The following is a 55,114-nucleotide window of genomic DNA, read 5'->3' as shown; positions in this document are numbered from 1 at the left end:
TCGGCCCACCCGTGGGTCAGCGTGGGATGGCTCTGCAGCTCGACCGGGACGCCGGACCGGCGCAGCCGCCCGGCGTACTTCTCCACCGCGGAACGGAGCGGGTCGAAGCCGCCGATCGTGATCACGGCCGGCGGAAGACCTTCGAGGGAGGTGGCGAACCCGGGCAGCGCATAGGGATCGGCGCGGTCCTCCGGGCGGCTGAGATACCAGTCGACGTACGTCACCATGTCCGCGCGGGTCAGCATGAACCCGGTGGCGTACGCCCGCATCGTCGCGGTGCCGGCGTCGTCGTCGATCACCGGGTAGAGGAGCACCTGCCCGGCGAGCGCCGTGCCGCCCTCGTCGCGGGCGCGCAGCGCCACGCACGCCGCGAGGGTTCCGCCCGCGCTGTCGCCCGCGACGACCAGCGGCACGCCCGGGTAGCGCGCGCTCGCCCACAGCAGGCTGTCATAGGCGTCCTGGAAGCCGGCTGGGAACGGCCGCTCGGGCGCCAGCCGGTAGTCCACCGACACCACCGCGGCACCGGTCGCGACGGACAGCCGGCGCGTGATCTTGTCATGCGTGTCCAGGTCCCCGGCGGCGAACCCGCCCCCGTGGAAGTAGACGATGACCGCAGCCGGCGCGGCACCGCCCGCCGAGTACACCCGCAGCGGTATCTCACCGCCCCGCCCCCGTATGACGTGGTCCTCGACCCGGTCCACCACGTCGGGCGTGAACCGGGCGCCCTCCAGGCCGCGGATGGCGGTCCGCGTCTGAGCGCGCAGAGCGCCGGGGCTAAGCTCGGCGGCGGGAATCCCGAACGGCGCCTGGTCGATGAGTTCCCGCACCCGCGGGTCGACGGTGGTCACTTGACCGCTCCGTCCGGCCGGATCGCGACCTTGAGTCCGGAGCCGGCCCGGAACGTGGCCACCGCGTCGTCATACCGCTCGATCGGCAGCTCGTGCGAGACCAGCGGGGCCAGCCGCTCGCCCCAGCCCTGAGCGAGCCGGACGGCCCGGTCGAAGCTGTCCAGCACCGCCATGCTGCCCACGATCGATATCTCGTTGCGGTAGATGTCGAAGGGCCGGATGCTGGCGCTCGCCCCGGGCTCGGCCACACCGAAGCACTGGAAGACGCCGCCGGGCCGCACCCGCGTCAGCCCGTCCTCGATGGCCCTGACGACACCGGTGCAGTCGATGACGGTCTCCCAGCGGGCATCCGGATCGAGTTCCCCGGGCCCGGCCACCGGCAGTAGCCCCAGCGTCGCGGCGAGCGCCCGCCGGGCCGGGTTCGGCTCCACGATGTGCACGGGCTCGGAGCCGGTGTCCGCGGCGAGCAGCCCCATCAGCAGCCCCATGGTGCCGGCCCCGTAGACGAGGTAGCGGTCGCCCGGATTGCGGGGCAGCACGTCGAACCCGTGGATCACGCACGACAGCGGCTCGATCAGCAGGGCCCCGGCGTGCGGGATGTCTGCGGGCAGGTCGTAGGCGAGCGCCGCGGGCACGCGCACCAGCTCGGCGGTGGCGCCGTCCATGGTCACGCCGAGCGCCTCGTAGTTGAGGCACAGATTGCTCCGCCCGCGTCGGCACTCGGTGCAGGAGCGGCACGGGATGTTCGGATCGACGGCGACGAGGGAGCCGACCCGCGAGCCGTCCACCCCGCGCCCCACGGCGACGACCTCGCCGTAGAACTCGTGGCCGGGGATCAGCGGAAACCGGTCGTAAGGCAACTCGCCGTCGATGAGGTGGATATCCGTCCCGCAGATGCCTGCACCGCGGACAGCGACGACGAGATCGCCTTCACCAGGCGTGGGGTCAGGCACTATCCGGACATCGACGACGCCGGGCCGCTCGATGACGACTGCATGCATGGGCTGCTCGCTTTATGCGTCCAAGACGCTGATCAGGGTTGCTTGGCCCTGATCAGCGTGTGCCTCGGAAATCCGGGAGGCAATGCCGGATGTAGCGGTACGAGCGACCGGTTCAAGTGCATCGGGCATCCGACGGCCGTGAAGGAGCGGGACGCGTATGAAAGGCGCGAGACCTGCTTGTTCGGTCCTCGGGGTGATCTGACCGTACTCTGCAGGCCCGCGGAAGCTGCGTTGAACCGGTCGCGATGACCGGGAGCCGTGCCCGATCCGTAAACCTGGGCGCCCGATGGATGCCCGCTTCAAACCCGGGTGACGACCGGGCCCAGCGCCGCGAGCCGCCGAGCCTCGGTGGCCGAGAGCCGCCGATCGCTGATGATCGCGTCGAAATCGGTGACCTCGGCGAAGCGGCAGAAACTCGACGCCCCGAACTTGGGACTGACCCCGGTGAAGACGCGCCGCTTTGAGACCCGAATCGCGGTCGCCTTCACCTCCGCGACAGCCGAATCGGGCGTGGTGAGCCCGTACTCCCGCGAGATCGCGTTCGCCCCGACGAAGGCGAGATCGATCACGAACTTGCTGAGCATCTCCGTCGCCCAGTGGTCAACGGTGCCGAGCGTGTTGCCGCGGACCCGGCCGCCCAGGACGTAGACCGTCACGTCGTCACGATCCCCGAGCAGCGAGGCGATCGGCAGCGACGCCGTGACCACGCGAAACCGGTTCTCGGGGAGCGCCCGGGCGATGAGCTGGGGGGTGTAGCCCTCGTCGATGAAGATCGTCTCGGCGTCGCCGACATGGCGGACGGCCTCGGCGGCGATGCGTTGCTTCTCGCCCGAGTGCTCGACTTCGCGGGTCGGCAGGCTGGACTCGTAGCCCGCCGTTTCGACGGGGTAGGCCTGCCCGTAGGCGCGCCGGACGAAGCCGCTGGCTTCGAGCACCGAGAGGTCGCGCCGGATCGTTTCCACCGATACGTCGAACCGTTCTGAGAGGTCTGAGAGGGCGTTAAGTCCGTTTCTGATAGCAGCCGCGTCCCGGTTGGGTGAGGAGTCCCTGGCGGACGAGTCGTCCCAGGCGGGAACGGGTGACGTTGATCGAGGGCTCGTCGGTGGGCAGGCCGAGGTGCTCGTGCAGATCGCGGACGCGGAACACCTTCCCGGGGTGCTCGTTGAACGCGGTCACGATGCGCTGGTAGACGGTGGCGGTGGCGGTCTCTGCGGGGGCCGTTGCCTGGTCAGGCGGGGTGAGGTCGTCGATGACCTTGCGGGTGGCGGCGAGCTCGGCCAGGCGGGCTTCGGTCTCGACGAGGGCAGTGGTGAGCCGCTCGATCTCCTCGCGCAGGTTGTCGGCTCGTGCGGCGGTCTCATCGTGTTCGGTCTGCAGCAGCCGCAGGAGTTCGCAGACGTTCACGCGGCCAACTCCACGTCGTCACGCCAGGCGGGGGCAGGGGTGGTGAGGCGGCGGAGCATACCGGCGGTGGAGGCCCAGTAGACGCGGGAGGCCGCGTTGTCGGGCCGGTGGTCGTAGTCGCGGGCGAGGCGCCGCTGCAGCATGAGGGTGCCGTTGACCTGCTCGACCACCCACCGCTTCGGTTGCGGGACGAAGCCTTTGCCCTCGTCGTCGGGGTTGCGGCGGACCACCTCGACGGTGATGTCCTTCACCGCCCCGTGGATGACCACGGCGTCCTTGAAGCCCTGGTCGACCAGGACCTTCTCCAGCCGCATCCCGCACCGCTCGGCCGCCTGGTCCAGCAGGGCGATGCCGGCCTCGTTGTCGTGCGCGCTCGCGGCCAGCACCACCACACCGATGATCAGGCCCAGCACGTCGACGGCGAGCCCCCGCTTCCTGCCGGGCGTCTTCTTGTTCGCGTCCAGTCCCGTCGTCTCCTTCGGCACCCCGGCCGCCACGCGGACGGACTGAGTGTCGATGATCACCAGGGACGGGTCCTCTAATCGTCTGGACCGCTCCCGCACCTGGCAGCGCAGGATCTCCTGGATCCGCTGGTCAAGGCCGTCCTCGCGCCACAGGCTGAAGTAGTAGAACACCGCCGACCAGGCCGGGAAGTCATGCGGCAGGAGCCGCCACTGACAGCCCGTCCGGTTCTGGTAGAGCAGCGCGTTCACGACCTCGCGCAGGTCGCAGGAGCCCGGGTCCCCGGTCGCCGACCGCGCCACCCGCTCCTGCTTCCACGCGGTGACCAGCGGCTCGATCAACGCCCACTGCTCGTCGGACAAGTCGGTTGCGTACGGCATCCTTTCCCTGCCCGCGACTCCATCATGCACACGACATGACACGAGGACGGAACCACCGCCGCCGACCACATCACCACCACCCAACTCGCCCTGATCCAACTCCCCAAACACCTACGGCGGGGACGGCAGACACTGATCCGCACCGACTCCGCCGGCGGCACCCACGCCTTCCTCGACTGGCTCTCCCGCCGGGGTCGGTAGCTGTCGTATTCCGTCGGAATGACCATCACCGACACCATCCACCAAGCCGTCCTGAAGATCCCGAAGAAGGCGTGGACGCCGGCCTACGACGCGAGCGGCACCGAGCGGCCCGGCGCCTGGGTCGCGGAGATCACCGACATGCCCGACCTGAGCACGTGGCCGAAGGGCATGCGGCTGATCGTCCGCAAGGAACGGCTTCACCCCGGCGCCCAGTTGCGCTTCACCGACCTCGACGGACTGCGGCTGACCTGCCTCGCGACCAACACCCAAGGCGGCCAGCTCGCCGACCTTGAACTGCGTCACCGCCGACGGGCCCGCTGCGAGGACCGCATCCGAAACGCCCGCGACACCGGCCTGCGCAACCTGCCCCTGCACGACACCGCGCAGAACCAGATCTGGCTGGAGATCGTCCAGATCGCACTCGACCTCCTCGCCTGGATGCCGATGCTCGCCCTGACCGCGGAAACCCGTCGCCTGCGGCTGTTATCTGCCGCCGCCCAGCTCGTCACCACCGGCCGCCGCCGCTGGCTCCGCTTCACCGCCCGATGGCCCTGGACGGATGTGATCACCCACGCGATTCAGCGACTCGCAGCCCTGCCGAACCCCGGCTGACCAGCAACTCCGACCGTCCCGACGAGCCACAGCAACATCCCGGAGCCGTGGAACCCCGACGCGACAGCCGGGCCGCCAACCTGCCCCAACCCCCGAAATTCCGCACCTCTCAAGCACAGAGTCCCTGTCAGCGAACCGGCGAGGACTCATGAACGATCGAGGTTAATGCCCAGGTCAGCGGCGATGTCTTGTAGCTCGCCCCGGGCGTGGACTCGTACAGGGCCACGCCATCGGCCTTGAACTCGTCCGAGTAGTCCTTCGTCGCCATCGGCGGTGTTCTCGCTTCCTCCGGATCAAGCAGATCCAGTATCAGTGTGTGCACCACTCAGGGGGAGGCCCCATGCGCGGCGTCCGCAGCGCACTCCGGCTATTCCGCCAAGCGTCCAGCAGCCGGGCGGCGAGGCGGTCCTCCAGGTGACCGGTCGTGCGGATGCCGAAGACCACGTCGGCTTCCAGGTGCGGTTCGTCCGCGAGCAATCCGGCGACGACCTCGTGCCGTAGGACCTGTTCATGCACCGCGTCCGCCTCGACGTGCTCGGTGTAGAAGCGGACGGCTGCCGGGCCCGCGCCCATACGGCGCAGAGCCTCGGCCAGGCGGCGAGAGGCCGGTGAGGAGGTGATCTCGACGGTGGCGAAATGGCCGATCAGCGCGCCGCGCAGGGCTCGGTGCAGGCCGAGGAGCGACATGAGGTTCACGGTGGCGAGGGCCTCGGAGGGTGCGGCGTCGAGGTAGTGGCCGTAGGAGGGGTCCAGGCCCAGGTCTGTCATGAGGTCTGCGAACAGTTGAGCGTGGATGTCGTCGGCGCGGCCGGCGCCGAACTCGTCGAACTCGACGGCGACCATGGCGGCCTTGGCCCGCCCGCGCAGCCGCGGGATCACCCAGGCGTGCGGGTCGGCCTCCTTGAGGTGGTAGAGCGAGCGCAGCGCCGCGTACTCGCGGAACTGGTCGAGGGTGCCGTGGTCGCGGAGGAAGTGGGAGAGGCTGCCGCCGATTTCCCCGACCGGTTCGAGCTGGAGCTCCTCCAGCGCCTGCGCGGCGGTGGCGAACGCGTCGCTCGGGACGTTCGCGCGCAGCGCGCCGAGGAAGTGGTGCTCCAACTTGGTGCGGAGGGCGAGGAGTCCGGGGTCCCATTCGCGGTCGTCGGGCACGTCGTCGAAGCCGAGGTAGTGGAGTTCGTAGAGGACGTACAGGGCGAGTTGGAGATCGTCTCCGTATGGGTCGATGCGGTCGGGGAGTGGCGGCAGGACGGAGTCCGGGTCCCGCAGTACGGCGACGAGCGCGGCCGAGAGCGGGCCGCGTGGGTCGGGCAGGAGCACCTTGGTCATGACGTCTCGTCCGGTTTCGTGCGGCTGCGGTGGCTGGTGTCGCACCAGGGCGGGGTGCGGGTGCGTCGGCAGGTGCAAATGGCCACCGTGAAGCGCCGGGACACGCTCACCTCGCCGTCCTCGCTGACGACTTCGACCGGTCCCTCGATCAGGAGCGGGCCGTCGCGCTGGAGGCGGATACGGCGGGGGCGTTCAGATGTGTTCGGCACGGATCACCACCAGCTCCTCTGTTGTCGTAGGGCCAGCGCTGTTGGCCACCAGGCCGCGTTCGCGCAGCCAGCCGAGGCGGGAGCGCAGGATGCGGCCGAAGGGAAGCCAGGTCCGGTCAATGACCTCCGCGCGCATCCCGGTTTGCCGGAGGCGGGCGAGTGTCTCCTCGATGCCGCTGAGGTGTGAGTGGACCATCAGCAGCCGCCCGGCCGGTCGGAGCAGCATCGGCGCCGTCGCGCAGATGCGGTCGATCAGTAGTCGGCCGTCCGTGCCGGCGTCCCAGGCGCGGCCGAGGCCGCGGGGCGGGCTGTCGCCGGGTGGTGCGGGTACGTAGGGCGGGTTGGTGACCACGAGGTCGAAGCGGCGGCCGGGCACTGCGGAGGCCAGGTCGCCGTGGCGCACGCGCACCGTCCGCCCGTTCAGCACGGCGTTGCACCAGGTGGCGGCGAGTGCCCGCCAGGAGATGTCCACGGCGGTGACCTGCGCGCCGAGCCGGGCGGCTTCCACGGCGAGCACACCGCTTCCGGTGCCGAGGTCCAGGACCTCGGTACGGCTGGTGATCCGCTCCCGGCGCAGCGCCCGGCCGAGCAGCCCGGTGTCGGTCTGCGGGCGGTAGACCCCCGGCGGGGTCCAGCAGCGGAACCGGGGAGCGGTGGTGAGGTACTCGACTGTCATCGCGGTGCCTCGGATCAGCCGATCGATGTCAGCGGCCGTTCGGCGAGCGCCCGGGCGACTCCGCAGAGGTTGTCGGCCATCGTGCGGCCGGTGCTGTGCGCCCAGTCGCGGCCGCGTTCGTCCTCCAGATAGTCGGGGCCAGGGCCGGGGCCGAGATGCCAGTACGTCCACGCCTGCCCGGGGATCGTGTAGCCGATGTCCGCGAGGGCTCCGGAGATCTCGCTGATGACGTGGGGGGCACCGTCCTCGTTCCCGGTGACGACCACGCCCGCGACCCGGTTGTAGGCGACGGGGCGGCCCTCGTCGTCGGTTTCGGACATCATCGCGTCCATGCGCTCCAGGACGCGCTGTGCCACCGAGGAGGGCCGACCCAGCCAGGTCGGCGAGGCGATGACCAGGATCTCCGCGTCCAGCAGCCGTTCGTGGACCTCCGGCCATTGATCGCCGTCGCCCGCGTCGGTGACCACCCCCGGCGCGATGGCCAGATCCACGGCGCGCACGAACTCCGCCTGCACGCCAAGCCGGTCCAGGCGAGCGGCGACCTGTGAGGCCAGTGCCTCGGTGTTGGAGGGCTCGGGGGATTTCTTGAGCGTGCAGCTGATGACCAGGGCTTTCACGGGGCGCTCCACACTGGTGTGGGGATGGGGGTGTGCCGGACGCAGCCGACGGTGCCACACGGGTACCCCTAGGCGGCTGCCGTAACGTCGGAGTCTCGAGCGGACCTTAAGGCGACTGGACCGCGCGTTTCTCCAGGGGCCGTACGGCCGGGCCTTGGAGGATGCTGCCGTCGGGGGCGAAGCGGGAGCCGTGGCAGGGGCATTCCCATGCCTGTTCGACGCGGTTGAAGGCGACAAGGCAGCCGAGGTGGGTGCAGCGGGCCGAGACGGCGTGGAGCTGGCCGCTGTCGTCCCGGTGAACGGCGCACTGGTGTCCGCCGACCCTGATGACGGCACCGTCTCCGGGGGCGAGGTCCTCGGGCGCGGGGGCCGTGACGGGAGGCAGCCGGTCGCCGACAAAGTGCTTGGCCACGTGGGCCTGGTGCTTGAGGAACGACCCGCCCTCCCGGACCACGGAGCCCACCCGGCGGGGATCGTAGAGCCCCGCCCATTCGACCTCCTGGCCCTCGATGAGGTCGCTGATCAGCCGGCCGGCCATGATGCCGCCGCTCAGGCCCCAGCCGCCGAAGCCGGTGGCCACGTAGGTGTGGTGGCTGCCGGGGTGGAGGTGTCCGACGAGGGGCACGGAGTCGGTGGAGTCGTTGTCCTGGGTGGCCCACCGGTGGGTGAGCGTCAGGCCCGGGAACCGATCGATGGCCCAGGCGGTCAGCCGGGCAAGGCGTTCCTCGACGTCGGCGGAGCCGGGGGTGAAGTGCTCGCCGGTGACGATCAGCAGACGCTGCCCGTCGGTACAGGGGGCGCTGCGCACGGACCGGGTGTTCTGCTCGGGCGTGATGTACATGTCGCGGGGTGCCATGTTCGCGTCGATGGTCCCCGCGACGACCAGTTCACGGCGTGGGGAGAGCCGGGTGAAGAGCAGGGCTCGGTCGAAGACGGGGTAGTGCGTGGCGACGACGACCTCGCGCGCCCGCACCTCGACGCCGACGTCGGTGGACAGGACACAGGGTGCGCCCTCGGTGAGGCCGGTGACACGCGTCCCCTCGTGGAGGGTGCCTCCTCGGTCGCGCAGATCATCGGCCAGGGCGTGCAGGTACTTCACGGGATGGAACTGCGCCTGCCCGGTCACCCGGACCGCGCCGGCCACCGGATACGGCAGCTCCGTCCCGGTGACGAATTCGGCCGGCAGGCCCGCCTCGCGCGCGGCTTCGGCCTCGGCCCGCAGCTGTGCGACGTCCTGTTCGGTCTCGGCGTAGGTGCAGGCCCCCGCTTCTTCCCAGTCGCAGTCGATGCCGAGGTCGGCGACGGTCTCGGCGGCCCGGAGGATCGCCGCGGACTGCGACTCGGCGTACAGCCGCGCGCCCTCACGGCCCCGGGTGCGGCGCAGGTGGTCGTAGACAAGGGTGTGGAGCGCGGTCAGCTTGGCCGACGTGTATCCGGTGACCCCGCCGGCGATCCGCCCCGCCTCCAGCACGACCACCTCACGTCCGCGCCGGGACAGCTCCCAGGCAGTGCTGAGCCCCGCCACGCCGCCGCCGACCACCGCGACGTCGACGGAGATGTCCCGGGCCGGCGGAGGGGCGGGCTCACCACCCGGCGCGGTCTCGATCCAGTACGACCCCCGGAGTCCTTCCTGGGCGTTCATGGCCGCCGAGTTCCCCCTCTGCCGAGGTGACACCCGCGGTTGTTCGAATGGGCGCCTGACCCCTGGCCGGGTGGACCGGTTACCTGGTGCCTTCGCGGTACCCGGCAGCTGGTCGAAGACCGGTGCCGTCGCGCCCGGTCCGGGTACTCGTGCAACGCCGCCGCACACAGGCGGGGAGAAGCGAGGGCACGAGCCATGACGACACAGATGCCGGGCACCCGCCCGCAGATCCGCACGGACCTGCTCGGGATCTATCTCAACGACCATCTGGCAGGCGCCACGGTCGGAACCGGACGCTCCCAGTTCATGGCCCGATCGCATCGCGACCCGCCCTACGCGGAACCACTGCAGCACCTGGCCGGCGAGATCGCCGAGGACCGTGCGAGCCTGCGGCACATCATGCAGAGCCTGGACGTGCCGCGGCGCCGCTACAAGGTCGCGGCGTCCGGCGCGGCAGAGCGACTGGGGCGTCTCAAGAGCAATGGGCGCCTCTACAAGCGTTCACCTCTGACGCTCGTGATCGAACTTGAGTTCCTCCGGCTGGGGGTGAAGGGCAAAGAACTCGGCTGGCGCACGCTGCGCACCCTGGCCGAGGCGGACGGGCGCCTCGACGAGCAGGACCTCGACGGCCTGATCGCACGAGCCGAACGGCAGATGAACACGCTGGAGGAGCTACGCGTCAGAGCGGTCCGGGACGTCCTGCTCACCGATTGACGTCGAGCGGAAAGCTGACGGGTCGGACGACAGCTTCAGGGAACTCCGCATGCTGTGGATCACCGGCACCAACCCGCTGGTCTCCCTCCCCGAACTCCACCGCATCCGGGAGATCCTCGGCCAGGAAAGGCTCTCCACCGTCGTACAGGACCTGTACCTCATCGAAACGGCCCAGGTGGCGGACGTGGTCCTGCCTGCGGCGACCTGGGCGGAGAAGACAGGCACCCTCACCAATGCCGACCGCACCGTCCACCTCTCCGAAAAGGCTGTCGACCCTCCCGGCTTGGCCCGGCCGGATCTGGACATCCTCCTCGACTACGCCCGGCGGATGGACTTCCGGGATAAAGACGGCCGCCCGCTCGTCGGCCGGCACGGCCCCGAGTCGGCGTTCGAGGCGTGGCAGGAATGCAGCCGCGGCAAGCCCTGCGACTACACCGGCATGACGTACGGGCGGCTGCGCAACGCCTGTGGCATCCAGTGGCCCTGCACCGAGGACACCCCGGACGGCACCGAACGCCTCTACAACGACGGCATCCAGTGGGCCGCGCCCGGCGACTGCGAGACCTACGGCAGGGACCTGGTGACCGGCGCGTCCGTCTCCGAGACCGAGTACCGGGCCCTGAACCCCGACGGCCGGGCGGTGCTGAAGGCGGCCGGGTACGTCCCGCCGCACGAGACGACCGACGAGACCTACCCGCTTCAGCTGAACACGGGTCGCACCCTGTATCACTTCCACACACGCACCAAGACCAGCCGGGTCCCCCAGCTGAACGCTGCCGCGCCGCAGGTGTGGGTGGAGATCTCCGCCGACGAGGCAGTGCGGCACGACGTGGCCGAGGGGGAACTGGTCGAGGTCACCAGCCCGCGCGGCTCGGTCCGCGGGCGTCTGCGGATCACCGGCATCCGCGACGGCATGGTGTTCCTGCCCTTCCACTACGGCTACTGGGACACCCCCGAAGGCCACCGCCCCGGAACGAACGGCGGCCGGGCCGCCAACGAAACCACGATCACCGACTGGGACCCCGTCTCCAAACAGCCCTTGTTCAAGACCGCCGCCGCCCGCCTGACCCTGGTCGAGCGCGGCACCGGCACCGGCGCGCCGGCCCCGACCACCGCCGCGTCGGCCCCGGTGGAGCCACACCGCGTCCCGCCCACCCTGGGTGGACCATCGGCCGTCGCTGGCCAGAACGGAGGCGAACCGTGAACGGCATCCCGATCGTCCTGCGCGCGCTGCACGACGGCGAACTCGGGCCGGAGCGGGCACTCCTCGGCCGCCGCCGACCGCCATCGGGTGGAGCACGAGTTCCACCACGTGGCCAGGGACGTCGCCCGCTGGTCCCACCAACACGCCTACCGCATCGCCCGCGCCGCCGAACCGCACGGCCTGCACCTGTGCCGGGGCCTGCGGACCATCCGGAGCCCGGCCTCCTGGCGACCATGCGGCAGAGCCCCGGCCGGGCCGTCGGGACGGTCGAGCTCCGGTTCGCGCCCCTTCCCGAGGACGGAGGCGCCCGACCGGGTGGACATCGCTCGGAGTGGCGCGGGGGTCGTCTCCGCTGGAGACCGGGGAGTTTCTGGTCGCGGCTGTGAGCGACTCCGATATTCCGTACGGGTGCGGTTTGCCGAAGCGCCGCTGTCCGCCGGAGTCTCACGACGGCGGCATCAGGTCGGCGAGGGTCCTTTCGAGGAAGGGCAGGGCGCGCTGGGCCCAGACGGCCAGGGCGATCGACGCGGTCACCGCGGTCAGGGCAACCGGGCCCAACGGGGTGCAGCCGAAGAAGCGGCTGACCCCCGGTGTCTCGATGACCGCGAGCAGGACGGCGGCCGAGCCGAGGGAAGCAAGACGAACCAACGCGCTGTCACGGCGGTCCAGCAGGGTCTGGATCAGTTGGGTGCCGACCACGGCGGCCAGCGCCATCGTGCTGGATCGACGCCCTGTTCCGGGCGTGGCGCGGCCGATGAGCCAGGCCATGAGCGCGCCCGCGCTGGTCGTCATCGCACGGTGCCGGATCTGCCGGAGCAGCGGCGCTCCCAACACGTCCGACGGCGCTCCGGGGTCCGGCTGCGCTTCCGTCTCCTGAGGCGTGACCGCCACCGCCATCGCCGGGAACAGGTCGGTGAAAAGGTTGACCAGCAGCATCTGGCGGGTGGACAACGGAGCCCGGCCGGCCAGCAGGGTGCCCAGGACACCGAAGCCGATCTCGCCCGCGTTGCCGCCGATGAGGATGGCGATGGCGTCCGCGACGCTGTGCCACAGCGACCTGCCCTCGCACACGGCGTCGATCAGTACCGTCAGGTCGTCGTCGGTGAGGACGAGGTCGGCGGCGTTACGGGCGGCGGCGGAGCCCCGGGCGTTGATGCCCACGCCGATGTCGGCGGCGCGGATCGCCGCCGCGTCGTTGGCGCCGTCGCCGACCATGCCGACCACCCGCCCCGCATCCCGCAGCGCCTCGACGACCTGCAGTTTCTGCTCCGGCGCCACGCGCGCCACCACGCCCGCGTCGCGGAGCATCCGGGCCCTGCCCGCCCGGTCGGCGGCCGCGAGGTCGTCCCCGGTCACCACGACCGTGTCCTCGGGCCAGCCCAGCTCGGCGGCGATGAACCGGGCGGTCTGCGGATGGTCACCGGTGAGCATCACCGGTCGTATGCCCTCCTCGTACAGGCTGCGTACCAGGGCCGTGGAGGTCTCGCGCGGGGTGTCCGTGAGACCGAGCAGACCGACGAACTCCAGCTGCTCCAGCGGCTGTTCGAGGACACCCGGAGCGGTCTCGGCGTCGCCGAGGCGGTGCTGGGCGACGGCCAGGACGCGCAGACCCCCGGCGGCCAGTGCCTGTGCCGTTTCCGAGGCGTGTTCGGGGAGGCCGGAGCATGCCGGCAGCACGGTTTCCGGCGCCCCCTTCACCACCAGCAGGAGTGGTCCGTCGCCGGGCCGGCCGACGGCGGCGGCATAGCCGCGGGCCGCCTCGAACGGAAGCGCCTCCGACTCCTCCCATTCAGGGTCGAGTACGGCCGCATCGAGGACCGCCGCGTCGGTGGCGTGTTCCGGCGGGCTGTCGCCGTCATCGACCTGCGGGCAGGCCCGGGCCGCCACCCGCAGGACGTCCGCCGCCTCCTCGTCCCGCGTCCGGTGGCTCCGCCCTTCGGCGTCGGTCACCTTCACCAGGCGCAGGGCGTTCTCGGTGAGTGTTCCGGTCTTGTCGAAGCAGATGGTGCCCATCCGGCCGAGCGCCTCCAGCGCGCGGGGTGCCCGGACCAGGACCCCGCCCCGGCTGAGCCGCCGGGAGGCGGCCAGTTGGGCCACCGTCGCCACCAGCGGCAGCCCCTCCGGTACGGCGGCCACGGCGACGGCCACGCCCCCGCTGACCGCCTCCCGGATCGGGGTTCCGCGCAGCAGGGCGAGGCCGGTGACCGCAGCGCCGCCGCCGAGGGTCAACGGCAGTGCCTGGGCGGTGAGTTCGTGCAAACGGGCCTGTACTCCCGCAGCCGGGGGCGTGCGCGCGGCCAGGTGGACCGCGCGGGCGGCCTCGGTGCGCTCGCCGGTGTCGACCACGACCGCGCGGGCGTGGCCGGCGGCCACCGTGGTGCCTTCGAAAACCATGGAGTGCCGGTCGGCCACGGGGGCGTGGGGGGTCGCGGCGGTGTGTTTCTCCGTCGGCACCGACTCCCCGGTCAGCGCGGACTCGTCGACCTCCAGGCCGTCCTCCGACAGCACCCGGGCATCGGCCGGCACCACGTCGTCCGTGTGCAGGTCGATCACATCGCCCGGGGCCAGGCAGACCGCGTCCACGATGTGCGTGTCCGTCTCGTCCGGGGAGTCGGCCACCCGGGCCTGCCGCTTCTGCTCGGCGAGCAGCCCGGACACGGCCTGTTCGGCCCTGAGCCGCTGGATTGCGCCGATCATCGCGTTCAGGTCGAGGGCGCCGACCACCAGCAGCGCGTCGACTGCCGAACCGACGATCGCGGACGCGGCCGAGCCCACGGCCAGCACCGGGGTCAGCGGGTCGTCCAGTTCACTCCGCACGGCACCGGCGATCCGCCGGGTCCACCGCACCGGCACCAGCAGCGGGTTCCGGGACGGCTCGGTCTCCTGGTGCAGTTCCTCGGGCCGTTCCGTCCCACGCTCCTGCTCCAGCTGCTGCAGGGTTTCCCGTGGGCCGAGTTCGTGCCAGTGCACCCGGGCCCTGGGGTGCGGGACCTCGGCCCTCGCCACTCGCAGGGCCGCCCAGGTCCCCAACAGCAGCGAGGTCGCGGCGGCGCCGTCCACCGGCGCGTGCCGCAGCCCTGGCAGCGCGGCCAGTCTGCCGCGGCCGCTCCTCGACTCGCCGACGGCCACCAGCAGCCCGGAGAGGGCGGCACCCGACCGGGCCAGGGTCTGCGCCTGTCGGCCCACCCGGCGCGCGGCCGGAATCGCGGTCAGCAGCCGCCATACGTCGGGCAGCCCGTGCAGGGCGAGGGCATCGGCGCTCCAGACGACCGCGCTGTCGGCGTCGGTGAGCGCGAGCGCGATGTCGCCGGCGAGCAGCCCAGCCAGCACTCCGTGGCCCCTGTCGGACCACAGCCGGGCCACCGTGATCACCGCGCCGGAATCCTCGGGCAGGGAGCACACCACGTCGTCCAGCGGCCGCCGGGCGTCCACCACCTGGTCGGCGAGGCCGGTGAAGTCCTCCATCGCGGGGTCGTCCACGAGCACGACCCGCAGTCCGGCGCGCCGGGCCGCGTCCAGCACCGGCTCCGTCCAGGGATCGGTCTCCCCGTCCTCGGTGCGCACCGCGCTCGGATGCAGGACGATCGTGCCGGCCAGCTCCAGCTCCCGAAGGCGCTCCGGATCTCGGACGATCAGCCCCGACCGGGCCAGTACGGCGCCGAGCACCGCCTCGAAGGCGGTGGGCCCGTAACGGGCGGCCTTCGGTGAGCCCGCGAGCACCGCCTCCGCCACCTCGGCGACGTCGTGCTTGACCAGCAGGGTGGCCGCCCCGCCCAGCACGCTGCCGGCGAAGGCGTGCGTGGCGTAGTCCTGGGCCGGGGTGGTTCGCAGATCCGGGCGCGGATGGCCGCCGTCGCCGACGCTCGGCCGGTCCGGGCGGCACAGTTCGTCGTGGAAGAGCTCGAAGGCGGCCGCCCGCGCCATCGTGTCCGCGAGCTGGCAGCCGCGCAGCGCGCCGTCGAGCAGCAGCGCGGCGGGCGTCTGGCCCGCCCCGTGCGCGGCGGCGTTCGCGCAGGTCAGCACGAGGTCCATGGCGTCGGCGCCCAGGTGGGCGCGGAACAGGCCACGGAAGCGCGGGTTCTCTCGCAGCACCGTCACCACCGCGGTCACCGCGCGGGGCGACGGTGGCAGCCGCAGGGCGTACGCGGCAACACCGATGCCGGTACCGACCAGGTCGGCGGTGAGCGTGGCCAGCGCCGCGCGGATGCCGGCCGGGTCGGCCGGGTGCGTGACCTCGTCTGCGTCGTCACCGGCCGCGACGAGACCGTGCCGGGCGGCGAGGTCCGCCGCGCGCGCCATGACGTCGTCGGCGACCGCCTCCTCGGCCGCAGCCACCACCAGACGGCCGAGCCCCTGGTCCCAGTAGGCGAACAGGACCTCAGGATGCTCGGCCAGTGCCGTGGCGACATGTCCGGCGAGCCGGTGCAGGCCGCCCGCGGCCCGAGCCTGCTCCCCGCTGGCCGCCCGCAGCGCGAGGTGTGCCCGGGCGCCGGACCACCACTGCTGTTCGGACCCGAGCAGCGCATTGCGCGCGGCCCGCGTCATCCGTGTGGCCGTGTCCAGGCTCCTGACGCCGGCCCGCGCGGCTCCGGCCGTCGCCCCCGCGACGGCGCCCACCCCCGATGCTGCGGCCCTGGCCAGCAACCGCGGCGCCGCGGACAGGGTCCGTGCGGCGACGGACGGCAAGGTAGGCAACCCGAGCGCCATCGCCTATCAGCCCCCGCTCACGTCAGCCGGTGAGTGGTGCGGTCGAATCAGCGGGCGACGCCCCTTCGTCCGCGGGCAGCACATCCTCATCCGCGGGAGGCGTCACCTCATGTGTAGGAGGTGTCGCCTCCGGCTGCGCGACCGGCCCAGTGTGTTCCGCCAGCTGTTCAGCCGGTGCCGCCTCCAGGCCGGTGTCAGGTGCGGCCGGTTCGACCGGCGGTGGCGTCGGCCCACCAGGCCGCGTCCCCATACCGCCGGACATCTCGTCCTGTCTCACCGGCCCCGGAGCACTCGAAACCTGCTGCCCGGCCGCCACCGCGTCACCCATGGCCACGTACGTGCCGTGGCCCGTGCCCTCCGTCGCCTCTTCGTCCGCCTGCAGGTGCGAAGCCTCCGCGCTCGGTCCGGGCCGGGGCTGAGTCAGCCAGGCAACCGCCGCACCGGTCAACGCGACCGGCCACTCCACCACACCGGCCACACCCAGCACCCCGGCTCCGGCATACACAGCCAGCCGACGGCTCCGGGGCGACACGGCTCCGATCTTGTCCAGTGTCCCCTCGGCGGCCTTGCTCACGACCCCGACACCGGGAACCCGGCGCACCGCCGAGGCCGCGTTGCGCAGGGGCTCGCTGACGGCCGAGGACAACTTCTGCTCAGCCATGACTACTCCTCGCCAATGCAGGGGTCACGTTTTCTGCCTGCTGAGTGCCCATGGACGCACCAATCATCCCGGTTTACCCATACATTTTGGGCCGACTCGATGGTCGGCCGACTCACCTGACCGTTCAGCCGCCATGGCCGGGCCGTCGAGGACTTGCTCACCGCCCACGAACCGGGTTTCACGCCGGACCCGTCAGACACTCGGAACGCGAACAGCAAAGGGAACAGTGCGTACGAACCGGAGCTCAACAGGTCGGAGTGCGAAGGAAGATGAGCCGCCGTGACTACGGAAGCCAGTAGTCCGATTGTCGTTCGCCGGGCCGAGACTGGCTGGGCGCGGGCGCGTCGCCTGCGCGGGCAGGGCATACGGACCTGCGTGCGCGCGACGCTCGACACCACGGCGGGACGGTTGCGGCAGAGAGACGACTGGAACGCCGTACGGGGCGAGGACTGACCGCCCTCGCGTGCGCCGGTATTGCTCTCTCACCTCGTCGCACGAGCGGTCGGTACCGGTTCGGGCGCCCTTCCCGAAGGACGGAGGCACCCGACCGGGTGGACATCGCCTGGAACGGCGGGGGGCCGTCCGGAGGGGGGAACCACTGTCAGCTGGGCGGGACCGACCCGGCCCAGACATAACCAGCGAGAGGCGGCAGACGATGGGGCATGGCGGAGACGCGATCGCGGAACTGATGACCGACCACCGGGAGGTCGAGGAGATGTTCGCCCGGATCCAGGGGATGCCGAGCGGCGGGCAGGAACTCCGCGACGTGGTGGACCAGGTCACGATCGAGCTGGTACGGCACTCGATCGCCGAGGAGGAGTACCTGTACCCGGCGGTGCGCGAGCACATCGAGGGCGGCGACCGGATCGCGGACAAGGAGATCGCGGACCACGGCCGGGTCGAGAAACTCCTCAAGCAGCTGGAGAAGACGGACACCGCCGACCCCGAGATGAGCCCACTGCTGCAACAGCTCATGGACGAGGTCTCCGCCCACGTCCAGGACGAGGAGGAGAACCTCTTCCCGATGCTCCGCCAGGCTTGCTCTCCCGAGGCGCTGAACGACCTCGGGGACAAGATCCGCCGAGCCAAGTCCCTGGCCCCGACCCGTCCGCACCCCGCCGCCCCGAACACCCCGCCCGCCAACAAGCTCCTCGCCCCGGGCGCCGGCCTTGTGGACCGGGCCCGCGACCTCATCACAGGCCGCGGCAAGTCCTGACCCCGCAGGAGCAGATTGCGGGCCGAGCAGCTCACGCCCGGGTTCCTGGTCGGGACCCCGGGCGCCCGGCGGGCCGTGACGCCGCTCATTCCCTCTTCGGGATCGGCTGTCTACGCTGTCGGGTCCCAAGCGGGGCAGCGCAGCCCCGCGACACAGCTCGCGGGACTGATCTGCCGGACACAGGCGAGCACGCTCCCCAAGGGACCGACCGCCGTGACCGACGACCTGACACCTGTCATAGCCGCCTCCACCCGCTGGCTCCTCGCCGCCTGCCCCGCCCCCGGCGGCGCGCTCAGAGCCAGGCGCTGGCCGAGGCCCAAGCCCGGCAGGCCGTCACACTCGCCGCCGCCCTGCGCTACCCCACCGACCTCGACGTGCAACTGCTCCACCTGCTCGCACCCAGCGGATCCCACCGGCTGGACTGGCTCACCGGATGCGAGCCACAGCCCGACGACACCGCCTGGCGCACCTGAATCGACGAAACCGTCGTCAGCTGGGCCGCCTGCCTCCTGGCCGACCCCTCCCTGGCCGCCCACGCCGCCCACCAGGCCCCCGCCGTGAGCGAGCAACATACCGCCGACGCCTCCACCGGCTGACCAGCCCCGGGCAGCGGGACACCGAAGACGCGTCTCTGCTGCGCCCTCCCGACCTGCTGGAGAACATCGCCGGCCTCCACCGGCCTCAGCTCCCACAGCCGGTCCTTTGAGGCCGCACTCGCCCGCCACCCCGCCGCAGCCTCGGCGCTCACGGCCGCTGCGGCGGCAACGGCGACGGTCGTCTGGAAGAGGCGCGGCCACCGCGCCTGACCTGCTACTCGGTCTGGGCGAAGACGCTGGTGTCCAGGTGGGCGAGGAGGTCGGCGGGGTCCCGGTACACGGCCTGAGCGCCGGCCTCCTCCAGGTCCGCGCGCGGGATGCCGCCGGACAGGACCGCCACCGGGGTGACTCCGTCGCGTACGGCCGCCTTCATGTCCCAGACGCTGTCGCCGACGAACAGGGCACGTTCACTCGGCACACCGGCGAGTTCCCTGGCCTGCCGAACGGGGTCGGGGGCGGGCTTGCCGTCGGCGACGTCGTCGGCGCTGGTGACCCCTAGGATGACATCGTCCGCGTCGATGGCGCCGCGGAGCGCGGAGAGCTCCGCGCCGCTCGCCGAGGTCGCCAGGACGACCTGCCAGCCCCGCCCGGCCAGGGCGCGCAGCAGGTCGCCCGCCGCGTCCAGCGCGGGCAGCCGCTCGAAGTACGTGGCGTAGAGGGTGTGGTGGGCCGCGGTCAGCTGGTCGTCCTGGTCGGGATCGTGGTCGTCGCCGAGCAGGTGGTCCAGCAGGTCGCCGCCGCTGAGCCCCACGGCGCGGTGGATGTCCCGCATCGGAACGTGGTGGTCCGCCTGCCGGAACGCCTCCCACCACGTGACCACGTGCAGGTGATTGGTGTCGACGAGCGTCCCGTCGATGTCGAAGATCGCGGCGCGTTGCGTGGCCATCACGGCTGCCCTCGTCCTCTCACAATGCGCGGAGCGCGGGCAGCAGCTTGTGCTCGGCCCATTCCAGGTACGGCTCCTGGTGGTCGCCGCCGATCTGGACGAGCGCGACCTCGGTGAACCCCGCGTCGACGTAGGGGCGTACGGCCTCGACGACCGCCTGCACGTCGTCGCCACAGGGAATGGACTCCGCCACGTCCTCGGGCCGTACGAACTCGGTGGCACGCGCGAACGCGACAGGCCCGGGCAGTTCGGAGTTGACCGGCCAGCCGCTGCCGAACCAGCGGAACTGCTCGTGGGCGCGAATGACGGCCGCGTCGCGATCCGTGTCGTAGCAGATGGGCAACTGGCCCACCTTCGGCTTGCCCGCGCCGCCGTGGCGCTCGAAGGCCGAGATCAGCTCCGGCCTGGGTTCCGTGGCGATCACCAAATCGGCGAGGTGACCGGCGAGCTCGCAGGAGCGGTCGCCCGAGACGGCGACACCGATCGGCGTCGGCTCGTCGGGCAGGTCCCACAACCTGGCATTCGCCACGTCGAAGTGAACGCCGTGGTGGGTGACGTTCTCCCCCGCGAACAGCGCACGGATGATCTCCACCGCCTCCTCCAGCTTCTCCAGTCGGACGTGCGCGGCAGGCCAGCCCCCACCCATCACATGCTCGTTGAGGTTCTCCCCGGAGCCCAGCCCCAACCGGAACCGTCCCTGGGAGAGGACTTGCATCGTGGCCGCCTTCTGGGCGACGACCGCCGGGTTGTAGCGAGTCGTCGGGCACGTCACGTACGTCATCAGGGGAATGCGTTCGGTGGCCTGTGCAGCGGCACCCAGCACACTCCACGCGTAGGGGGCATGACCCTGGGACTCCAGCCACGGAAAGTAGTGGTCGGACGTGACCGAGAAGTCGAAGCCGGCACGCTCGGCGCCCACCACGTGGTCCACCAGCTCCCGCGGACCGCCCTGCTCGGTCATCATCGTGTATCCGATCTGCACCATGCCGCTCATCTCCTCGTGGTTCGACCACACGCGTACGGTTCCCCGCCCCGTCACTCCTTCGTCCCGAGTTTTCGCAGGTCGACCTCTCCTCTCCTGGTCTCCCTCAGCCGCGCTCCACTCAAGTACGGCGAACGCAACACGGCTCCCAGCAGCGCGGCCGTGACGAGCAGACCACAGACGACGATGACGATCGGTCCCGCCACCGAGCCGGCGGCGGCCAGATGTTCAAGGCTCCTGTGCATCGGCGCCGGGTACCCGGGGCGCCGTATCGAATGCCGGGGAGCCGAGGCTCCGTCCAGCACCAGACCGTCCTGCGAATTCCCGGCCGGTGGTCGCGTCACTGCGCTGAACCGGTTTCGGTCAGGAGCTGGTGGGCGGGCCCGCCCAGCGCTGGTTGTAGCGGTGTGCCGCCCGGTTGTTGAGGGCGCTGCCCGCTCTGCGCAGGGCCCGTGCCCAGACGGGTCCGGCGGAGGCGTCCAGGGTGCGTCCCTGCCGCATTGGCGCCCGCTGTGAGGTCGGCTCGGCCAAGTCGTCGAGTGGCGCAGGGAGCGCCCGGGCAACCAGCCCGTTCGCCCAGGTCACCAGGCGGGGCGCGACCGCGTGCGCGAGGGAGGCGGTGCGGGCTGCCGGCGTGAGCACCAGCCGGGTACGTCTGCGTTCCACCGCACGTACGATCTTCGCCGCCGCACGCTCGGCGTCCATCGACAGCAGCGGCATTCCCGCCAGCGCCGAGAACCAGGCGAACTCGGCCTCCGACCTGCCGCCGAACTCCGCCTGGAGGTGGGATCCGGTTCGCATGAGTCCGGGGTGGACCGTGGTCACGCTCACCGCACTGCCTGCCGTCTCCTCCTGAAGGCCCTCGCCGAGCGCCCGCACCGCGGCCTTGGCACAGGAGTACGGCACGAGATGCGGCACTGCAAACAGTCCGCCGACGGAGCCCACCAGGCCCAGGCGGCCGCCTCCCGGACTGTGCCGCAGATACGGCAGGGCTGCGAGCGCGGTGTGGAGGGTGCCGTCGAAGATGGTCTCCATGGCGTCCCTGAACACCTGCGCCCCTGCCGTTTCGGCGGGCGCCACCTGGATCACTCCCGCGTTCGCGATCACGAGGTCGAGCCCGCCCATCTGCTGGGCCGTCAGCCGGACCGCGGCCGTCACCGCTGGTTCGTCCCGCACGTCACACACCATCGGGCGCAGGGAGCGACCCGTACGGTCCAGGGTCCAGGCCACGGCCCGATCGAGTTCATCGGCATCCCGCGCCAGCACCGTCACCCGGTAACCACACCGGACGAGCCGGGCGGCTATCAGCAGTCCCAGACCACGGGAGCCTCCGGTCACCAGCGCCGAAGGCCCGTCGGGCACGGAGCGGTCCATTGCAGCCATGTCGTCACCTCGCTAGTGGTACAGCGGCCGAGCGTTTCGGTACGTGGTCAAGAACCGCCGTATCCGAGCCGGCCCAACCCACCTCGCGCACGGGGCCGCGAGCTCCGAGCCGCGGCCCCGTGCGCCGATACCGCCCACACCGAGTACCCCTGCCCGGTCGGTAGGATCACCGGTCCGCAGCTCCGCTGCGCCGTGCGAGCCGTCGTGATCGTTCGGGTGGAATGCGGGGCTCAGGGCTGCATGAGGATCTTGACCGCGCCATCCTGCTTCTGCTGGAACATGGCGTAGGCGTGTTCGGCATCCGCCAGGGGAAGCCGGTGCGTGGCGAAGTCGTCCACACCGAGCGGGTCCCCGTCCGTGAGGAGAGGCAAGATCGAGTCGGTCCAGCGGCGGACGTTGGCCTGCCCCATCCGCAGCTGGATCTGTTTGTCGAACAGGGTGAGCATCGGCATCGGATCGGCCATACCCCCGTACACGCCGCTCAGCGAGATCGTGCCGCCGCGGCGGACCAGGTCGATGGCCATGTAGAGGGCGCCCAGACGGTCGACGGCGAAGCGTTCGGCGAGCGGTGCGCCGAGCTTGCGTGGCAGCAGCCCGGTGGCGGTCTGTGCCAGCTTGGCTGCCGCGCTGCCGTGGGCTTCGGTGCCGACGGCGTCGATCACGGCATCCGGCCCCCGGCCGCCGGTCTCGTCCTGGATCGCCCGGACCAGTTCCTTCTCGTCGCCATAGACCCGCAGGTCATACGCCTCAGCACCCCTCGCGCTGGCACGCGCGAGCCGCTCCGGCACGAGATCGACGCCGAACACCCGCTCCACGCCCTGTGCTTGGGCGATGCGGCAGCACATGTCGCCGATGGGGCCGAGCCCCAGGACGGCGAGAGTGCCGCCAGGCGGCACCGCGGCGTACGCCACTGCCTGCCAGGCCGTGGGGAGCACGTCGGAGAGGTAGACGAAGCGGTCGTCGGCAGGACCGTCGGGCACTTTGATCGGCTCGAACTGCGCCTGCGGCACACGCAGATACTCGGCCTGGGCGCCGGGTACCGCACCGTACAGACGGGTGTACCCGAAGAGCGCTGCACCCATCCCCTCGCCGGTCACCTGAGTGGTCTCGCACTGGGTCATCAGGCCCGCCGAGCACATGAAGCAATGCCCGCAGGAGATCTGGAACGGCACCACGACGCGGTCCCCCGGGCGAAGGTTCGTGACCTCGGAGCCGATTTCCTCGACCACGCCCATCGGCTCGTGGCCGAGGATGTCGCCCGGAGTCATGAACGGCGTGAGCACCTCGTAAAGATGGAGGTCCGAGCCACAGAGTCCGGTCGACGTGATACGCACGACGGCGTCTGTGGGCTGCTCGATACGCGGATTGGGTACGTCCTCCACCCGGACGTCCCGCCGGCCCTGCCAGGTCACTGCTTTCATGACTCGCGCTCCCTCTCTTGCCTGCGCGCCAGCTACATCGGCACGCGCGTGGGTGGGCGCACGCCGGGTACCCCGGAGGGCCACAATTCATTTCACGCCGACGCCATTCCCCTCTGTTATCTCAGGGGGAAGTTCGGTGCACTGGTGAGTCGCCCCGCGGCCTCGGATCAGTCTGACGACAGGAGGCTGTCGGAGACGGTGCGCGCGGAACCTCTCATGTTCCGGTCTCGAGGCTGCTTCGTAATTTCTCGCGCGGCACTGGTGCTCTGGCTCCTGGGATTCCTGTAGTCGGGTCGCCCGGGGGAATCTCACCCCCGGGCTCCCACGGAACCGTACGTGACAGTCCCCCGTCATACGGCTCTTGTCGTTCTGGGCCTCGCCCCTGCCGGGGCCGCCCAGGTCCAGTGAGCGAAGTACTTCGGGCGCACGGTATGCCCGTGGGCCAACCGTTGCAGGGCTTGTTTCATCCCGACCCGGTACTTCTTCTGGATCCACCGCAGCAAGTAGGTGTTGATGCGGTCGAGCAGCGGATACAGAACTGAGCGGTAGAAGCGTCCGTAGTAGTTCATCCAACCCCTGACCACCGGATTGACCGTCCGTGCCAGGTCAGATGACTCCTGCGCGGTGCGCCGGTGCAGTCTCCAGGACCGCACTGTCTTGCTCAGCCTCTTCAGGGCTTGCTTACTGATCGCGGGCAGGAACGCGGTGAACATCACCCCGTGTCTGTCCTTGGCTCCTCGGGGCCGGAACGTGAACCCAAGGAACGTGAACTCGGTGACCGGAAACCGGCCCCGGCGGTTGTCGTCCTTGGAGTACACGATCCTGGTCTTGTCCGGATGCAGCTCCAGACCGATCTCGGCCATCCTGGACCGCAACGCGGCCAGGACCCGTTCCGCTTCCGCCAGGGTGCGGCAGTGCACCACCGCATCGTCGGCGTAACGCTCGAACGGGCAGCCCGGGTACTCCCGGACCATCCACGCGTCGAACGCATAGTGCAGAAACAGGTTCGCCAAGACGGGCGACACCGCAGAACCCTGCGGCGTGCCCTCCACCCTTTCCGTTGTGGACCCGTCGGGCAGGCGCAGCCCCGCGGCCAGCCACCGCTTGACATACAGCACCACCCAACCAGCGTCGGTGTGCGCCTCGACCGCGGCCACCACCTTGTCCCACGGGACGGTGTCGAAGAACTTCCGGATGTCGAACTCGACCACCCAGTCGAACCGCCAGCACCGCTCCCGGCAGGACGCGACGGCGTCCAGTGCCGACTTGCCCGGCCGATACCCGAAGGAGTCCGGGTGGAAGATCTGTGGAGCGAAGGGGCCGGGTCGTTCGTGACTGGTTTGTTCGGTCAACCGGAAGTTCTCCGGGAGGAGCGGAATGGACGAGTTGAAAGCGTCGGCCAAGGATCCGCTTCCAGGTGCCGTCGCGCTGCCACCGGCGGAACAGGTCGTATATCCGGTCCCACGGACCGTACCGCTCGGGAACGTCCCGCCACGGGGTACCCGCTCGGGTCCGCCACCGTATCCCGTCGATCAACTGCCGACGAGTCCACGTCCGCGGCCTGCCCGCCTTCTTCCCAATGGGCAGCAACGGCTCCAACTGGGCCCACTTGGGCCTGCGACAATTCCGTGTGGAGTTCCCGGTCGGATACAAAGGGCTTCAGTCCCGCCGCTGTACGCACCTTGTCCCCCTGCGGGGCCAGCCGACCGGTCACCGCGTCGATCAGCAGGTATTCCTCTTCGACACCCAGGGTGATCACATCTGTGGCACCTTCCGTCTCTCGGCAGTGCTCGCCGCCCGCGACGACAGAGCGTTTTTCTCCAGCGCTACCGAAGGCACCGGAGTGCCGTCGCCCCTTCGAGGGGGGATGCAGACCAAGTGACCGTAGTGTCGGGGTACAAACGCGGCCGACACCGACCCACACCCGGACATTTGTGGGTTCCCTGTGGTCGAAATGAGGCATGGCCCGGCCTGTTCTCGGTACGGCGGAGGCGAGCCGCGCGATCCCGAGGTCGGCGAGCGTCACGCAGGACGGTTGGTGCCGCCGAACAAGGGAGCACACCCGGACGAGACCGCCCGCACCGCCGCCTACACGGACACGTGGGCAACTCAAGGCGCAGCAGCAGTTCTTAGTTGAGCGTCTTGTGCGGATCGCGCCGCGCAGCGTCCGTCCATACCGTCGGCAACTCGCGTTCGCTCCTGTCGGCCTCGGCTTGCTCCTGTCCGTACAACAGGCCCCAGACGAAGGAGGGTTCGTCGGCCGCGTGGGCTGCCAAGGTCATCTTGCGCAGGGCGTCCCGGGCCATGACGCTGTCCTGATGGTCCCCGAGCACCTTCTGAACGGCTTTGACGCGCCTGCCCAGGCGCTTGGCAGGTTTGCCGAGTGCGTCGCGCGCCGGCTCCGTGGCGTACCTGGTCTTCTTGGCCGCCTTACGGGCTTCGTGGAGGGCCGCGTCGCGTTCTGACCCCGGCGAGAGTTCCAGAGCATGGGAAACGCGGCCGGCGAGACGGTCGTATTCCTTGAGGATGGCCTTGGCCATGACGTTCTCCGGCCCCCGGCCGGCCTTGTCGCGTAGCGGAGGCTGTTCCGCAAGCGTTGCCAGAGAGTCCAGAAGGGCCAGGTAACGAGGTGAGCTCAGGGCGTCGAGGGTACGCTGGCGGGCCTCGGAGCTGTTGTTGAGGTCCCACACCTGCAGCCGTGCGGTGACCGGACCGAAGACCAGTTCCGGAGGCAGAGCGTCGATCCCCGAACTCAGCCTCTCCAGGAGTACCTCCTGGTCGCGTTCCGCGCCCAGCTCGTTTCCCAGCCACTTGAGTTCCTCGCGGACGGGATCGGTGACCTTCCGGTCGAGGACGGACCGGTAGGAGCGCAGGACGCTGCGCAGCCGTCGGCATGCGACGCGCATCTTGTGCACCGAGTCGGGCAGGTCGCGCCGTACCGCGGGGTCCAGGCTCACCAGGGTGTCAATCCGGTCTTCCACATAGTGCAGGACCGCTTCACCTGCGGATCCCGGCACCACGGTCTCAGCGGCACGCTCGCCCTGCAGACGGGGCGCTCCCGCCATCGTCTCCTCCAGAGCCCGGGCCAGCTTGGACGCAGAGTGCGCACGGTCCACACCGCTCTTGCGCAGCTTCTTGTCCACCACGTCCAAAAGTCCCGGGTCGGTGTCCGGTGCGAGTTCGACCTCCATCTCGGTCCAGGAGGCCCGCGTGTTGGAGCCGAGCAGGGACTCGGCACGGACCGAGTCGATGCTCAGCTCGGCGAGGACGGTACTCCCGGAACCGACGAGCTGCCGTACGCCACGGGTGGAACGGATCCGGACGACCGGCCACACCTCCGCTCCCCGGGTACGGGACAGAGCCAGGTCGCGCAGCGAGCCCGGAAGGGCGTCGGACAACGGGGCCTGCACCTCCTCCCGGCTGTCCGGGGACAGCGGCAGTTTGAGATGCCAGCCCGCATCGGTTCCGCCCGTCCTTCGCCTGAGCGCGGCCGAGGTACCAGCCAGGCGCAGATCGTCCGTGTCGTAGTACACGGCGTCCAAATTTCTCGTGCCCTGATCCACGACGGTCACGATCGGGCCCACACCGGTGAGGTCCGGCAGCCATGTCGTGTCGTCAGCCGATGGGGCCTCGTACTTTCGCTCTGTTTCCTGCTTCGTGCCGGTCATGTCCTACGCGTACACGCCTGCGCCCCGTGCAAACATCGCCGGCCCGGGATCAGGCGACCCGGCCCATCAGGCCATTCGCCCCAGGACGGCCTATCCATCAGCGTCAGCCCAGGCCAAGCCGCGCGCACACCGACCCGCCACAAGCGCGCAGGGCGTCCAGCAGGACCTTCTTGGTCGCGTCGTCGGCGTAGGCGACGGAGTCGCGGATGCGGCAGGTGACGGAGCCTGCGACATCGGCGTGCAGGTCTGCCCGTAGCCACTCGGCGGCGGCCTGCATACCGCTGGTGCTGAGCCGCTGCGAGAAGCTGACGGAGGTGGCGGCGGCAGCCGCCCAGGATCTGTCCCCGGACACGGAGATGATGTGGACCGGGCGGCTGGTGAAGGTCCCCTTCTTCGCGGAACACATGCGGGAGGAGCTGATCCTGTACCGCTCGGACTTGACCGGTGACGACCGCACGGCGGTGCAGTTGCTCACCGAGCCGTGGATGACGGAGCACAGCGTGGTGCAGGTCGGCCGCCCCCCACTGGAGAAGGAGCGCGTCGGTCTCGACCTGGGCCCCGAAGGCCGGATCGAGGGCTGGCTACGCACCCCCGGCATGGACGACGTCGTGGTCACCGCCGGCGCCGAAGGAGCGGACATCCGGCTCGCGGCCCCCGAGGGTCCCGCGACGATCGAGAGCGACGCGGCCGTACGCGTCCTGCTGCTCTGGGTCCCGCCGACCCGTCCCGCTGGCACAGCAGCGCCGCCCCGGACACCCTGCTTCGGTACCGACGGCGACGTCAGCGTGGTCTATCAGGGCACCACCCTCTGGTCCGCCGACACTCAGCGCTGAACCGGTCGAGCGTCCGGGGTTACTGGTCCATCCCGGGCATCGACGCGAGCTCCTCGGTCGCCGTACCCGGCCCGGCCATACCTCCTCGGCCTCCGCCCTTGTTTCGACGAAGCCCGCTTCGTACCAAGGATCCGGGACGGCGTGGCTTTTTTCATGAGTATCGTGCTCGTGGACAGAGCCAGGGACGGCGGGTACCCGCTGCACACACCTCTGGCTATGACAGTGCTGTGCCGTGACGAAGTACAGCAACCCCAGCAAGCGGCAGTGCCCAGCACCATCCGGCATTGCCCTCACGCAGCCTGTATGCCCCTCAACGAGCGATCTCCACAGAGCTACGGATCAGAGGGTGTCCCGTGTCCCTCCCGTGCCCGATCCTGGGGCAAGCCAGGGAAGGCAGCTGCGTCAGGAAGACCAACCGGGCCCGTACCGCACGGCCAGCAGGGCCACGTCGTCGTCGTTGTCCGGCGGGCGTGCCCGCGCCAACAACTCGTCGGTGAACGGTTCCAAGGGGTGACGGGCCAGGGCTGCGGCGTGCCTACGCATGCGTTCCAGGCCCTCGTCCAGGGTGTGCCCCGGGGACTCGATCAGGCCGTCGGTGTAGAGGAGCAGGGTCGCCCCGGGCGGCAGTTCCGCCGTCGCGTCGGGACGGACCTGCTCCGGTGTGACGCCCAAGAGGATCCCGTGGCCGTCGGTCAGATAGCGGGCCACACCCTCGCGGGTGACCAGCAGGGGAGGTGGATGGCCCGCGTTGGTCCAGGACAGCTCGCAGTGGCCGTCGGCGTTCTCGCTCATGCGGGCGAAGACCAGCGTGGCCATGGAGACCTCGGCGATGTGCAGGGTCGCCAGGTCGAGCCATTCCACGATCTTGCTCGGTGGCTTCTGCTGGGATACGGCGTAGGCCCGAAGCATGTTGCGCAGCTGGGCCATGCCGGCCGCGGCTTCCAGGTCGTGGCCGACGACGTCCCCCACGGCGAGGGCGGTGGCGCCGTCCGTCAGAGAGAACGCGTCATACCAGTCGCCGCCGACGTGGGAGGCGTCCGGCGCGGGCAGGTAGCGGGCGGTCATGTTGCGCTCTGGTGAACGCGGGAGCTTCGGTAGCAGATGGCGCTGCATGGTTTCGGCGACCTGGCGCTGCCGCTGGTAGAGGCGGGCGTTCTCCAGAGCGAGGCTGGCGCGTCGGGCAATGTCCTCCAGCAGGGCGGTGTCGGTCGCGGTGAAGCGATCGGGCTGGTCGGCGCGGCCCAGGGTGAGGGCACCCATCACGCTGTGCAAGCTGCGGAGCGGGACCACGATGGCCGAGTGCATGCCGGTGGCCTCGAACAGGCGCCGCTGCTCCACCGCGATGCCGGAGTCGGGCGGGCCCTGATAGGTCTCGGGGCCGGCGAAGGAGGACGCGACGCCGCGCAGGGCGCGGGACAGGGGCATCGGGGATTCCTGCGGTATCGGCGGCATGGGCCCCTGGAGGTCCTCCCGGAAAATCACGGTGCCGTCCTCGGAGTGGGCGACAGCGAAGCGCCAGACTTCGTCCCGCTCGCCGATCAGGTCGATGACGGTCCAGTCGGCGATGCGCGGCACCACGAGGCTGATCAGGCGGCGCAGCGCCTCGTGAATGTCCAGCGTGGAGGTGAGCAGGGTGGTTGTCTCGGCAAGGAGAGAGAGCCGTTCCAGTTCGGAGAGCCGTCCGCCGGCCGGTGGGCGCTGGGCCGGCTGCCCGGGGCGCCCCCTTGAGTGGAAAAGGAAGAGCGTGGCCGACTGGCGGATGCCTATGTCGTAGGACGTAGCCAGCCATCCCACCGGCAGCAGCGTGCCATCTCCGCGCTCGAACCACTCGTCCTCACCCTGCTGTGTCCGCCCGCCGAGGAGGCTTTCCCGCATGTGGCACTGGGCCCTCGGCACCGGTTCCCCGCAGCTGGTGCGGTGCAGCAGGTCGTGAGCGTCCCGGCCGACCAGATCAGCGGTGGGGCGGGCCAAGAGTTGTTCGCCGCGCGTGTTGACTGCGACGATCAAGCCCTGTTCGTCCGTCAGGTAAGCACCCGTACCGAGGGCGTCCAGAGCTCGGGCAACCGCTTCTTGCGGGCCATCCGGGCCCATCATCTCTGCCTCCCGTCACTGGAGATCGCCTGGGCAACCCTGCGATCCGGGTACCCCCGGGGGCACAGGTGACCCTCGCGGCAGGCAGGGGCATACAACCCCATTCGCTGAGGCAAATAACTTCGCGAGCTGGAGCGAACGACGTGCCGTGGGTCGGCCGGGCCTCGTTACGCCCCGCGCTCTTGCTCCCGGTGCTCCGGAGCGAGGAGCCCGAGTACGTCGGTGCCCACGCCAGCCGCCGCACTCCGCCGTAGCCCCGCTCCGTGCAGAAGCCCCCTCGGGATGGTTCCCGAGGGGGCTCCGCCGTATCACCGGCGCTCTCACAGGCCCTCTCACGCGTCTGTCACCAACTGGACGACGGACCATCGACATCAGCCAGCCGAACCCGCCGCTGCGCACCGCCTCTGGAGCCAGGCCAGCGGCGTGCAGGGCGTTCCCGGCCAGCAGGAGCAGTCCGCCCTCGCCCCGGAACTCCTCATCGGCCAGGCGGCGCACCCGCAGGGCCAGGTTGCGGGCCAGTCGCAGTCCGCCCGCGGCCCGGAGTTTCGCCGCCAGACGGAGCCCAGAGCGGACCGGCGGGAAGGGCGTGAACATGGCCTGCTCCAAGTCCTGCCCGACACTGCTGTCGATGCGCCCAGGCTGCGCGTGATCCGACATCCCAGCCGATCTCACCGCTGACGGTCCGTGGGGCCGTGCCCACGGCGCTCATGTCGCGTCGTACCGGGTGGCGATGCGGGTCACGGTGACCGTGACGGTGACCGGCTCCGGGGCGGCGAGCTGGGAGATGACGGCGGTCCGCACCCGGCCGTGTACGTTGCGGGCGACGTCCAGCGCCCGTCGGCCCTCAGCGAGGACGCAGCGCACCTCGATGTGCCATCCCGAGTCGTCCGGCGCCCGCTCGGCGCGGACGCCTGCCTCGGGAGGCGTGCGGTGAGATGCGGGGTGCGTCCAGGTGGACGCGGCGGCCGCCGCGAGGCGGTGGGCGGGCCGGGGTTGCAGGCCGGTCACGCCGGGAACCGCGAGGGCTGCCTCGGCCGCGACGCCGAGGAGCGTGGTCGGGTCGACGGCGGTCATCACACACCACCACCAGCCCGGAAGTCAGCGCCGAGGGGCGGCGGCCACTGCTCAGGTACGTCGACCACTGCGATGTCGACGCCCGTCACGGCGAGCCCCAGATCCTGACCGGCCGAGTGGAGGACCGATCGGCGTACCTGATGAACGCGCTCGGGCAGCGGACGGTCGAGGGTGGCGGCGAGGGTCATGGTCACCCGGACATCGGTACCCTCGCCCGCAGATGTGAGCCGGCAGGTCGCGGCCCTCGCACCGGGGACCGTGTCCGCGGCCTGCCGCAGCACCTTCGCCGCGGCACTCTCGGTGATCCGCAGGTCACGGTCCGGGTCGGCCAGGGGCAACATCCGTCCTAGCCTGACCTCCGCCCTGACGGCGTTCATGACGCGGTCGGCGAGTGCGTGCAGTCCGGGCGGGTCCACGGCACGTAGCGCCCGGGTGGCCGCGTTCACGGTGGCCAGTCCCTCGACGGCCTCGCGGCAGTGAGAACAGGACACGGTGTGCGGGTCCGCGGCAGACGCCTCGTCCTGGGCCTGTTCCCAGACCCGGCTGAGGAGGCGGCCGCAGGGCAGCGCCTCATCCCCTGGGAACGGGGGCACGTCGGCGGCGGCCGATCCGGTGCGGGGTCCGTCGGCTCCGGGCGGTTCGGGGTGCTGCGTGTGCGGGTCGTCTAGCGCCATGGGCCCATCGCCTCCTGCAGGGATCGGCGTGCCCGGAACAGTCTGCCGCGCACCGTCGGCTCGCTGGTCCGCGTCTCGTGGGCTATCTCCTTGTAGGGCAGACCCTGCACCTCCCTCAGGATCCAGCAGATCCGCTGCCCGGCGTCCAGCTCGGCAAGCGCGAGAGTCAGGGCAGCGGCGGTCGCGTCCCGCTCGGCGGACCGGTCGGGCTGGCTCCACGTGTCGCCCGCCACGGGTTCGACGACGGTACTCAGAGAGAGGGGCGGCGGTCGGCGCCGGCGCATGGTCAGGCAGCGGTTGACGGTGATCCGGTACATCCAGGTACGGAACTCCGCGCGGTGGCGGTATTCCGGCAGTCGCCGCCAGGCGCTGACGAAGGCGTCCTGCACAGCGTCCTCGGCGTCCTGGGGGTTGCCGAGCATGCAACGAGCCAGGGTCAGGAGGGACCGGCTGTGTCGTCGGACGAGAACGGCGAAGGAGTCCTCGTCTCCCTCGGCCGCCCGTACGGCAAGCAGTCCGTCCGGCAGGTCGCATTCCAGCCGTGGCGAAGCGGTGCGTTCGATCATGACAACTCCCGCACAGGGCTCGGAACGAGCAGGTACCCACACAGAGTCATGTGATGCACGTCACACATGATGGCTGTGAGAAGTACGCCGCCACGTGTGTCCAACCATTCGACGGCACCACACAGGTGTCTCCCACTGACCGATCGAGGCGACCGCCATGACGGACAACATCACCAGCGTCAGCGGGGGCGGCCGGCCCGATGCGGGCGTGAGCGCGCTGAAGGGCCGTACTGGGGCCGGGACTCCGGCCGAGACACGGGGGAAGACCACCATCGCGGACGGCGTGGTGGCCAAGATCGCGGGCATGGCCGCCCGTGAGGTACCGGGCATCCACAGCCTGGGAGCGGGGATGGCGCGCGCCTTCGGCGCCATGCGGGAACGCGTCCCCGGCGCGGGCGGAGGTGTCACGCGCGGGGTGAAGGTCGAGGTCGGCGAGCGGGAGGCCGCAGTGGACCTGGATGTCGTCGTCGAGTACGGCGTCTCCATCGTCGACGTTGCCGGCGGCGTACGCACCAACGTGATCGGCGCCGTGGAGCGGATGACGGGGCTGGAGGTCGTCGAGGTGAACATCGTTGTCGACGACGTCCACCTCCCCGACGACGAGGAGGGGCAGACCGAACCGGACGAGGGCCGGGTGCGGTGACCGCTGCCGTGGCCACCGCCGTGTCCTCGGGCATGAGCGGGTGATCACGGCGACAGGGCCGCTCGCGAGACGGGTGAGTGCATGATGAACACAGCGACGACGGGCCTCGCGGCCGGCATGGCCCTGGGCTTCGCCGGTTATTTCGGCGGCTTCTGGGCATTCCTGCTCGTTCTCGTCCTGGGGGCGGCGGGGCTGATCGTCGGCCTCGCCGTGCAGGGCGATCTCGACCTCCACGCGCGGAGGCAGCGGTGAACACCCGGCCCGGTGCCCCGCCACTCGGTGAAGGATCCGGCCCGCCGGCGCGGGCCGCCGGCCTGCCGTCCCCGGCCGAGCGGGGCGCCACCGTCATACCTGACAGGGTGGTCGCCCGTATCGCCGCCCAAGCTGCCCGCACGGCCCAGTCCCGGCGCGCCGCCATACCGCCCGACCGCAACAGACCGGCGGCGCCCGCCGCCTCCGCGGTCACCCGTACCGGATCGGTGCGCCTGCACCTGACCATGGACCTGCCCTACCCCGCCGACATCCCCCAGGTCTGCGAGCGGATACAGCACGACGTCGCCAAGCGGGTGACTCAACTGACCGGTTTGAAGGTAGGAGAGGTCACGCTCACCGTCCAACGGCTGGTGACCGCCGCCGGCGCGAACCGGGGACGGGTCCAGTGAGCCGCCCCGCGGCCGGTGCCACCGGTCACGCCACGCAAGAAGGAGGACCGGAATGACACCCGCTCTGGACCCTCCCACCCGCGACTCCGCGTCATCTGCGCGCCCTGCCACGGTGCCGCTGACGAAGGAGCCCGAGGAGCCGCGGGAGCAGCCGACAGAGCCCGCTCCGCCCGAACACCACGCGCCCCCACCGAACCTGACGGCCGGTGAGCACGACAGAGGGCACCGAAGCCACCGGCCGTGGTCCGCGCGCCGCCTTCCGGCCGCGCTGGTCGCCTCGCTGGTTCTCGTGGCGTCGGGCGCGGCACTGATCGACGTCGTCGCCGTACGGGCGGGACGCCCTGCGGCAGCCTGGCGTCGGCATCTGGCCGACGAACTGGCCACCCGCCCGGTGGACGACGTGTGGATGCTCACGGGAGCCGCCGTGGCGGCCGTCGTCGGCGTCTGGTTGATCGTGCTGGCTCTCACTCCCGGCCTACGCCACTGGCTCCCCCTGCGCTCACCCGCACCCGGGCTGCGGGCCGCTCTGGACCGGGACGGCGCCGCCGATCTGATACGCGACGCCGCCATGCGGGTACCCGGGGTCAGTAAGGCTCGCATCCGGGTGCGCCGCCACCGCGTCAAAGCCCGCGTGGACGTCCGTTTCCGCGACCCCCGGCAGGTGAAGGACGACGTCACCTCCGTCCTCAGCGACGAGAGCGACCAACTCGCCCTCGCCCGCCCTCCCCGCATCGTCGTACGGGTACGGCGACGCACCGACTGACCGAAAAACCAGCAGTACCGGAGCCCGCGCCATGACGCCGCAACACCTAGTCAACCGCAGTCTGCTGGCCCTCGCCGGGCTGGTACTGCTCGGCGGCGGTCTGCTGATCCTCTTCGCCGGGCTCGACATCTACCGGCGACACAATCTGGTGCTGCCCGTCGGCTGGCCGCTGACCACCCCGGACGACGTCCTGCTCGGCTCCGCCGACCGGGCCCGCTGGAGCAGCCAGGGCTGGTGGTGGTGGCCCGCGGTCATCGCCGCCGTCGCCCTCGTCGCCGTGCTCGCCCTGTGGTGGCTGCTCGCCCAACTGCGCCGACGCCGCCCCGGAGCGCTGCCCGTCGGCGGCACACCCCCGCAGGAAGGCATCGAACTGCGCGACCGCGCGCTCAGCGACGCGATCGCCGCCGAAGCCGGTGCCCTGCCAGGCGTGGAACACACGGCCGTACGCATCACTGGCCGCCCTGCCCACCCCCTCACCCGCGTCAGACTCACTCTCACCTCTCAGGCGACATCCGGCACCGTCCTCGGTGCCCTGTGCGAAGGCCCGCTCCGCACCGCCCGTCGGTCCACCGGCTCCTCTCACATGCCCACCGAGGTCCGCCTACAGGTCGCCGGCCACAAACCGCACCGCACGGAGTAAGGAGGAGACCACCCACCCCCGTGTCACACCTTCTTGCGGTCTCTCGCCGTTCGCTGAGGCGCTGGCACCACCACCAATGGAGAGACCATGATCGTCCTTGGCATCATTCTGCTCGTCGTCGGCTTCGTCACCGGGATATCTATCCTGTGGACCATCGGGATCATCCTGGCGGTCATCGGAGTCGTCCTGTGGCTCCTCGGCAGTATGGGACACGCCGTCGCCGGTCGGCGCCACTACTGGTGATCGCCCATCCGGATCCGCTCACGAAACACCTGCCATTCAGGCGTCAGCCCACCACCCTGCGGATACCTCATACAACCGACATACCGCGACGATCACGTTCCGTCAGCCCCCAACGACATCACGCCTCAAACGTCAGTAGCTTGGCGGGCTGTCACTCTGAGTGTGTTGTAGGGCAGTTGGTGCCCTGGATGCAAGGTGCCCGTGGCCGTGAGTGATCATTGCTGTTCTCTACGCAGCTTGATCATCACGGGACCACGGGCTTGGACAACTCTACGACGTTGCTGCTCGACCTGGACGGCCTGGCCGTGGACCGGGTGGAGCGGCTGGAAGACGGCACCCGGCGGGTGCACCTGGTCACGGCGGACGAGGGCGCGCGGGCCTGTCCGGAGTGCGGCGTGTTCGCGCACCGGGTGAAGGGCTGGGCGCTGACCCGGCCCCGGGATCTGCCCTTTGGCGAGCACGGGCTGGAACTGTCGTGGCGCAAGCGCCGCTGGTTCTGCGGCGAGTCGGCCTGCGCGCGCCGGTCGTTCACCGAGCAGGTCCGCCAGGTCCCGGCCGGTGCGCGGATTACCCAGCGGCTGCGCCGGGTGACCGGGCGGCGGGTGCGGGATGCCGGGTCCACCGTCGTGCAGGCGGGCCGGGACCTGCGGCTTTCCTGGCCGACCGTGATGGACGCCTTCCGGGCGGCCGGGCAGGAGGTGATGACCGCCGCGCCCCAGCCGGTGGAGGTGCTCGGGATCGACGAGACCCGCCGCGGGCGCATGCAATGGCGGCAGAGCGCGGAAACGGGCAGGTGGGAGCCGGTGGCGGACCGCTGGCACACCGGCTTCGTCGACGCCGCCGGGATCCAGGGCCTGCTCGGCCAGGTGGAGGGCCGCGCCCCGTCCGACGTGCTGGCCTGGCTCGCGACCACCCCTCGTCAGTGGCGCGGGCAGATCCGGTATGTCGCCATCGACATGTCCGCCGGCTACCGCGCCGCGATCCGCATCGGCCCCTGGCCGCCCTCTCGCGGGGGCAGGGCACCCTCGAACGAGTGGGTCCGATCATCTCGGCGCTTCCCAGCCGGGCCCCCGACAGCGCTCCCCGCAACCTGGTGGATGAGATCGCTCCAATACTCCTGGATGGGACCGCCAGGGGAGCGACCATGCTAGGTCACGCTGTGAAGCCCGCGCCTGACATCGCCATCGCGCTGCGACGCACTCTGCACGGACACAGCAGGTCCACCGCGGAGAAGGAGAGGAACGAACGCCTTCAAGCGGGCGGCAGGCATCCGCTGAAGGCTGCCAGTCTCGCCCGCTCTGGCGCCAGCCCACCCTTCCTCCCCGCAAGGCCCCGTCGTCTCGCGGCTGTGATGTTGATGGTGGCTGCGGTCGCACCTCCGGCGTCCCCACGAGCACCGCAGGAACCCAACTGAGTGAGGAGGCGAACGCGTCGGGCGTAAGCACAGCCGAGCTCACGGCGAAGCCCCTCAAGAGCGCTCCGGTGGGGCTTCGCCTCACAGCTCCGGGCAGAGGCCCCACCTGAACGTTCCCCTACAGGTCTCTCTCCCCCGTCACCGACGCTGTCACGAGGCACCGCCGACACATGCCCGACGGGGGGCCGCAGTGACGGTCAGGTGTCACTTCCCTGCCACAAACACTGTCAATGTATCGGGATCACAGGGGTCCCACCCGACGCAAACACCACCGTTTCGGACCGTGCGGACGCCAGAAGTCGGTTTCTACAACCTGTGCCATGTAGTACCGCAGGAACCTCCTCCGCTGGCACCACACCAAGATCCGGACCAGGTGCAGCCCAACTCGGCTTCACATCAAGCGATTCCCCCTGTTGCCGCAGGTCAGAGGCGGGCGAGGCGTACACCACAAGCAGACGAAGAATCTGCTGGCTCCCCTCCACGCAGCAAACCCGCGGCATTCACTCACCGCACCTACAGGCAACGCGTTGGATGCACTGACTACCACCCACCGCACGAGTGTGCGCATGGTGTGCTAAGTAAGCATCCAAGCGCTCTCTGCACCAGAAACATGCAGGTCACCGAGCACTCGCCGCTTCTATCTTCGCCTACGCCATGTGGTTCCACCGGCCGTTCCGCGCGGACGAGTGGTTCCTGTACGACCAGGAGTCGCCGGTCGCGATCGGCGGCCGCGGTCTGGCCCGCGGGCGCATCTACGACCTTCAGGGGCGCCTGCTCGTCTCGGTCGTCCAGGAGGGTCTGTTCAGGTCCTTGCAGGTGGCAGGTCCCCAGTAGCCCGCAGGGCCCGTTCCGGCCTGAGCGTTCAGGCCTCCGCCTCCGTGGGCCGGGGGCTTCTGCGGCGCAGCCAGGCACGCAGTCCTCGCGGTGCGCGCGGCTCTTCCGCGGCGGGCTTTCCTGCGGCGGGCACGGGCTCGGTGAGCGGTAGAGGCATCCGCGCCGCGGGCAGAGTCGGCGTGGCCCTCGTCGGCAGCGTGGGCGCGGTCGGCTGTGCGGACACGGCCTGCTGCGTGGGCGCGAGCCGTGGCGCGGGATTCGGCGGTGTGGGCCAGGCATGTCGTGGAGCCCGGCGTGGGGCGGGCGCGTGAGTGCGTGCCTCCTCCACCGCGTGGGCGAGGTCGCCGCGGAGCCAGTCGACCTCGTCCGCGTCGTGCGCCGTCATGAGTTCCTCCGCGAGGTGCGCGGAAGGCGACCCCGGGGCGCCGTGGTCGAGCGACGCGGGCCGCAGCCGGTTCAACCGGGCCCGCTCGTGGGGGTCGCGAACGACGTCCGCGACCTCGACGGGTGAGAGGAAGGCGGCCACGGCTCCGGCCCGCGCCCAGGGGTCCTCGGCCTGCCGCAGCAGGAAGCCGAGGTGCCGTCCGCGCCAGTTGCGGGCGCGCAGGTCCACGCCGGCCACCACCTGGCTCCTCAGGGTCTCGGGCGTACGCCCCTTGAGCAGGTGCGCGTTCTCGTCGGCGGCCGCGAACTGCCGGAGCTCCTCGGCCAGATACAGCCACACCACGGCTCGGTAGCGGTTCAGGTAGAAGCGCACGGGCACCAGAAGTCCCAGGCGAGCGAGGCGGGTGAACCTGCCCGCGGAGATCTCCATGAGCGCGGCCCCCTCCGCGGTGCCCACGACCCGCACACGCTGCCGGAGGGCTTCCGGGAAACCCTCCTGGGCGCGCAGCCGGTCGAGTTCGGTCCGCTCGACCCGACGGCCTCCCCCACCACCCTCGTCCGGCACGGTCCGGATGCGGCCGAGACGAACGGCCAGGTCGAACTCCCCTCGTTTGAGACCGAGTTCCCGAGCCGCACGGCTCGGCGTGCAGGTGATGGAGCGAGGTGGGCTGCAGGTGCTTCCCGGCATGGTCGTACTCCCCCGTGGAGTGGATTGCTCACGCCCTGTGCGTTCGCCGTGCACACACCGTAGTCGAATTCACGCACCGTGAGGTGAGCCTGTGGATAACTCCACGGGTGGAAACGAATGCGCAGGTCAGAGGTCCACTGTCGGAGCGTGCTCGGGCTGCCGGGCGTCCACTCCGAGGTGTTCGCCGACGCGGTTGACGAGCAGGGTCATCTCATAGGCGATCTGCCCGATGTCGGCCTCCGCGCCGCTGAGGACGCACAGGCAGCTCCCCGCACCGGCGGCGGTGACGAACAGCACGGCGTCGTCGTACTCGATCATCGTCTGGCGCACGCCACCCGCGCTGAAGTGGCGCCCCGAGCCCTTGGCCAGGCTGTGCAGGCCGGAGGCGACGGCGGCAAGATGCTCGGCGTCCTCGCGGCGCAGACAGGTGCTCGCTCCGGTGACCAGCCCGTCGTTCGACAGGACCAGTGCGTGCCTTACGTGGTCCACGCGCTCGATCAGATCGTCCAGGAGCCAGCCGAGTCCCCGGTTCTGCGCCATGTTCCGTCTCCCCGTGTGACGTCTCCCCCTGGTCGGAGGATTTCTCCGCCAGCCTTCCCCACCTCCGCCGTCCGGGCAAGCAGGATGGGCGTATGGCACAGAAGATGACCGACGAGGAATGGCGGGCGTTCGTCTCGCACGGCACCCGCACCGGGAAGCTGGCGACGGTCCGACGCGACGGGAGCCCTCATCTCGCTCCGATCTGGTTCCTGCTGGACGGCGACGACCTGGTCTTCAACACCGGCGAGGAAACCGTGAAAGGGCGCAATCTCGCCCGTGACGGACGGACCGCGCTGTGCGTGGACGACGACCGGCCGCCGTTCTCCTTCGTGACGCTGAACGGCCGCGCCCGGCTCTCGGGCGACCTGGACGAGGTGCGCCACTGGGCGACCCGGATCGCCGCGCGGTACATGGGCGAGGACCGTGCCGAGGAGTTCGGTGCCCGCAACGGCGTCCCGGGTGAGTTGTTCGTCAGGGTCGCTGTCGACAAGGTGGTCGCGGTGAACGGCGTGTCGAGCTGAGGCCGTTGGTTCAGCCCACGGAGTCGAGGAGCCGGGCAGTGTGCATCCGCCCGGCGTACTCGACGAGCCGGATCAGCACTTCCTTGCCGGAGTCCCGGTCCCGAGCGTCGCACAGGACCACGGGGGTCCCCTGGTCCAGGTCGAGGGCGCGGGAGACGTCGTGTTCGCCGTAGGCACGCGCCCCGGCGAAGCAGTTGACGGCCACCACGAAGGGGATTTGCCGGTGCTCGAAGTAGTCGACCGCCGGAAAGCAGTCCTCCAGCCGTCGGGTGTCCGCGAGGACCACAGCTCCGAGGGCGCCCTGCGACAGTTCGTCCCACAGGAACCAGAAGCGGTCCTGGCCCGGTGTCCCGAAGAGGTACAGGGAGAGGCCGGAGCGGATGGTGATGCGCCCGAAGTCCATGGCCACGGTCGTGGTGACCTTGCGGTCCACCCCGTCGGTGTCGTCCACCAACTGACCCGCTTCGCTGAGCAGTTCCTCCGTACGGAGCGGCCGGATCTCGCTGACGGCCCCGACGAGGGTCGTCTTGCCGACGCCGAACCCGCCGGCGACCAGTATCTTCAGCGCCAGGGCGGAGGCGTCGCCGGCGGCTTCGGAGTGCTCGGAGACCATGATCACTTCTCTCGGGTGGGCCGGCTGCGGTCGAGGGGAGCGGCGGATGAAGTCAGCATCATGACGGCTCCGGCGCCCCTGCGGGGGTGAGGACTGAAATGCGCCTGATGTGACCGACTCGCGCCCCGTTGGTTTCGGGATCCGTGCGGGGTGGCGCCCGGTTGGCTGTGTGCGTTCATCTAGAGGGCCCGCAGCCCCTCGATCACCTCACGCAGAATCCGTTCGTCGGGCAGGCGCGCCGGGGGCACCGGGCGGCTGACGGTGACGCAGCGCAGTTCCAGGAGGTCGCCGACGAGCACCCGGACCACCCCCACCGGGAGGTCCGCGTCCGCGGCGAGTTCGGCGACCGACTGTGTCTCCGTTCGGCAGAGGTCTATCAGGGTGCGGTGCTCGGGGCCGAGCGCGGTGTCGTCGTCCAGGGCCGGAGCCGCGAGGTCGAGGGTGACGAGCGCGATCATGTCGAAGCGCACTCCGGTGGGGCCGGGCTGTGTGCGGCCACCGGTCATGGCATAGGGGCGGACCAGGGGCCCGGCCTCGCCGTCGTACCACTGGCTGCCCGGCTCCATCGGACCGCCGCTCGGGTTCTCGGTCATCCGTGGCACTCCCTGCGGCTCATCGGGCGGTGGGCGGCTGGGCGGCGGCGCGCGGCGCCGTGTAGAGGTGTTCGCCCACCCGCTTGACCAGGCGTGCCATCTCATAGGCCACCAGGCCGATGTCGCAGGTGGCGGCAGTGAGGACCGCGAGGCAGGAGCCGTCACCGGCCGCTGCCACGAAGAGGAAGGCGTCGTCCATCTCCACCATGGTCTGGCGTACGCCGCCCGCTCCGAAGTGCCGTCCCGTGCCCTTGGCAAGGCTGTTGAAGCCGGAGGCCACGGCGGCGAGATGTTCCGCGTCCTCGCGTGCGAGGCCGGTGGAGGCTCCGACGGCCAGACCGTCGTTGGACAACACGATGGCGTGCCGCACCTCTCTCACCCGCATCACCAGGTCGTCCAGCAGCCAGTCGAGTTCGCCGGATCGCTGGGCGGCCCTCATGTCGGGGTCCTGGATCATGCCGGGTCTCCTTCGGTCCTGTCGTTGCCCGTGTCGGATTCCGAGGCGGCGGCGCGGCCGGGCTGTCTGCCACCGCCGCGTGTCCAGCCGTCGCGGTAGGCCGCCATGCGGTCCCGTACGAGTTCGGGTGTGCGCTGCTCGTCGCCGCGCGGTGCTGGTTCGAGTGCCGGTTCGTCCGTGCGCCGGCGGCGGAGTTGGGGGGCGAGGCTCGCCTGACGTACGCGGCGGGGGAGGTTCTCGGAGGAGTCGGAGTCGCTCGGCGGGCGGTGCAACCTCAATGCGGTGACTCCGGGGGGCGGGGGCTCGTGCACGGGGGTCGACGGAGCGGGGGCGGTGGCCGTCAGGGCGGGCCGGCCGGTCTGTGCGGCGACTGCGGAGGGGGGCGGGGGTGCATCGGGCACGTGCGCGTAGGCACGCTCCTCCTGGAGTTGTGCTTTCTCCTCCAGGGCCGGGCCCTCCGCGGAGCCGGTGTGCAGCAGGGCGGTGGGCAGCAGGACGACGGCGGTGGTGCCTCCGTAGGGGGAGGTGCGCAGGTGCACCTTGATGCCGTGCCGGGCGGCGAGCCTGCTGACCACGAAGAGCCCGAGACGGTCGCTGTCGAAGAGGTCGAGGGCCTCGGACTGTTCGATGCGCCGGTTGGCCTCACCGAGGGTCTCCGCGCCCATGCCGAGGCCTCGATCCTCGATCTCGAGGACGTAGCCGTTGCCGACGGGCTCGCCCGTGACGCGCACGCGCGTGTGGGGCGGGGAGAACTGAGCGGCGTTCTCGACGAGTTCGGCGAGCAGGTGGGTGAGGTCGGCGACGCCCGCACCGATGACGAACGCCTCGGGGAGCTGCCGTACCTCCACGCGCGCGTAGTCCTCGACTTCGGACACTGCGGCGCGCACGACGTTCGTGAGGGACACCGTTATGCGCCAGGCGCGGCCGGGTGCGGCTCCGGAGAGGATGATCAGGCTCTCGGCGTGGCGACGCATCCGGGTGGTCAGGTGGTCGATGCGGAAGAGGTCGCTCAGTTCGTCGGGGTCGTCGGAGCGGCGCTCCATGCTGTCCAGGAGGCTGAGTTGACGGTGCACCAGCACCTGGCTGCGGCGGGCGAGGTTGACGAAGACGCCGGAGATGCCACTGGCGAGCTCGGCGCGCTCCACGGCGGCGCGCAGGGCGGCTCGGTGCACGGTCGTGAGGGCTTCCGCCACCTGCCCGGTCTCGTCCTCGGCGGGTGGTCCGGCGGGTGCCTCGGCCCGGATGTCGATCTCCTCACCGGCGCGCAGTTTCCGCATGGCCGCGGGGAGTTTACGGCGGGCGATCTCCAGGGCGTCGTTGCGCAGGCTGACCAGCTCGACCACGAGGGCCCGTCCGATGCTGACGGAGATGACGAGCGAGGCGGCGACGGCGGCGAGACCGAAGAGCACGGCGGCGCCCGCCGGGCTGAGCAGGCCGCGCGTGTACGGGTCGGAGCGGCCGGCGACGGCACGCCCCATGTCCGCCGCGACGGTGCTCATGCCGCTCTGCACGCGCGCGTGGGCGGTGGTCCAGGCGGCGGTGGGTGACGTGTCGACCGCTTTGGCGGTGGGACCGGCGGTGAGGATCTTGTCCTCGGCGGTGGTGAGCGTGGTGTAGGCGTCGCTGCCGGTGAGCCGGTGCCAGGCGGCGCGCTGTGCGCCGGGCAGATCGGCGACGGCCGCGTCGGTGAAAGTGCGGCGAGTGGCGACGGCCGCGTCGAACAGGCGCAGCCGTTCGCCCTGGAGGCCGTCGGCCGGGCGTGCGCTGCCGAGGACGGCGTCCTCCTGGGCCAGCGCTTCGCCGGCGCGGGAGAATTCGAGCAGCACGCGCGCGTCGGAGCCGACGTCGGCCTGCTGGATGCCGGTCAGCGCCCCGTCCACCGCGAAGGCGGCCGCGATGGTCTTCGTGTACTGGCCGTACGCCTCGTTCCAGCCGCTCCTGTGGTCCAGCAGGGCCGTACGCAGCGTGTGCAGCCGTTCGGTACCCGCGACGAAGGCCTCCAGGCGCCGGGTGACCCCTGAGGGCTGTTCCTGGCTGTCCGCGACGGTGTTGTCGCCGCCGAGCCGCAGCTGGGCCACCGCCCGGTCGGTGCGGGACGCGAGGCCTTGCAGGTCGTCTCCGCGCGCCGCGTCCGGATCGGCGGCGTACCGCACGGCGGTGGCCCGTTCGGCCTGCAGCGCGGAGACGGCCGCGGCCACGGGGGCGCGCAGCTCGGCCTCGACGCGCTGGGACTGACGCAGCCTCGCGATGTCCTGGACGGTGCTGACGGTGGCGTAGGCCCACAGGGCGAGCAGGGAGACGACGGGCACCATCAGCAGACTGACCACTTTGGCGCGCACGGTCCGGGGGCGCATCCGCCAGCGTCCGGCCTTCGCGGGCGTGCCGTCCGGTGCCGTGTCGAGGAACGGGTCCACGCTCTCGTCGGCCGGCGGTCCGGCGTGCGCGCGGCGGCCGCGGCGCGGGGGCGGGGACTGCGTCGCGGGGCCGGCTTTCGGTGTGGCTTTCGGTGTGCTTCGGGGTGGGCGCATGGCCTCCTCGCTCGGGACGTGGGTCGGGGCTCTCGGGCCGGGCTCCCGCTAGCGGGCGGCGCTCTCGACGGGCCGCTGGGCCGAGGCGGAGGCCTCGCGCTCGTCGGCGGTGGGCGAAAGGGCGACGAAGGCCGAGGTGAGGAACAGGTAGGACCCGAGGCCGACGGCGAGGGGGAAGATGAACTGCATCGCCGTGGCCCCGGGCAGCACCTCGCTGGAGGGGTGGACCCGCACGCCGACGGCGAACATGCCGGTGTAGTGCATGCTGCTGACGGCCACTCCCATGACCAGGGAGGCGAGGGTGACGGCGACGGGCGACTTGATGTTCAGGGCCGCCCACAGCGCCGCGGTCGCCGCGACCACGGCGATCAGGACCGACAGCCCGACGAGCGCCGGGTTGTAGTCCACGTCGCCATGCAGCTGCACCGCCGCCATGCCGAGGTAGTGCATGCTGGCGACGCCCAGCCCGGTGGTGAGGCCGCCGATGAGGAGGGCGCGGTTGCGGTCCCGGCTGTAGCCGACGGCGAAGACGCCGGCGCATACGACGACCATGGCGACGACGAGGCTGAGGATGGTCAGCGGTACGTCGTAGCGGATGTCGGTGCCGCTGACCCTGAATCCGAGCATGGCCACGAAGTGCATGGTCCAGATGCCGGTGCCGATGGCAGAGGCGGCAGTGATGAGCCAGTTGCGGCGCGAGCGGCCGGTGGTGGCGAGCGCGCGCATGGTGCAGCGCAGTCCGAGTGCGGCGCCTATGCACGCCATCACGTACGACAGTACGGGGGTCAGCCAGCCGAAGGCAGCGTGGTCCATGTGTCCCATGGCCCAGGGACGCTAGCCGGACCAAGGGCGCACAAAGGGGGCGCATTTCGAAAGGTGCTGGAATATGACACAGAGATGAGACGGAACGATCGCGTCCCGCTCGAACATGCGCGCAGGAGTATCACCCTGGACGGTGAGGGATCATGCGAAACATGAGCGACGACCACACACACGTCCAGGATTTCTTCACCGCGCGGGCGGCCGACTGGGACAGCCGGTTTCCCGATGACGGCCCCGCCTACGCGGCCGCCGTCGCCGATCTGCGCCTGCGCGCGGGCGACCGGGTGCTGGACGCGGGGTGCGGCACGGGCCGTGCCCTGCCGCCCCTGCGTGCCGCCGTGGGGCCCTCAGGGGTGGTGATGGGTGCCGATCTGACCCCGGCGATGCTCCAGGCCGCCGTGCGCGCGGGCAGGGACCGCGACGGCCTGTTGCTGCTCGCGGACGTCGCCGCGCTGCCGCTGCGGTCGGGTTCTCTGGACGCCGTGTTCGCCGCGGGCCTGATCGCGCACCTGCCGCAGCCCGTCGTGAACCTGCGGGAGCTGGCCCGCGTGGTGCGGCCGGGTGGCACGCTCGCACTGTTCCACCCCATCGGCCGGGCGGCCCTGGCGGCCCGGCAGGGCCGGCAGATCACCCCCGACGACCTGCGGGCCGAGGCGAATCTGGGTCCCCTCCTGGCCCGTTCGGGCTGGCGCATGACGTCGTACGCCGACGAGGACTCCCGCTTCCTCGCGCTGGCGGTGCGCGAGGGCTGAAGTCCCCGCGGGCTCAGCACAGTCCCGCGACGGCTGCCACGAAGGCGTCGGGGTTGTCGAACATGATGTTGTGCCCGGCGTCGGGCACCTTCACAACGCGCACCCCGGCGGCCTCCAGCTTCTCCCTGCCGGGCAGTTCGCCGCTGCGTTCGCCCTGAAGGTAGACGCGGTCGATCGTCAGCCCTTCCAGGATCGCCCGCATCATGGGCGTCGAGCCCTGCCGGAGCCCGACGGCGGAGCGGTGCAACGCGCGCGGATCCGTGAGTCGCATGGTGGACGCCCACAGCGGGCCCACGTTCTCCAGCACGCGCGCGTACTCGTCTGCGACGAACTCGTCCTCCCCGTAGGCGGCGATTCCGCTGCTGGCCGCCGTCTGCGGCGGGAAGGGGTCGAGGTTCGCCTCCGTCAGCACCAACCGTGAGACGAGGTCGGGCCGTCGGTGGGCGAGCACGAGGGCGACGGCTCCTCCCATGCTGTGTGCGATCAGTTCGGCGCCTGTGACTCCCGCCTGGTCCAGCGCGCCCGCCACGGCCCCGGCGTGTTCCTCGAGCGTGTAGCCGAAGTGTTCGGGCCGGTCACTGGTCCCGTGCCCGGCCAGGTCCATGAACAGGCTGCGTCTGCCCGCCAGTTCGGGGCGCGCCGCGACGTGCGCGTGGTACACGGCCGACATCGACCCCAGTCCGTGCAGATACACGCGCGCGGGCTGTGCACCGGGCACCTCCGTCCATCGGATCCGGCTCCCCTTGCCGTCGAATTCGGCCTGCTGCACGGCGCCCTCCCTCTTGCCCGCGATGACACCTCACAATACATCGGTTGCGATGTATGTCGGCAACGAAATATACGGGCATCGATGTACAGCGACTGTGGGAGAGAATGCGTGCATGCTGGAACTGGCCATCCTCGGTTTCCTCTACGACGCCCCGCTGCACGGCTATGTCCTGCGCCGGCACATCGCCGCACTCACCGGCCACGTACGACCCGTCGCCGAGAGCACGCTGTACCCGGCGATCAAACGGCTGGAGAAGGCGGGGCTGCTGGCCAGGGCGTCCGAGCCCGGCGCCGGGGCCGCACCGCGGCACGTCCTCACCCTCACCGAGGAGGGCAAGCGGGAACTGCGGCGGCGCCTGGCCGAGCCGGCGCAGCGCGAGATCACCGACGAGAACAACTGGTTCACGCTGCTCGCGTTCCTGCGACACCTGGACGACCCCGCGGCCCAGGCGGCCGTACTGAGGCGTCGGCTGGCCTTCCTGGAGGAGCCGGCGAGCTTCTTCTACGACGGCGACCGGCCGCTGCCCGCCGAGGAGCTGGAGGATCCCTTCCGGCGCGGTGTCCTCACCATCGCGCGCGCCACGAGCCGGGCCGAACTCGCCTGGCTGCGCGACACCCTTGGCTCACTCGAGGCCGTCGGCGGCTGAGATGCCGTGGTGCCTGACCGGGCACCCTCGCAATCCCGGGACCGGGTGAGTGCCCAGGTCGGCCGGGCGATAGCCGTTCGGATAGCTCTTGATCTCCGGGTTCAGCCGTGCGAAATGCGGGCTGCGGCGCGGCGGCAGCAGCCGGACCAGGCGGCCGCGGGTCCGCACGGCACGGCGCACGAGGGCGGTGGTGGCCGCACCGGGCGCCTCGTAACGGAAGGCGCGCAGCAGGGGGCCGTCGAGCAGGGCGAGGGTCGCGGTGCGCAGCAGCGGCGCCAGCGGACGGGGATACCAGGAGGCCATGAGGCCGAGCGTGGCGTCGGAGACCTGCCGCGACCGCTCGTCCCAGGCGAAGTGGGCCTGCTCGTAGGCGTCGAGGAGGGCTTCGAACTCCTCGTAGGTCTCGGGGATGTCGGGGATCCCCATGCGGCTGCCGAGGATGCGGTAGTACTCGGTGGCGGCGACGATCTCGTGCCGTGACAGGCGCCGCCAGCCGTAGGCGTCGATCCATCGCCTGGGCATCACGACGAAAGTGGACAGCACGTAGCGCATGTCGTCGTCGCTGATGTCGTAGCTGCGGTGCATCTGGTTGATACGGCGGATCGCGGTGCGGCCCTCTTCGGTCGCGAAGCCGTGCTCCACGACGGTGTCGAGGAGGAGGACCGTGTCGTCGTACCGCTTCTGCGCGCGCTCGGTCAGTTCCGCCGTCTCGGCGAGCAGGCGGCCGATGCTCGGGACGGCGTAGGTGCGGTAGAGAGCGAATTCCAGGGCCCTCGTGTAGTCCCAGGGAAATTCGAACGCCGCACTGAGCCGGTAGATCTCGAGGGCGTCCGCGACCGGATCCATCCGGCGGATCCGCTCGAGCCGCTCGAAGCGCTTCACCACTGCATCCCCCTTCTGCTGCCGCAGCATCAACTCTAGGTTGAACAACAGGAAATGAGCGATCGACCACGACTCCGTCCAGGGGGAAGGTGGCTCACGTGTTCGACATGGTCCGCACCTACGCCGCAAGACTTCGCCGCTCCCCGCGCGCGGAGACTGCGAACGTACGGGAGAGGCGAGCGCACAACTTGTTCGAGGCCGCGGCCGCCTATGTGACGGCCTGCGCGGAGGGCGACGAGGAACGGATCGACGAGGCGTCGGCGTGGGTGTCGCCGGAGGCGTTGTCGTTCGGCGTGAGCGAGCTGGCGTGCCGCGCCGTCGTCGCGCTCGCCCGGGAGCGCGACGCGTCGCCGGGTGCGGTGGCGCGAGACCTCCTCGGGCTGCCGGCGGCCTGAGCGAAAAGTGTCCGCAGAACAGGGGTGTTTCGCCCACGTCCAGGTGGAAACCTGCAGGTCCGTGTGGTGTGTGGTGTCGTGACAAGTACCTTCCGCTCGCACTAGGGTGCGCGCCGATGGACGAACCACTGGAGGCAGGGATGGCCGGGACGGACAACGGTGCCGTCGCCGCCGCGGACGATGCGCTGTACGTGCTCACAGCAGTTTTGCTGACGCCGGCGCAGTTTCCGAGCGTGCTGGGAGACGACTATCCGGAGGCCTGTGCGGCGCTGGGGCTGGCGCCTCTGGCCGACGGGTACGGGCTGGTCCTCGGCCAGGACGGCGAGGGTGCCCGCTGGACGGTCGTGATCGACGACGTCTCGCTGGTCGCCGTGGCTATCGCCTCCTGGGACTGTGGCATGGAGTACGAGCTGTCGCCGGACGAGCGCACGGTCGTGGCCGCCCTGCCGGGCTGGCCCCTGTCTGTGGCGGTCGCCGCGCCCGGCGTGCCCGCACCGCACGACCCGGGACCCGATGCGACGGACCAGCCCCCGCTGGCCCCGCCGGACACCAGTTTCTGGGGGCCGGCCCAGCGGCGTCTGGGGGCTGACGAGATCGCGCTGCAGTGGGCGGCGTGGCGGGGCCAGATCAGCGAGGACGACTTCCCCATGCCGGGAGCGACTCCGGTGAGGGTGGAGGCCTCGCAGACGTCGGCGAACGCGGAGACCGCACCGACGGACGCCGCCGAGGCCGCGGGGAGCGCGCCGAAGAGCGGCTACCCGGGTGTCCGCCGTGTGCTGTCGGAGGCGCGGGCGTACATCGAATCGCCGCCGCCGCTGGGGCGGGTGCGCTCCTCGTTCGCCCCCGGTGACGCCCGCACACTGCGCGCCGACGGACCTGGCTGGTCGATCGTGGCCCGCACGGACGACATCGCGTTCGTCCTGCTGGACGAGAAGCCCGGCGAGGTCATGCCGGTGGGTCGGGGTCCGGAGCTGCCGGGCCTGCTCGAGGCACTCGACAAGATGGCGGTACGGCCCAGTTGAGCCCGCGGGGGCCACGGCGTCGACGAAGACGTGGCCCCCGATGCTCCGAGGCGGGTCCGCCGCGAACGCGACGGACGAGCCCTGCCCGTTCGGCCCGCTCGGCTCAGCGGCCGATCTCCTTGCGGGCGACTCGGCGGAGCCTGCGTCGCTGCGAGGGGTCCAGCGTCAGGTACGCCGCGACCGGGACTCCTACCACGATCAGGAATGACACCCACCAGGGGAGCCATATCAGCAGGATGAGCCCGACCGCCACTCCCCCTGCGGCGATCTTCGCATTCTTGGACATGAGCGTCGCCTCCTTCTCGACCACTGCCGCTCTCTGCACTGAGAACGGCCCCGCACTCCTCGCGGTTCCGGCTGCTGACCCTGAGACTTCCCCGAGGCGCACCCCCTAGTGGTCCACGTCACACACTAGGCGTTCTCGGTGTTCCTGCCTCTTCCTGTACCCTCGGCGACTCCGAGGTGAGTAGTCAAATTTGAGGAGTGCGGCAGAGCCGTGCAGAGCATGCCCCCGGCACCACCCTCCCCACTGTCCGAACTGGCCCGTTGCAACGCTGTATTCGTCCCGTCCGATCCCGCCCGCGCGGGCGTGATGGCCTTCTGGCGGCCGGACGGCGACGCCCTCCCCGTAGTGCCCCAGGGCGTCGTCGGGGAACTGGACCTGGTAGTGCCCGCTCCGGACGGAACCGTGGAGCAGGCTCGACTTCCTGCCATACGGCTGCCGCTGCCGACCGCCCTGCCGGTGCTCACGCGTGCGCGTACCGGGTCGGGCAGCCACCGGGCCGCCGCCTTCTGGGGCGCGGCCGGCATGCTGTGCTTGCACTTCCTGGCGCGTGGCCTGCTCCTGCCCGGCCTGTCTCCGGAGGACCACGACATGTGGCGTGTGGGGCCGTTGTCCGCGCGTGATACGGAAATGGTCCGCGCGCTCGCCGCCGCCATGCCTCCGGAAGCACACGCCGTACCGATCGCCACGGGCGGACCGGCCCGGCTGCACGACCCCGAGCACCTGGTGCGTGCCTTCCTGGACGCCGTCGCCGACACACTCCCCCGCTCTCCCGCCGCGATGATGGTGACCGCCGGTGCCGCCTACGCGGTGGCGCAGCCGCAGCACCGGCCCGGACTGCGGGCGTGGGCCGACGACATCGCGGCGGGCCACGACATGGGCCTGCGGCTGTCGCTGCGGGTGGAGGCATCCGGTCCCCTCGACGCCATGGCCGAGGACGGGGCTCCGGTGCGGTTCCGGGCCGTGCTGCAGGTACACGGCGCGAACGGAGGGGCGGACGTCGCGGACGCCGCCGATCTGTGGGCCCCGTCAGCGGCCGTGCCCGACGCCTTCGGCCCCCGCGCGCGAGCGGACATCCTCCTGGCGCTGCGGCGCGCGGCCCGCGCATGGTCGCCATTGGCACCTCTGCTGGCGGCCGCCGCTCCCGACGCGGTGGACCTCGCCGACGACGAGGTCATCGAACTCCTGGGTGACGGCGCGCGGGCGCTGGCCGCTGCCGGGGTCGACGTGCACTGGCCGAAGGAGTTGTCGCGCGAGCTGACCGCGCACGCGGTCGTGGGGCCACCGGACGACGGGACCGCCGCGGACGGATCCGACAGCGTGGGTTCGGCACTGCCGTCCTTCCTGTCGGCCGAGGCCACGGTCGGGTTCCGCTGGTGGTTCGCGCTCGGCGGACGGGAGCTTTCCCGGCAGGAACTGGACCGCCTCGCGGAGGCCAAGCGTCCCCTCGTGCGGCTGCACGACCGCTGGGTGCTGGTCGACCCGGGAAAGGCGCGCCGCGCACAGGCCCGGCAGGACCGCTCGCTCACCCCGGTCGAGGCTTTGGCGGCCGCTCTCACGGGCTCCGCCGAGGTGGACGGCCGCCGGGTCGAGGTGCGGCCCACCGGGTGGACGGCGCAGCTGCGGGAGCGGCTCGCGGACCCGGAGGCGGCGCATCCCGTCGGTCAGCCACCCGCGCTCGCCGCCACCCTGCGCGACTACCAACTGCGCGGTCTCGGCTGGCTGGCCCGGACGACCGCCCTGGGGCTGGGCTGCTGTCTGGCCGACGACATGGGACTCGGCAAGACGGTCACACTGATCGCGCTGCATCTGCACCGCCGGACGGATCCGTCGGCGGCGGGTCCCACGCTCGTGGTCTGTCCGGCCTCCCTGCTCGGCAACTGGCAGCGCGAGATCGAGCGGTTCGCCCCCGGCGTGCCGGTGCGCAGGTTCCACGGGCCCGTGCGCGATCTCGGCTCTCTGGCGGACGACGAGTTCGTCCTCACGACATACGGGACGATGCGCGTGGACACCGCGCAACTGGCAGCGGTGCCCTGGGGCATGGTCGTCGCCGACGAGGCTCAGCACGTGAAGAACCCGTACTCGGCGACCGCGCGTGCGCTGCGATCCATCGGCACACGCGCACGCGTGGCGCTCACCGGCACGCCGGTGGAGAACAACCTCACGGAACTGTGGGCGATCCTCGACTGGACGACTCCGGGGCTGCTGGGGCGCCTCGGCACCTTCCGTGCCCGGTACGCACAGCCGGTCGAGGGCGGCCGGGATCCCGCCGCGGCCGAGCGGCTCGCCCGCCTTGTGCGGCCCTTCCTGCTACGGCGCAGGAAGTCGGATCCCGGCATCGCGCCCGAGCTTCCGCCGAAGACGGAGACCGATCACCCAGTCACGCTGGCTCCCGAACAGGTCGGCCTGTACGAGGCATTGGTCCGCGAGACCCTGGACCGGATCGCCGAGGCCGACGGCATGGCCCGGCGCGGTCTGATCGTGCAGCTGCTGACCGGGCTGAAGCAGATCTGCAACCACCCGGCGCAGTACCTCAAGGAGGACGCCCCGAAGCTCTCCGGACGCTCGGGGAAGTTGGAACTGCTCGACGAACTCCTCGACACGATCGTCGCGGAGGGCTCCGGTGTTCTGGTCTTCACCCAGTACGTACGCATGGCGCGCCTGCTCGAACGGCACCTGTCGGCCCGTGGCGTGGCCTCACAGCTGCTGCACGGCGGCACCCCGGTCGCCGAACGCGAAGCGCTGGTACGGCGCTTCCAGGACGGCGAGGTGCCGGTGTTCCTGCTGTCGCTGAAGGCCGCCGGAACAGGCCTGAATCTCACCCGGGCCGATCACGTCGTGCACTACGACCGCTGGTGGAACCCCGCAGTCGAGGCGCAGGCCACGGACCGCGCGTACCGCATCGGGCAGACCCGCCCGGTGCAGGTGCACCGGCTGATCGCCGAGGGAACCGTCGAGGACCGCATCGCGGAGATGCTCGAACGCAAACAGTTCCTGGCCGACGCGGTGCTGGGCGCCGGCGAGGCCGCACTGACAGAGCTGACGGACGCGGAACTGGCGGCACTGGTGGAGCTGCGCGGGGAAGCGCGATGAACCACGAGCACGAGCAGAGCTACGCCCATGAACGCGAACGGCACGAAGGAGACGTGCACGATCCCAGCGAGACGCACACGCACGTTCCGAGCGAGGCCCACGGGTACGAACGCGGACTGGAGCGCACGTTCGCCGCGATGCCGCCCGCGCGCGGACGCGGATTCGCGCAGACCTGGTGGGGCCGCGCCTGGCTGGGCGCTTTGGAGGACACGGCGTTGGACGGCGCCGCCGTGAAGGCAGGGCGCGGGCTCGCACGCGCGGGAGGCGTCGGCGCGGTGACGGTACGGCCGGGCCGGGTCACCGCCGTCGTCCGTGACCGGGGCGGGGCGGCGCACCGGGCCGACGTCCTGGTGCCGGAGCTGTCCGACGCACAATGGGGCCGGCTTCTCGATCTGGCCGTGGAGCGCGCGGGACACCTCGCCGCGCTCCTCGACGGGGAGCTGCCGTCGCTCTTGATCGAGGACGCGGCCGTCAGGGGGATCGACCTGCTTCCGGGCTTGGGCGATCTTGAGCCCGAGTGCGACTGCGGCGCGTGGGACCACTGCGGTCACACCGCGGCTCTCTGCCATCAGGTGGCACGCCTGCTGGACGACGATCCGTTCGTGCTGCTGATGATGCGTGGCCGTGGAAAGAGGGCCTTCCTGGAACAACTGCATGTGCGCAGCACCGCACCCGGCGAAGAGCCGGCCGAATCGGTGGGTGTGGACGCGATGGAGGCTTGGGCGGCTTCGGACATCCTGCCCCCGCTGCCGGATCTGCCGAACCTACCGGACGTGCCGGGCAAACCTCCTTCTTTCGACGCCGAGTCGGCACCGGCACTCGGAATCGATCCCACAGCGCTGAGATACCTGGCCCGGCGAACGGCCGTGGAGGCCCATAGGCTGCTCGCCCAGGCCCTCCACGGCAGCGGGGAGGAGCGGACCGTCGCGAAGGCGTTGACGGTGCGTCAGGACGCCGTACGGCTTGCCGACGAGACAGCCCCGGATGCCGTCGCCGACCGCCTCGCCGAAGGATCGGGCCGAGACCTGGACGGACTGGAGACGGCTGTCCGTGCCTGGCGCCTGGGCGGTGCGGCGGCGCTGGCCGTCCTGGACGAGAAGTGGCAGGTGGACGAGGTGGCACTCGCCCGCGCGCGCGTGGCGCTGGAGCAGGCCTGGGAGTGGGTGGAACGGCCGTCGTTCCGGACCGACGGCAACCACTGGACCGTCGTCGGCGAAGGTGTCCAACTGCGGCTCGACCAGCAGGGCCACTGGTGGCCGTACCGCCAGGAGGGCCGGCGCTGGGTCCCTGCCGGCACGGCGGACCGGGACCCTGCCGCAGCGCTGGCTGTGGCACGGATCGACCCCAAGGTCCATCCGGTGTCGGAAGACTGACGATTCACCAGGACATGTCGAAGGCCTAGGACGTCAGTCACGCTGATTTCTCGGTAGCCGGCTTGCGGGCCATGAAACCGGCGAACTTCCACTTCATGTCTTCATCGGGCTCCTACACCACCACGCGGGACGCCATCGACTCGTAGGTCTGACGCCCCGAGCTCATCCGCGGGGCACCGAGAGCGCGGAGCGCCGTAGGGAGGCCGACTTCCCTCGGCCCAGCGCCTCGGGCCCCGTGCATCGGCACGCACGCGTGTGTGCGTGGGAGGCGTCGCACGATCGACGCCCACGCGCCCGCGTGATCAGCTCCGTGCGCCCAGCAGGTGGTCCATCGCCAGCTGGTCGAGCCGTTCGAAGGCCATCCCGCGGGCGGCTGCGGCCTCGACGTCGAAATCCTCGAAGGCCGTGCGGTCGGCGAGCAGGGCCTGCAGGCCGTCCGCCGCGGTGGGCCGGGCCAGCTGGTCGAGGCGCGAAGCCCGCAGTGCCTCCTGGACCTCCGGATCGGCGCGGAAGGCGGCCGACCGCTCCTTCAGGATCAGGTAGTTGCGCATGCAGCCGACCGCCGACGCCCACACGCCGTCCAGGTCCTCGGTCCGCGGCGGCTTGAAGTCGAAGTGGCGCGGCCCCTCGTACCCGGCGCTCTCCAGAAGGTCGACGAGCCAGAAGGCGGCCCGCAGGTCGCCGGCCCCGAAGCGCAGGTCCTGGTCGTACTTGATGCCGGACTGGCCGTTGAGGTCGATGTGGAAGAGCTTGCCCGCCCACAGGGCCTGCGCGATGCCGTGCGGGAAGTTCAGCCCGGCCATCTGCTCGTGGCCCACTTCAGGGTTGACGCCATACAGCTCGGGGCGCTCCAGTCGCTCGATGAAGGCCAGGGCGTGGCCGACGGTGGGCAGCAGGATGTCGCCGCGTGGCTCGTTCGGCTTGGGCTCGATGGCGAAGCGGATGTCGTAATCCTGGGTGGTGACGTATTCGCCGAGGAGGTCGAAGGCCTCCTTCATGCGGTCCAGCGCGGCGCGCACGTCCTTGGCGGCGCCGGACTCGGCACCCTCGCGGCCACCCCAGGCGACGTACGTCTTCGCGCCGAGCTCGACCGCGAGGTCGATGTTGCGGATCGTCTTGCGCAGCGCGTAGCGGCGCACGTCGCGGTCGTTCGCCGTGAACGCGCCGTCCTTGAAGACGGGATGCGTGAAGAGGTTCGTGGTGGCCATGGGGACGGTCATGCCGGTCGCGTCCAGGGCCTGGCGGAAGCGCTTGACGTGCGACTCGCGCTCGGTGTCCGAGGATCCGAAGGGGATCAGGTCGTCGTCGTGGAAGGTCACACCGTGGGCGCCGAGCGCTGCCAGGCGCTGCACGGTCTCGACGGGGTCGAGGGCACGGCGGGTGGCGTCGCCGAACGGATCCCTTCCCTGCCAGCCGACGGTCCACAGGCCGAAGGTGAACCTGTCCTCGGGGGTGGGCTCATAGCTCATGCGGCGGCTCCTCGATGCGTACGACTATTTC

The 55,114-nt window shown here is 70.9% G+C and carries 54 protein-coding genes and 4 pseudogenes (1 of these 58 cut by a window edge); 20 read left to right on the top strand and 38 right to left on the bottom strand.

What is annotated here, in order from left to right; genetic code table 11:
- The 5 genes from ACWD5D_RS23265 to ACWD5D_RS23245 form a co-directional block, all read right to left on the bottom strand.
- Positions 1-848: the 5' portion of an alpha/beta hydrolase gene (locus tag ACWD5D_RS23265; RefSeq protein WP_451374648.1), read on the bottom strand. It extends 115 nt beyond the left edge of the window; the window shows 848 of its 963 coding nt (coding positions 1-848); the start codon lies at positions 846-848; its stop codon lies beyond the left edge, outside the window.
- Complete coding sequence (locus ACWD5D_RS23260; RefSeq protein ID WP_451374647.1) at positions 845-1,849, bottom strand: alcohol dehydrogenase catalytic domain-containing protein; 1,005 nt, start codon at positions 1,847-1,849, stop codon at positions 845-847. The genes ACWD5D_RS23265 and ACWD5D_RS23260 overlap by 4 nt, the downstream gene beginning before the upstream one ends.
- A gap of 299 nt (positions 1,850-2,148) precedes the next feature.
- Positions 2,149-2,811: a DeoR/GlpR family DNA-binding transcription regulator gene (locus ACWD5D_RS23255; RefSeq protein ID WP_451374646.1), complete on the bottom strand. Its 663-nt coding sequence runs from the start codon at positions 2,809-2,811 to the stop codon at positions 2,149-2,151.
- A gap of 37 nt (positions 2,812-2,848) precedes the next feature.
- Positions 2,849-3,253 (bottom strand): type IV toxin-antitoxin system AbiEi family antitoxin domain-containing protein, encoded by a 405-nt coding sequence (locus tag ACWD5D_RS23250; protein WP_451374645.1) that lies wholly within the window; start codon positions 3,251-3,253, stop codon positions 2,849-2,851.
- Positions 3,250-4,095 carry an IS5 family transposase gene (locus ACWD5D_RS23245; protein WP_451374644.1) on the bottom strand — a complete coding sequence of 282 codons (846 nt, stop codon included), beginning with the start codon at positions 4,093-4,095 and terminating at the stop codon, positions 3,250-3,252. The genes ACWD5D_RS23250 and ACWD5D_RS23245 overlap by 4 nt, the downstream gene beginning before the upstream one ends.
- A 54-nt stretch (positions 4,096-4,149) precedes the next feature.
- Between ACWD5D_RS23245 and ACWD5D_RS23240 the strand changes: the two are divergent.
- Positions 4,150-4,908: pseudogene (locus ACWD5D_RS23240) on the top strand (transposase); the annotation flags it as partial.
- Positions 4,909-5,035: 127 nt separating this feature from the next.
- On the opposite strand, the gene ACWD5D_RS23235 reads toward ACWD5D_RS23240, so the two are convergent.
- The 6 genes from ACWD5D_RS23235 to ACWD5D_RS23210 all read right to left on the bottom strand — a co-directional run bounded on the left by ACWD5D_RS23235 (position 5,036) and on the right by ACWD5D_RS23210 (position 9,378).
- Positions 5,036-5,176 carry a hypothetical protein gene (locus tag ACWD5D_RS23235; protein ID WP_451374643.1) on the bottom strand — a complete coding sequence of 47 codons (141 nt, stop codon included), beginning with the start codon at positions 5,174-5,176 and terminating at the stop codon, positions 5,036-5,038.
- A 41-nt stretch (positions 5,177-5,217) separates the two neighbouring features.
- Positions 5,218-6,234, bottom strand: coding sequence for an iron-containing redox enzyme family protein (locus ACWD5D_RS23230; protein ID WP_451374642.1), 1,017 nt, complete (start codon positions 6,232-6,234; stop codon positions 5,218-5,220).
- Positions 6,231-6,443: a CDGSH iron-sulfur domain-containing protein gene (locus ACWD5D_RS23225; protein WP_451374641.1), complete on the bottom strand. Its 213-nt coding sequence runs from the start codon at positions 6,441-6,443 to the stop codon at positions 6,231-6,233. Before ACWD5D_RS23225 ends, ACWD5D_RS23230 begins: the two co-directional genes overlap by 4 nt.
- Positions 6,427-7,119 (bottom strand): HemK2/MTQ2 family protein methyltransferase, encoded by a 693-nt coding sequence (locus tag ACWD5D_RS23220; protein WP_451374640.1) that lies wholly within the window; start codon positions 7,117-7,119, stop codon positions 6,427-6,429. The genes ACWD5D_RS23225 and ACWD5D_RS23220 overlap by 17 nt, the downstream gene beginning before the upstream one ends.
- Before the next feature lie 14 nt (positions 7,120-7,133).
- Positions 7,134-7,736, bottom strand: coding sequence for a flavodoxin family protein (locus tag ACWD5D_RS23215; protein WP_451374639.1), 603 nt, complete (start codon positions 7,734-7,736; stop codon positions 7,134-7,136).
- 106 nt (positions 7,737-7,842) lie between these two features.
- Positions 7,843-9,378 carry an FAD-dependent oxidoreductase gene (locus ACWD5D_RS23210; RefSeq protein ID WP_451374638.1) on the bottom strand — a complete coding sequence of 512 codons (1,536 nt, stop codon included), beginning with the start codon at positions 9,376-9,378 and terminating at the stop codon, positions 7,843-7,845.
- 195 nt (positions 9,379-9,573) lie between these two features.
- Between ACWD5D_RS23210 and ACWD5D_RS23205 the strand changes: the two genes are divergently transcribed.
- A complete protein-coding gene (locus tag ACWD5D_RS23205; RefSeq protein WP_451374637.1) occupies positions 9,574-10,092 on the top strand; it encodes a hypothetical protein in 519 nt (172 codons plus the stop codon).
- A gap of 43 nt (positions 10,093-10,135) precedes the next feature.
- A pseudogene (locus tag ACWD5D_RS23200) lies at positions 10,136-11,296 on the top strand (molybdopterin oxidoreductase family protein); the annotation flags it as partial.
- A 444-nt stretch (positions 11,297-11,740) separates the two neighbouring features.
- Here ACWD5D_RS23200 and ACWD5D_RS23195 read toward each other — a convergent pair.
- Both ACWD5D_RS23195 and ACWD5D_RS23190 read right to left on the bottom strand, forming a co-directional pair.
- Positions 11,741-16,003 carry an HAD-IC family P-type ATPase gene (locus ACWD5D_RS23195; protein WP_451374636.1) on the bottom strand — a complete coding sequence of 1,421 codons (4,263 nt, stop codon included), beginning with the start codon at positions 16,001-16,003 and terminating at the stop codon, positions 11,741-11,743.
- A gap of 22 nt (positions 16,004-16,025) precedes the next feature.
- On the bottom strand, positions 16,026-16,664 hold the full coding sequence (locus ACWD5D_RS23190; RefSeq protein ID WP_451374635.1) for a hypothetical protein: 639 nt from the start codon (positions 16,662-16,664) through the stop codon (positions 16,026-16,028).
- A gap of 655 nt (positions 16,665-17,319) precedes the next feature.
- Here ACWD5D_RS23190 and ACWD5D_RS23185 point away from each other — a divergent pair.
- On the top strand, positions 17,320-17,880 hold the full coding sequence (locus ACWD5D_RS23185; protein WP_451374634.1) for a hemerythrin domain-containing protein: 561 nt from the start codon (positions 17,320-17,322) through the stop codon (positions 17,878-17,880).
- Between the two features lie 810 nt (positions 17,881-18,690).
- On the opposite strand, the gene ACWD5D_RS23180 is transcribed toward ACWD5D_RS23185, so the two are convergent.
- From ACWD5D_RS23180 to ACWD5D_RS23140, 9 genes and pseudogenes are all read right to left on the bottom strand, one after another.
- Positions 18,691-19,362, bottom strand: a complete 672-nt coding sequence (locus tag ACWD5D_RS23180) for an HAD family hydrolase (protein WP_451374633.1) — start codon at positions 19,360-19,362, stop codon at positions 18,691-18,693.
- 19 nt (positions 19,363-19,381) lie between these two features.
- Complete coding sequence (locus ACWD5D_RS23175; protein WP_451374632.1) at positions 19,382-20,347, bottom strand: LLM class F420-dependent oxidoreductase; 966 nt, start codon at positions 20,345-20,347, stop codon at positions 19,382-19,384.
- Positions 20,348-20,397: 50 nt separating this feature from the next.
- On the bottom strand, positions 20,398-20,589 hold the full coding sequence (locus ACWD5D_RS23170; protein WP_451374631.1) for a hypothetical protein: 192 nt from the start codon (positions 20,587-20,589) through the stop codon (positions 20,398-20,400).
- Positions 20,590-20,707: 118 nt separating this feature from the next.
- Positions 20,708-21,727, bottom strand: a complete 1,020-nt coding sequence (locus ACWD5D_RS23165) for an SDR family NAD(P)-dependent oxidoreductase (protein ID WP_451374630.1) — start codon at positions 21,725-21,727, stop codon at positions 20,708-20,710.
- Between the two features lie 230 nt (positions 21,728-21,957).
- The gene (locus ACWD5D_RS23160; protein ID WP_451374629.1) at positions 21,958-23,148 is read right to left on the bottom strand and encodes a zinc-dependent alcohol dehydrogenase; all 1,191 of its coding nucleotides are present in this window, start codon (positions 23,146-23,148) and stop codon (positions 21,958-21,960) included.
- A gap of 350 nt (positions 23,149-23,498) precedes the next feature.
- Positions 23,499-24,551 carry a reverse transcriptase domain-containing protein gene (locus tag ACWD5D_RS23155; RefSeq protein WP_451374628.1) on the bottom strand — a complete coding sequence of 351 codons (1,053 nt, stop codon included), beginning with the start codon at positions 24,549-24,551 and terminating at the stop codon, positions 23,499-23,501.
- Between the two features lie 13 nt (positions 24,552-24,564).
- Positions 24,565-24,747, bottom strand: a pseudogene (locus ACWD5D_RS23150) (transposase); the annotation flags it as partial.
- A 530-nt stretch (positions 24,748-25,277) separates the two neighbouring features.
- Positions 25,278-26,816, bottom strand: a complete 1,539-nt coding sequence (locus ACWD5D_RS23145; protein WP_451374627.1) for a CYTH and CHAD domain-containing protein — start codon at positions 26,814-26,816, stop codon at positions 25,278-25,280.
- Positions 26,817-26,919: 103 nt separating this feature from the next.
- Positions 26,920-27,168, bottom strand: a complete 249-nt coding sequence (locus tag ACWD5D_RS23140) for a hypothetical protein (protein WP_451374626.1) — start codon at positions 27,166-27,168, stop codon at positions 26,920-26,922.
- 4 nt (positions 27,169-27,172) lie between these two features.
- Between ACWD5D_RS23140 and ACWD5D_RS23135 the strand changes: the two genes are divergently transcribed.
- Positions 27,173-27,649 (top strand): hypothetical protein, encoded by a 477-nt coding sequence (locus tag ACWD5D_RS23135; protein ID WP_451374625.1) that lies wholly within the window; start codon positions 27,173-27,175, stop codon positions 27,647-27,649.
- Between the two features lie 402 nt (positions 27,650-28,051).
- Here ACWD5D_RS23135 and ACWD5D_RS23130 read toward each other — a convergent pair whose 3' ends face one another.
- From ACWD5D_RS23130 to ACWD5D_RS23110, 5 genes and pseudogenes are all read right to left on the bottom strand, one after another.
- Positions 28,052-29,743, bottom strand: a complete 1,692-nt coding sequence (locus ACWD5D_RS23130; RefSeq protein WP_451374624.1) for a SpoIIE family protein phosphatase — start codon at positions 29,741-29,743, stop codon at positions 28,052-28,054.
- Between the two features lie 342 nt (positions 29,744-30,085).
- Positions 30,086-30,358 (bottom strand): annotated as a pseudogene (locus ACWD5D_RS23125) (NAD(P)/FAD-dependent oxidoreductase); the annotation flags it as partial.
- 87 nt (positions 30,359-30,445) lie between these two features.
- The gene (locus ACWD5D_RS23120; protein ID WP_451374623.1) at positions 30,446-30,814 is read right to left on the bottom strand and encodes a hypothetical protein; all 369 of its coding nucleotides are present in this window, start codon (positions 30,812-30,814) and stop codon (positions 30,446-30,448) included.
- Positions 30,814-31,488, bottom strand: coding sequence for a hypothetical protein (locus ACWD5D_RS23115; protein WP_451374622.1), 675 nt, complete (start codon positions 31,486-31,488; stop codon positions 30,814-30,816). The genes ACWD5D_RS23120 and ACWD5D_RS23115 overlap by 1 nt, the downstream gene beginning before the upstream one ends.
- A complete protein-coding gene (locus ACWD5D_RS23110; RefSeq protein ID WP_451374621.1) occupies positions 31,479-32,054 on the bottom strand; it encodes an RNA polymerase sigma factor in 576 nt (191 codons plus the stop codon). Before ACWD5D_RS23110 ends, ACWD5D_RS23115 begins: the two co-directional genes overlap by 10 nt.
- 157 nt (positions 32,055-32,211) lie before the next feature.
- Between ACWD5D_RS23110 and ACWD5D_RS23105 the strand changes: the two genes are divergently transcribed.
- The 8 genes from ACWD5D_RS23105 (at position 32,212) to ACWD5D_RS23070 (ending at position 37,253) form a co-directional block, all read left to right on the top strand.
- Positions 32,212-32,697 (top strand): Asp23/Gls24 family envelope stress response protein, encoded by a 486-nt coding sequence (locus ACWD5D_RS23105; protein ID WP_451374620.1) that lies wholly within the window; start codon positions 32,212-32,214, stop codon positions 32,695-32,697.
- Positions 32,698-32,778: 81 nt separating this feature from the next.
- Positions 32,779-32,949: a hypothetical protein gene (locus tag ACWD5D_RS23100; RefSeq protein WP_451374677.1), complete on the top strand. Its 171-nt coding sequence runs from the start codon at positions 32,779-32,781 to the stop codon at positions 32,947-32,949.
- Positions 32,946-33,359 (top strand): Asp23/Gls24 family envelope stress response protein, encoded by a 414-nt coding sequence (locus tag ACWD5D_RS23095; protein WP_451374619.1) that lies wholly within the window; start codon positions 32,946-32,948, stop codon positions 33,357-33,359. Before ACWD5D_RS23100 ends, ACWD5D_RS23095 begins: the two co-directional genes overlap by 4 nt.
- Before the next feature lie 52 nt (positions 33,360-33,411).
- Complete coding sequence (locus ACWD5D_RS23090; protein ID WP_451374618.1) at positions 33,412-34,122, top strand: DUF6286 domain-containing protein; 711 nt, start codon at positions 33,412-33,414, stop codon at positions 34,120-34,122.
- 31 nt (positions 34,123-34,153) lie between these two features.
- Positions 34,154-34,762: an alkaline shock response membrane anchor protein AmaP gene (locus ACWD5D_RS23085; RefSeq protein WP_451374617.1), complete on the top strand. Its 609-nt coding sequence runs from the start codon at positions 34,154-34,156 to the stop codon at positions 34,760-34,762.
- A gap of 87 nt (positions 34,763-34,849) precedes the next feature.
- Complete coding sequence (locus ACWD5D_RS23080) at positions 34,850-35,005, top strand: DUF6131 family protein (protein ID WP_451374616.1); 156 nt, start codon at positions 34,850-34,852, stop codon at positions 35,003-35,005.
- A gap of 260 nt (positions 35,006-35,265) precedes the next feature.
- Entirely contained in the window at positions 35,266-36,156 is an 891-nt protein-coding gene (locus ACWD5D_RS23075) for a transposase family protein (protein ID WP_451374615.1), read from the top strand.
- A gap of 860 nt (positions 36,157-37,016) precedes the next feature.
- Positions 37,017-37,253: an acyl-CoA thioesterase gene (locus ACWD5D_RS23070; protein WP_451374674.1), complete on the top strand. Its 237-nt coding sequence runs from the start codon at positions 37,017-37,019 to the stop codon at positions 37,251-37,253.
- Positions 37,254-37,281: 28 nt separating this feature from the next.
- Here ACWD5D_RS23070 and ACWD5D_RS23065 read toward each other — a convergent pair whose 3' ends face one another.
- Both ACWD5D_RS23065 and ACWD5D_RS23060 read right to left on the bottom strand, forming a co-directional pair.
- Positions 37,282-38,325, bottom strand: coding sequence for a DUF6397 family protein (locus tag ACWD5D_RS23065; protein WP_451374614.1), 1,044 nt, complete (start codon positions 38,323-38,325; stop codon positions 37,282-37,284).
- Positions 38,326-38,451: 126 nt separating this feature from the next.
- Positions 38,452-38,865 carry a roadblock/LC7 domain-containing protein gene (locus ACWD5D_RS23060; protein WP_451374613.1) on the bottom strand — a complete coding sequence of 138 codons (414 nt, stop codon included), beginning with the start codon at positions 38,863-38,865 and terminating at the stop codon, positions 38,452-38,454.
- A 92-nt stretch (positions 38,866-38,957) separates the two neighbouring features.
- On the opposite strand from ACWD5D_RS23060, the gene ACWD5D_RS23055 reads away from it, so the two are divergent.
- Complete coding sequence (locus ACWD5D_RS23055) at positions 38,958-39,386, top strand: PPOX class F420-dependent oxidoreductase (RefSeq protein ID WP_451374612.1); 429 nt, start codon at positions 38,958-38,960, stop codon at positions 39,384-39,386.
- Positions 39,387-39,396: 10 nt separating this feature from the next.
- On the opposite strand, the gene ACWD5D_RS23050 is transcribed toward ACWD5D_RS23055, so the two are convergent.
- From ACWD5D_RS23050 to ACWD5D_RS23030, 5 genes are all read right to left on the bottom strand, one after another.
- On the bottom strand, positions 39,397-39,999 hold the full coding sequence (locus ACWD5D_RS23050; protein WP_451374611.1) for a GTP-binding protein: 603 nt from the start codon (positions 39,997-39,999) through the stop codon (positions 39,397-39,399).
- Between the two features lie 179 nt (positions 40,000-40,178).
- Positions 40,179-40,592 (bottom strand): DUF742 domain-containing protein, encoded by a 414-nt coding sequence (locus tag ACWD5D_RS23045; RefSeq protein WP_451374610.1) that lies wholly within the window; start codon positions 40,590-40,592, stop codon positions 40,179-40,181.
- Positions 40,593-40,611: 19 nt separating this feature from the next.
- Complete coding sequence (locus ACWD5D_RS23040) at positions 40,612-41,049, bottom strand: roadblock/LC7 domain-containing protein (RefSeq protein WP_451374609.1); 438 nt, start codon at positions 41,047-41,049, stop codon at positions 40,612-40,614.
- Positions 41,046-43,577 (bottom strand): sensor histidine kinase, encoded by a 2,532-nt coding sequence (locus ACWD5D_RS23035; protein ID WP_451374608.1) that lies wholly within the window; start codon positions 43,575-43,577, stop codon positions 41,046-41,048. Before ACWD5D_RS23035 ends, ACWD5D_RS23040 begins: the two co-directional genes overlap by 4 nt.
- Positions 43,578-43,625: 48 nt before the next feature.
- Positions 43,626-44,399 (bottom strand): MHYT domain-containing protein, encoded by a 774-nt coding sequence (locus ACWD5D_RS23030; RefSeq protein ID WP_451374607.1) that lies wholly within the window; start codon positions 44,397-44,399, stop codon positions 43,626-43,628.
- A gap of 152 nt (positions 44,400-44,551) precedes the next feature.
- Between ACWD5D_RS23030 and ACWD5D_RS23025 the strand changes: the two genes are divergently transcribed.
- Positions 44,552-45,151 (top strand): class I SAM-dependent methyltransferase, encoded by a 600-nt coding sequence (locus ACWD5D_RS23025; RefSeq protein WP_451374606.1) that lies wholly within the window; start codon positions 44,552-44,554, stop codon positions 45,149-45,151.
- Between the two features lie 13 nt (positions 45,152-45,164).
- On the opposite strand, the gene ACWD5D_RS23020 is transcribed toward ACWD5D_RS23025, so the two are convergent.
- Positions 45,165-45,920, bottom strand: a complete 756-nt coding sequence (locus ACWD5D_RS23020; RefSeq protein WP_451374605.1) for an alpha/beta fold hydrolase — start codon at positions 45,918-45,920, stop codon at positions 45,165-45,167.
- Positions 45,921-46,032: 112 nt separating this feature from the next.
- Here ACWD5D_RS23020 and ACWD5D_RS23015 point away from each other — a divergent pair, with 112 nt between their 5' ends.
- A complete protein-coding gene (locus tag ACWD5D_RS23015) occupies positions 46,033-46,566 on the top strand; it encodes a PadR family transcriptional regulator (protein WP_451374604.1) in 534 nt (177 codons plus the stop codon).
- Here the strand turns inward: ACWD5D_RS23015 and ACWD5D_RS23010 are convergent.
- The gene (locus ACWD5D_RS23010) at positions 46,543-47,478 is read right to left on the bottom strand and encodes an oxygenase MpaB family protein (RefSeq protein ID WP_451374603.1); all 936 of its coding nucleotides are present in this window, start codon (positions 47,476-47,478) and stop codon (positions 46,543-46,545) included. The genes ACWD5D_RS23015 and ACWD5D_RS23010 overlap by 24 nt on opposite strands.
- Before the next feature lie 77 nt (positions 47,479-47,555).
- On the opposite strand from ACWD5D_RS23010, the gene ACWD5D_RS23005 reads away from it, so the two are divergent.
- Together ACWD5D_RS23005 and ACWD5D_RS23000 are read left to right on the top strand one after the other, a co-directional pair.
- Entirely contained in the window at positions 47,556-47,843 is a 288-nt protein-coding gene (locus tag ACWD5D_RS23005; protein WP_451374673.1) for a hypothetical protein, read from the top strand.
- Positions 47,844-47,983: 140 nt separating this feature from the next.
- Complete coding sequence (locus ACWD5D_RS23000; protein ID WP_451374672.1) at positions 47,984-48,865, top strand: hypothetical protein; 882 nt, start codon at positions 47,984-47,986, stop codon at positions 48,863-48,865.
- 103 nt (positions 48,866-48,968) lie between these two features.
- Here ACWD5D_RS23000 and ACWD5D_RS22995 read toward each other — a convergent pair whose 3' ends face one another.
- Positions 48,969-49,151, bottom strand: a complete 183-nt coding sequence (locus ACWD5D_RS22995; protein WP_100830325.1) for a hypothetical protein — start codon at positions 49,149-49,151, stop codon at positions 48,969-48,971.
- A 210-nt stretch (positions 49,152-49,361) separates the two neighbouring features.
- Here ACWD5D_RS22995 and ACWD5D_RS22990 point away from each other — a divergent pair, with 210 nt between their 5' ends.
- Entirely contained in the window at positions 49,362-52,241 is a 2,880-nt protein-coding gene (locus ACWD5D_RS22990; RefSeq protein WP_451374602.1) for a DEAD/DEAH box helicase, read from the top strand.
- A 137-nt stretch (positions 52,242-52,378) separates the two neighbouring features.
- On the top strand, positions 52,379-53,614 hold the full coding sequence (locus tag ACWD5D_RS22985) for an SWIM zinc finger family protein (RefSeq protein WP_451374671.1): 1,236 nt from the start codon (positions 52,379-52,381) through the stop codon (positions 53,612-53,614).
- Positions 53,615-53,916: 302 nt separating this feature from the next.
- Here the strand turns inward: ACWD5D_RS22985 and xylA are convergent, their stop codons facing one another.
- The gene (xylA, locus tag ACWD5D_RS22980) at positions 53,917-55,083 is read right to left on the bottom strand and encodes a xylose isomerase (RefSeq protein ID WP_451374601.1); all 1,167 of its coding nucleotides are present in this window, start codon (positions 55,081-55,083) and stop codon (positions 53,917-53,919) included.
- Positions 55,084-55,114: the final 31 nt, after the last annotated feature.

This window comes from Streptomyces sp. NPDC002520 (assembly GCF_053595235.1).
The sequence above is the reverse complement of the archived record's forward strand: the minus strand, read 5'-3'. Positions and strand labels throughout refer to the sequence as shown.

Excerpts from the sequence above, each read along its gene's own strand:
- ACWD5D_RS23000 (WP_451374672.1), top strand. The coding sequence starts at position 47,984 with ATGGCCGGGACGGACAACGGTGCCGTCGCCGCCGCGGACGATGCGCTG.
- xylA (WP_451374601.1), bottom strand. The coding sequence starts at position 55,083 with ATGAGCTATGAGCCCACCCCCGAGGACAGGTTCACCTTCGGCCTGTGG.
- ACWD5D_RS23205 (WP_451374637.1), top strand. The coding sequence starts at position 9,574 with ATGACGACACAGATGCCGGGCACCCGCCCGCAGATCCGCACGGACCTG.
- ACWD5D_RS23195 (WP_451374636.1), bottom strand. The coding sequence starts at position 16,003 with ATGGCGCTCGGGTTGCCTACCTTGCCGTCCGTCGCCGCACGGACCCTG.
- ACWD5D_RS23055 (WP_451374612.1), top strand. The coding sequence starts at position 38,958 with ATGGCACAGAAGATGACCGACGAGGAATGGCGGGCGTTCGTCTCGCAC.
- ACWD5D_RS23085 (WP_451374617.1), top strand. The coding sequence starts at position 34,154 with ATGACGCCGCAACACCTAGTCAACCGCAGTCTGCTGGCCCTCGCCGGG.
- ACWD5D_RS22995 (WP_100830325.1), bottom strand. The coding sequence starts at position 49,151 with ATGTCCAAGAATGCGAAGATCGCCGCAGGGGGAGTGGCGGTCGGGCTC.
- ACWD5D_RS23190 (WP_451374635.1), bottom strand. The coding sequence starts at position 16,664 with ATGGCTGAGCAGAAGTTGTCCTCGGCCGTCAGCGAGCCCCTGCGCAAC.
- ACWD5D_RS23260 (WP_451374647.1), bottom strand. The coding sequence starts at position 1,849 with ATGCATGCAGTCGTCATCGAGCGGCCCGGCGTCGTCGATGTCCGGATA.
- ACWD5D_RS23040 (WP_451374609.1), bottom strand. The coding sequence starts at position 41,049 with ATGATCCAGGACCCCGACATGAGGGCCGCCCAGCGATCCGGCGAACTC.
- ACWD5D_RS23160 (WP_451374629.1), bottom strand. The coding sequence starts at position 23,148 with ATGAAAGCAGTGACCTGGCAGGGCCGGCGGGACGTCCGGGTGGAGGAC.
- ACWD5D_RS23135 (WP_451374625.1), top strand. The coding sequence starts at position 27,173 with ATGATGTGGACCGGGCGGCTGGTGAAGGTCCCCTTCTTCGCGGAACAC.
- ACWD5D_RS23230 (WP_451374642.1), bottom strand. The coding sequence starts at position 6,234 with ATGACCAAGGTGCTCCTGCCCGACCCACGCGGCCCGCTCTCGGCCGCG.
- ACWD5D_RS23045 (WP_451374610.1), bottom strand. The coding sequence starts at position 40,592 with ATGACCGAGAACCCGAGCGGCGGTCCGATGGAGCCGGGCAGCCAGTGG.
- ACWD5D_RS23245 (WP_451374644.1), bottom strand. The coding sequence starts at position 4,095 with ATGCCGTACGCAACCGACTTGTCCGACGAGCAGTGGGCGTTGATCGAG.
- ACWD5D_RS23115 (WP_451374622.1), bottom strand. The coding sequence starts at position 31,488 with ATGGCGCTAGACGACCCGCACACGCAGCACCCCGAACCGCCCGGAGCC.
- ACWD5D_RS23080 (WP_451374616.1), top strand. The coding sequence starts at position 34,850 with ATGATCGTCCTTGGCATCATTCTGCTCGTCGTCGGCTTCGTCACCGGG.
- ACWD5D_RS23100 (WP_451374677.1), top strand. The coding sequence starts at position 32,779 with ATGATGAACACAGCGACGACGGGCCTCGCGGCCGGCATGGCCCTGGGC.
- ACWD5D_RS23025 (WP_451374606.1), top strand. The coding sequence starts at position 44,552 with ATGAGCGACGACCACACACACGTCCAGGATTTCTTCACCGCGCGGGCG.
- ACWD5D_RS23170 (WP_451374631.1), bottom strand. The coding sequence starts at position 20,589 with ATGCACAGGAGCCTTGAACATCTGGCCGCCGCCGGCTCGGTGGCGGGA.
- ACWD5D_RS23030 (WP_451374607.1), bottom strand. The coding sequence starts at position 44,399 with ATGGGACACATGGACCACGCTGCCTTCGGCTGGCTGACCCCCGTACTG.
- ACWD5D_RS23165 (WP_451374630.1), bottom strand. The coding sequence starts at position 21,727 with ATGGCTGCAATGGACCGCTCCGTGCCCGACGGGCCTTCGGCGCTGGTG.
- ACWD5D_RS23090 (WP_451374618.1), top strand. The coding sequence starts at position 33,412 with ATGACACCCGCTCTGGACCCTCCCACCCGCGACTCCGCGTCATCTGCG.
- ACWD5D_RS23005 (WP_451374673.1), top strand. The coding sequence starts at position 47,556 with ATGGTCCGCACCTACGCCGCAAGACTTCGCCGCTCCCCGCGCGCGGAG.
- ACWD5D_RS23175 (WP_451374632.1), bottom strand. The coding sequence starts at position 20,347 with ATGGTGCAGATCGGATACACGATGATGACCGAGCAGGGCGGTCCGCGG.
- ACWD5D_RS23035 (WP_451374608.1), bottom strand. The coding sequence starts at position 43,577 with ATGCGCCCACCCCGAAGCACACCGAAAGCCACACCGAAAGCCGGCCCC.
- ACWD5D_RS23185 (WP_451374634.1), top strand. The coding sequence starts at position 17,320 with ATGGGGCATGGCGGAGACGCGATCGCGGAACTGATGACCGACCACCGG.
- ACWD5D_RS23050 (WP_451374611.1), bottom strand. The coding sequence starts at position 39,999 with ATGGTCTCCGAGCACTCCGAAGCCGCCGGCGACGCCTCCGCCCTGGCG.
- ACWD5D_RS23060 (WP_451374613.1), bottom strand. The coding sequence starts at position 38,865 with ATGGCGCAGAACCGGGGACTCGGCTGGCTCCTGGACGATCTGATCGAG.
- ACWD5D_RS23235 (WP_451374643.1), bottom strand. The coding sequence starts at position 5,176 with ATGGCGACGAAGGACTACTCGGACGAGTTCAAGGCCGATGGCGTGGCC.
- ACWD5D_RS22985 (WP_451374671.1), top strand. The coding sequence starts at position 52,379 with ATGCCGCCCGCGCGCGGACGCGGATTCGCGCAGACCTGGTGGGGCCGC.
- ACWD5D_RS23130 (WP_451374624.1), bottom strand. The coding sequence starts at position 29,743 with ATGATGGGCCCGGATGGCCCGCAAGAAGCGGTTGCCCGAGCTCTGGAC.
- ACWD5D_RS23180 (WP_451374633.1), bottom strand. The coding sequence starts at position 19,362 with ATGGCCACGCAACGCGCCGCGATCTTCGACATCGACGGGACGCTCGTC.
- ACWD5D_RS23220 (WP_451374640.1), bottom strand. The coding sequence starts at position 7,119 with ATGACAGTCGAGTACCTCACCACCGCTCCCCGGTTCCGCTGCTGGACC.
- ACWD5D_RS23120 (WP_451374623.1), bottom strand. The coding sequence starts at position 30,814 with ATGACCGCCGTCGACCCGACCACGCTCCTCGGCGTCGCGGCCGAGGCA.
- ACWD5D_RS23145 (WP_451374627.1), bottom strand. The coding sequence starts at position 26,816 with ATGACCGGCACGAAGCAGGAAACAGAGCGAAAGTACGAGGCCCCATCG.
- ACWD5D_RS23010 (WP_451374603.1), bottom strand. The coding sequence starts at position 47,478 with ATGCTGCGGCAGCAGAAGGGGGATGCAGTGGTGAAGCGCTTCGAGCGG.
- ACWD5D_RS23015 (WP_451374604.1), top strand. The coding sequence starts at position 46,033 with ATGCTGGAACTGGCCATCCTCGGTTTCCTCTACGACGCCCCGCTGCAC.
- ACWD5D_RS23210 (WP_451374638.1), bottom strand. The coding sequence starts at position 9,378 with ATGAACGCCCAGGAAGGACTCCGGGGGTCGTACTGGATCGAGACCGCG.
- ACWD5D_RS23105 (WP_451374620.1), top strand. The coding sequence starts at position 32,212 with ATGACGGACAACATCACCAGCGTCAGCGGGGGCGGCCGGCCCGATGCG.
- ACWD5D_RS23110 (WP_451374621.1), bottom strand. The coding sequence starts at position 32,054 with ATGATCGAACGCACCGCTTCGCCACGGCTGGAATGCGACCTGCCGGAC.
- ACWD5D_RS23065 (WP_451374614.1), bottom strand. The coding sequence starts at position 38,325 with ATGCCGGGAAGCACCTGCAGCCCACCTCGCTCCATCACCTGCACGCCG.